Raw genomic sequence first — 57,671 nt, forward strand, 5'->3', positions numbered from 1 at the left:
TGCTTCCCCCCCCCCCCCCCCCACCCCCCCCCCCCCCCCTCCCCCCCCCACCCCCCCCCCCCCCCCCCCCCCCCCCCCCCCCCCCCCCCCCCCCCGGCGCCGGTTCAGTGCGCCACCGGCGTGAACTGCACCGGGAGCGAGGTCAGACCGCGCATCCAGATGGACGGGCGCCAGGTCAACTCGTGCGGCTCCACCGCGAGGACGAGGTCGGGCAGCCGCTCCAGGAGCGTCTCGACCGCGGTCCTCGCGATGACGTCGGCGAGCAGCGGAGCCGGGTAGGGGCAGCGGTGCTCGCCGTGGCTGAAGGAGAGGTGCGCGGAGTTCTCCGGGCCGACGTGCGACTCCGGCCAGATCTGCGGGTCGGTGTTGGCCGCGGCGAGGCCGAGCACCAGACAGTCGCCCGCCCGGATCTGCCGCCCCCCGAGCTGGGTGTCGCGCACCGCCCAGCGGCCGATGAAGTTCTGGGTCGGGGTGTCGAGCCACAACACCTCGTTGAGCGCCTCGCCCACACTCAGCCGCCCACCGGACACGTTCAGCGCGAACCGCTCGTCGGTCAGCATCAACCGCAGCGTGTTGCAGATCCAGTTGGCCGTCGGCTGCTGCGCCGCGGCGATGACGGAGATCAGGTCCTGGACGATCTCCTCGTCGGTGAGGCCCGCCGGATGCTGCAGCATCCGCGAGGTGATGTCGGCGCCCGGCCTCTCCCGCTTCTCCTTGACCAGGAGCTGGATGCGCTCCCCGACGCGCGTGTACGCCGCCACGGGGTCGTCGCCCTCGTGCGCGTCGAGCGAGATCCGCAGATCCTCCACGAGCTGCTGCGTGTCCGTGCTCGCGTCCGGCATGCCGCACATCTGCACCGCGGCGATCATGGGCAGGGCGTGCGCGTACGCGTCCATCAGCTCGGCCTGGCCGCTGCCGGCGAACGTGGCGATGAGCCGGTCGGCGATCCGGGCGCTGTCCCGGGCCAGTTCGAACTGGTCGACCCCCTCAAGTGCCTCGGTGATCACCCCGGCCCGCCGTTGGTGCTCCGCGCCCTCGGTGAACAGGACCGACGGCTGATAGCCGACGAACGGCATCAGCGGCCAGTCGGCGGGAATGTTCTCCCACTGGTTCCAGCGGCGTGAGTCGCGGGCGAACAGCTCGTCGTGGCCCGTCACATAGCTGACCTCGGAGTAGCCGAGGACCAGCCAGGCGGGCACGTCCCCGTCGAGGAGCACCGGCGCGACAGCACCGTGCTCCCTGCGCAGGCTGCGGTAGAGCTGCGAGGGCGTCTGCTGGTACTCGAGACCGCCCAGGCGCACCGAGCCCGCGTCCCCGCCCCCGCCCGCGTGGGCGGGGCATCCCGGCGGAGCACTCTGCTCGAAAGGGGATCCGGTCGGCTCGGTCACGGTGTCATCTCCTGGGCCATGGCCAGCGCGTACAGGTGGTCCACGAGGGTGATCAGGACGTCCTTGCCCGACGACCTCACCCGTGCGTCGCAGTCGATCAGGGGCACATGGCCGGGCAGCGCGAGGGCCTGGCGGATCTCATCGAGCGAGTGGGCGGCGCCGTCGTCGTCGAACCGGTTGACGGCCACCACGAACGGCGTTTTGTGGTGCTCGAGCCGGTCGATGGCGTACCAGGAGTCGTCCATCCGCCGCGTGTCGACCAGGACGACCGCGCCGAGTGTGCCGGAGAAGAGCCGGTCCCACAGGAACCAGAAGCGCTCCTGCCCGGGCGCGCCGAACAGATAGAGCACCACACGCTCGTTGAGGCTGATCCGGCCGAAGTCGAACGCCACCGTCGTCGTGGTCTTGGCGGCCACGTCGGACGTCTCGTCGACGCCTATGCCGGCCTGCGTCATCACCTCTTCGGTGTTCAGCGGCCGGATCTCGCTGACCGACCGGACCAGCGTGGTCTTGCCGACCCCGAAGCCACCGACGACGACTATCTTCAGGCCGGTCTCGGCAGTATCGGACAGGGGCGTACGGGAGGGCAGCTCAGATGTTGCGGAGCCCATGGAGCACCTCCTTGAGAAGGGCGGAATCGGGGATCGAGGCGGCCGCACCGGCCGCGCGGGGATGGCGGGCGGTGATCCGGCTCATGGCGAGCAGGTCACCCAGCAGGATCCGCACCACCGTGATCGGCAGCTTCATCTCCGCGGCGATCTCCACCACGGCCGTCGGATGCCGGCAGAGTTCGAGGATCCGTACGTGCTCCGACTGCATCCCCGCAGTGGGCTCGCACTCGCTCACCACCAGAGTGACCAGGTCGAACGAATCGTCGTCGGCGCGGCTGCGGCCACCGGTGACCGTGTAGAGGCGGTCCGGATCACCGATGTCCACCGGCTTGCGCGGCGTCACGAGGAGCCGCTTCCCTCGGTCTGACCACGCGGTTCGGCGCGCAGGTGCTCACCGATCTGCTCGACCAGTTCGGTCATCTGATGGCCCACCACACCGGGGTCCGCGCCGTCTTCCGCCACGACCGCCAGGTGCGCCCCCTGGCCGGCTTCGACGATGAAGAGCAGCCCGCCGTGGAATTCGGTCATGGAGTGCCGGACGCCGCCGGTTCCGTCACCGAACTCCATGGAGGCACCTTGGGCCAGTGCCTGGATGCCGGAGCAGATCGCCGCCAGCTGGTCAGCCTGGTCGAGCGTCAGATGCTCGCTCCAGCACAGCTTCAGGCCGTCCCGCGAGAGCACCAGGGCGTGCCGCGTACCGGGGGTGCGCTTGAGGAGGCTCTGCAGGAGCCAGGTCAGGCTGTTGTCAGTGGTCTGCATGGTAGGTGGGGCGAGATGAGCCGGGTCTCCGGTCACCTGCCCGTCCCTCCAATCTCACGATCTCGAGCGGGGAAGGGGGCGCCAGAGCCCGGGCGCCATGCGGGAGGCTTCGGTCTACTCGGCGGGCGGCGGCCCGGAATCGGCGGGGAAATCGGGTTCCGCGGGGGAGCCGGGCACATCGCCCGTCGCCCGCCGCGCACGGTGGAAGGCACCGAAGCGGGAACCGGCGTCACGCGGCGGCAGCCCCGCCTCGCCGGAGAGCGTCCCGGACCCCGCCGATGAGGCGGCGTCCGAAGCAGCCCTGCGCTGCTGCCGCTCACGCTCCGCCTCGGCCATGGTGCGGCCGGGGGCGCGCACGGGCAGGCCGTTGGTCGTGGCGGCGGGGCCGGCGTGCGCCGGGCGGGGGACGGCGTCCGTGCCGGCCGCGGGCGGCAGGGGAGCCGCGGGCGGCTCCGGGGCGGCGGGCGGCTCCGGGGCGGCGGGGAACTCCGGCGCGGGCTGGGCGACCGGGACAGCCGGGGCCTCAGTGGCCATCGGTGCGGGCGCTTCCGGGGGCGTCGGGGCCGCCAGGGGCGTCGGCTCGACGCTCCGGGGGGCGAGCTGCTGCGGAGCGGGATCGCGCTGCTGGGCCAGGAGCTGAAGGGGCAGGAGCACCACGACACCCGTGCCGCCGCGCGACGACGGACGGAAGTTGATGCTCATGCCGTACTTGGCGGCCAGCCGCCCGACCACGGCGAGGCCGAGGCGGGTGCCTTGCAGCGAGGCCAGGTCCGTCACCTGTCCGGAGACCGACTCCTCCGCGCGGCGCATCGCCGCGTCGGCCATCTTCAGGCCGCTGTCCTCGATCGTCACGACGATCCCGGCGCTGCGCTCCTCCACATAGACGTGCACCTCGTCGATGGGCGGTGAGAAGTTCGCCGCGTTGTCCATGAGCTCGGCGAGCACGTGCATGACGCCCTCCGCCGCGAACCCGGCGATCGCCACGGTCGTCGAGCAGTGCAGCCGTACACGCTGGTACGCGGAGATCCGGCCCACCGCACCCCGCAGGATGCTCTCCATGACGATCGGCTTGTTCCAGGCGCGGCTGGAGCGGCCGCCCATCAGCAGGGCCAGACGGTCGGTCATGAGACCCAGCTGGGAGGTGCTGTGGTCGAGGCGGAGCAGGTCGCCGAAGACCTCGACGCCGTGCCGCTCCTGCATGTCCCGCAGGTCGGCCAGCATGCCCACGGACTTGGCCTGCACCCGGCTCAGCGCCTTGGCGGAGGCGGCCTGCGCGGCCGCGGCGCGCCGCTCGCTGTAGGCGATCTCCCGTACGAACGACTCGGCGGGCAGCCGCAGCAGGGGATTGCGCGGCCAGTCGAGGCCGGCAAGGACCGTGTCCGCGGACGAGCCCTCGCGCAGCCGCTCGATCGCGGTGGGCAGCGTCACCGTCGTCAGCTGCTCCAACTCCGCGGCGGCCTGCGCCATTTGCCCCCGGGCCTGATCGCGTCCGGACTCGGCGGCGGCGGCGTGCCGTACCGTTTCCTCCACCACGGACGCGAACACGTGAATCACCTGGCGCAGTTGCGGGTCCGACGGCGGCGCCGTCTGCGCCAAGGTCTCGGCCGCGCCGGATCCGTCGCGCAGCCGCTTCACGACGGTCGGCAGCGTGACGTTCACCAGATGCGCGGACTCGGCGCCCTGGCGGGCCAACTGGGCCTTGAGGGCACTGGCCTCGGCGTGGTCGGCGGCGGCAGCCGCGCGGACCCGCCGGACGAGCAGCGAACCGGTCACGAGGGCGATCGCCAGACAGAGCCAGCCGGTCACGACCGAAGCCACGGTCCAGACGCGGGCGCTGTCCGGTGCCATGACACCGGCGGCGGCGCCGGCCGCGGCGGTCACCACAAGGACGATCAGAGGCGCGGCCGACGCGCGCTGCCGCGCCTTCGCTATTCGGTGCGGGCTGGGAGGAGCAGGCACGGGCATTCAGCGGTTCCTCGGTCCTTTGAGTGCAGGTAAGCAACGAGCCGACCGACTACGCATCGGCCGCTGGCCCGGCGGAAACACCAAAGAGGACGGCGATCTTCCGGGCCACGCTTCGCGCCATGCTAGTCATCCCGCGAGGCGCGGATGACAGAGAACCGGAATAGTCCCCTCATGAGAGGACTCCGTCGTGTTCTCGCCCCTCGAACATGACTCCGTGGTAGTGGAGTTCGACTCTACGGCCATGATCATACGGCGGATCAGACGGTCGCCGACCTCTTGGCGACCTGTCAGTTCCTACCAGAGGCGGGCCGACGCCGGTTGAGGCGGGCAGGGCGGGGCACTCGGACAGCCGCCGGGTGGTCGGCCGAGACGCCCACCCTCTATGGCCGACGACAGCGGACAGATGAGGAACTCCATGGCTGTGAAGAAGACCACCGTTCTCGTTCTTGATTGTGCGCAGCCCGAGGAGCTCGCGGAGTTCTACGCGGGGTTGCTCGGCGGCACGGCGGGCCTGAGCAACGATCCCGACTACGTCGAGGTCTCCGACGGGCAGGGCATCCGCCTCGCGGTCCACCGGGACTACGGATACGCGCCTCCGAGCTGGCCCAAGCCGGAGGACTCGCAGCAGGCGCACTTGAGGATCCTGGTGGACCGCGGCGACATGGACGAGGCGGAGCGCGAGGCCATAGGTCTGGGCGCCCGGCCCGTGGACACCAAGGACAACTCAGGACCCCGGGACACCCGGACCTACAGCGACCCGGCGGGGCACTCGTTCACCCTGGCGGTGTCGGTCGACTGATCGCCGACTGATCGCCGACTGGTCGAAGCCCCGCAGAGCCGCCGGCCGCCGCGCGGCCCCGACGACTTCTGCTCAGCAGGGCTCAGCCGGAGGGCTCGTCCGGCACCGGCTGGTCCTGGCGCACGCCACCCGTGTGCGGTGCGCCGCGCCGGCCGGTGCCCGCCTCGTCCGTGTCCGGTACGTCGTCGTCGGCGTCCGGGGCGTTGCCGGTGGTGGCCGACGCGTCGTCCGGCTCCCAGTGGTCCTCCTCGTCCGTCGCCTGCTGATCGGGCGGATCCCTGGGAACGGGCGTCTCGACCTCGCCCCGGGTCTCGGGCTGTTCCTTGCTCACGGTGTTCCTCCCGTGTCTCGTCACTTTCGTTCCGCGCGTACTCACGGCGGATTCCGGGCGCGGGGCCCGGTTACCCGCCGATGTCGCGCCAACACCTCGTACGGGTTCACGGTGGACCGCGGACGTCGTCTCGGCCACACGAGCGGGCCGAGGCGGCCAGGCGGCGGCGGTCATCGCCGCGAGCAGACCCCAGACCGGTACGAAACTGTCGGCGAGGTCCTTGAGCAGGCCGAGCACGGGCGGCATCACCAGGATGGCGATCTGATCGACGGACATGGCCAGACCCAGAGCGAACCCCACCCGGTCCGGCGGCACCGATTCGGTCACGTGGGTGACCCAGGGGCCGTACCAGCCGAACCCGAAGAAACCGAAGAAGCCGAGCGTGCGGCAGGCGGTCGCCGGCGAGCGGCCAAGGGGCGTCATCAGCCGGAGCCGGTCGCGGCGATGCCGAGGACGAACCACCGGTACCGCCACGCGTTGTGCGCCGGTCTTTCGAGGGCCGTCACGGGCGCCAGTACAGGGCGGGATCGGGATGGTCGACGAAGCCGAGGTCCCGATAGAGCGGATCGCCCTCGGCGGAGGCGTACAAGTCCACCCGGGCCACGTCACGTTCCCGGAACCAGTCGAGCAGGCCCCGCATGAGCGAGCGGCTGTGCCCGCGCCGCCGGTGCGCCGGGTCGGTGACCACGCCGATCACGAGCCCGACCCGGCCGTTGCGAAGGTGCGGCCCCGGCAGCCGTTGCTCGACCGAGCCGATGGCGCACGCGGCAAGACCCTCATCTGCGTCCACGACGAGGATCCGCATGTCCTCCGTGTCCAACTGGCCCTTGAGGACCACGGCCAGGGCGTCCCGCCAGCTGCTGTCTCCCGATTCCTCTGCTTCCTCTGGGTGCTCTGCTTCCTCCGATTTCCTCGATCCTTCCGATGACGGGTTGAAGTATTCGCCGCCGAGCGTCTCGAACAGCAGCGCCCGCAGACGTACGAGCTCCGCGATGTCGGCCTGCGTCGACTGCCGTATGTCGGTGTGGTCACCGGTGCGTTGTGACATGCCGGTCAGCCTGATGTAATGGTCTTATGCAGCTCAACCCTTACGGCGAGGAGGTCGTGAACCTGGCCGCCGACCTCGCCAACCGGCGCCCGGAGAGCGCCGTCGAACTCGCGGACCGCTGCCGCGCCGCCGGACTCGTTCTGGAACGGCCCGTCACGCCGGAGGACCTCGACGGCACCCAGGACGCACTGGAGGCGTGGGAGAAGGTCGTCGACGCGGACGGCGAGGACGAGCGCGCCGAGCTGCTCAACCGGATGCTGGCGGCATCCGCCGCCTATCCGCGCCTCACCGACCACGCGGGCTCGGGCTGGCACCTGCACTACCGCGACGACCGGCAGCCGCTGGGCGCCCTGCTGTTCCAGCTGATCTCCGTCGGCACGGCCCTGCACCTGGCGGGCCGGGGCATGCACCGGCTCCGGCGGTGCGCCGTGACCGAATGCGCCATGATCTTCGCCGACACCTCCCGCACCGGGCGGCAGCGCTACTGCTCCCAGCGGTGCGCCAACCGCGACGCGGTCCGCCGGCACCGCGCGCGCTCCACCGGTCAAGGGGAGGGCCGGGGGGAGGGGCGAAGGGGCTGAATCCGGCCCCGGACAAGGGGGCCTGACCCTGTTTTCCGGCCGGACTTCTGGTATTCACTCCTGGGATCGATCGCCGTCCGCGCGCTCGCGTTCGCTGCGGTGTACCAACGCGACCTAGGAGTTTCCGTGGCCCTCGCACGCCGTCCGTTCAGCGCCGCAGTGAAGGTGTCGGTGGTCGCCGTCGCCGCGACGGGTCTTCTCGCCCCCGGCGTCGTCGTCGACCGCTACGGCGACACCGCGGCCGCCGCCGCTCCAACTGCCGCTGTTCCCCGGCCGATCGCCGACTGGCGGCACGACCGCCTCGCCTCCGGGGTCGACTTGTACCAGGGGAGCGTCTCGGGCCGTCCCGGCAGCGATCACTGGACGGTCACGGTGCGCGCGAACGGCGCTCACCTCGCCGCCGACAAGGACGCGGACGCGCTGGCCCGGCGGGTGCGCGGCGCCGGGTTCAGCCCGCGCGTCGAGCCGGTCGCGTGGCCGCGGGGCTCCGACCGGCACGGGGTGATCGGGGTGCGGGTCCGGGTGGGGGAGTACGGCGCACGGACCGATGCCGACGCCGGGCGCAAGGCCCTGACCGCAGCCGGGTTCGACGCGGTGAGCGAGTGGACCGGCGCCGACGGCGTGCCCGGCACCGGAGTCGCCCGGGTCAAGGTGGCGATCGTCGACCCGATGCGCTATCGCGGGGCGCTGAAGGGAACGTACGGAAAGGGCGTCGCGGGCCGTGAGCCGGTGAGTGGGATGGCCGCGCGCGGCGACGCCCTGCTCGGTGTCAACGCGGGCTTCTTCGTCATGGAGGGCAAGGACGGTGTGCCGGGCGCGGCGGCAGGCATCGCCGCGTACGACGGGGAGCTGCAGAGCGCGGCGACCGACGGCCGGATCGCGGCGGTGCTGCGGGGCGACGGCCTGCGTCCGCGGTTCGAGAAGCTCAGCACGGAGCTCCGGGTCCGCGCGGGCGGCGCGTCCGAGGTCGTGGACGGCGTCAACCGCGTTCCGGGCCTGGTGCGCAACTGCGGCGGTGTCGGCGGCGACGCCCCGACCCAGCGGCCGCAGCACGATGTGACCTGCACCGACCCCGCCGAGATCGTGAAGTTCACCGACGAACTCGGCGCGGACACTCCGGCGGGCGACGGGGTGGAGGCGGTCCTCGACGCGAGTGGACACGTACGGGAGGTGCGTCCGCGCGGCGGCGCCGTGCCGGAGGGCGGCAGCGTCCTCGCGGGCATCGGCTCCGGTGCCTCCTGGCTGCGTACGCATGCGAAGCCGGGCGGCGCCGTGAAGGTGTCGCAGCGGATCCTGGACGAGCGCGGCCGGGAGCTGAAACCGGGCCCGCACGACGACATCGTCAACGGCGGCCCCGAGCTGGTGCGCGGCGGCGAGGTCGCGGTGAACTACGCCGCCGACGGCATCGAGCACCCCGGTGACCCGTCCTTCGCGTACACCTGGGGCGTCAAGCGCAACCCGCGCATGCTCCTGGGCGTCGACCGGCAGGGCCGCATGCTCCTGGTCGGCGCGGACGGCAGGCAGCCCGGACACAGCGACGGGCTCGGCCTCAACGAAGCCGCGGAGCTGATGAAGTCGCTCGGCGCGGTGCGCGCCATGGCCCTGGACGGCGGTGGTTCCGTCACCATGGCGGTGAACGGCAAGGTGATCAACTCGCCGTCGGACGGTACCGAGCGCGCGGTGGGCGACGCGCTGCTGCTCACGCGCTGATGGTGCCGCTCACCGCACGCGCCGATGGCGCCGCTCACACGATCAACTACGGAACGTGATGGTCGCTACGTTCTGTGACGTACGGAATCGGGGGCGCTTCGTGCGATGACGCGGTCACGAGATATCTTGATGTCGAGCAATGTTGCAGACGTGGAGCGGAGCACCCGGTGACTGACTCGACCATCATCTACACCCAGACTGACGAGGCCCCTGCCCTCGCGACGTATTCGTTCTTGCCGGTGGTCAGGGCCTACGCCTCGACGGCCGGGGTCACTGTGGAGAGCCGTGACATCTCCCTGGCGGGGCGCATCATCGCGCTCTTCCCCGAGTTCCTCGAGGAGAGCCAGCGCATCGACGACGCCCTCGCCGAGCTCGGCGAGCTGGCCAAGACGCCCGGCGCGAACATCATCAAGCTGCCGAACATCTCGGCCTCCATCCCGCAGCTGAAGGCGGCCATCGCCGAGCTCCAGTCGCAGGGCTACGCACTGCCGAACTACCCGGACGACCCGAAGACCGACGCCGAGAAGGACATCGGCGCCCGTTACGACAAGGTCAAGGGCAGCGCCGTCAACCCGGTCCTGCGCGAGGGCAACTCCGACCGCCGCGCCCCGGCCTCGGTGAAGAACTACGCCAAGGCGCACCCGCACCGCATGGGCGCCTGGACGGCCGACTCGAAGACGAACGTCGCCACCATGGGCGTCGACGACTTCCGCTCCACGGAGAAGTCCACGGTCATCTCCGAGGACACCACGCTGCGCATCGAGTTCACGGGCGAGGACGGCAGCACCACCGTGCTGCGTCAGTCCGTACCGGTTCTCGCGGGCGAGGTCGTCGACGCCTCCGTGCTGCGCGTCGGCCCGCTGCGCGAGTTCCTCACCGCCCAGATCGCGAAGGCCAAGGCCGACGGTGTGCTGTTCTCGGTGCACCTGAAGGCCACGATGATGAAGGTCTCCGACCCGATCATCTTCGGCCACGTCGTGCGCGCCTTCTTCCCGAAGACGTTCGCCGCGTACGGCGAGGCGCTCGCCGCCGCGGGCCTGACCCCGAACGACGGTCTCGGCGGGATCCTCAACGGTCTCGACGCACTGCCCGAGGGCGCGCAGATCAAGGCGTCCTTCGAGGCCGAGCTGGCCGAGGGCCCCGAGCTCGCGATGGTCGACTCCGACAAGGGCATCACGAACCTGCACGTGCCGTCGGACGTCATCGTCGACGCCTCCATGCCCGCGATGATCCGTACGTCCGGCCACATGTGGGGCCCGGACGGCGGTGAGCACGACACCCTCGCCGTCCTTCCCGACTCCAGCTACTCCGGCGTGTACCAGGCCGTCATCGACGACTGCCGCGCCAACGGTGCCTTCGACCCGGCGACGATGGGCTCGGTGCCCAACGTCGGCCTCATGGCGCAGAAGGCCGAGGAGTACGGCAGCCACGACAAGACCTTCGAGATCGCCGCGCCCGGCACGGTGCGCGTCCTCGACGCGGCCGGCGACGTCGTCCTGGAGCAGACCGTCGCCACCGGCGACATCTTCCGGATGTGCCAGGCCAAGGACGCCCCGATCCGCGACTGGGTCAAGCTGGCCGTCAACCGTGCCCGCGCGACCGGCTCGCCCGCCGTGTTCTGGCTCGACGAGACCCGCGCGCACGACGCGCAGCTCATCGAGAAGGTCAAGGCGTACCTGCCCGAGCACGACACCGAGGGCCTGCAGATCGAGATCCTGTCGCCGGTGGACGCGACGGCGTTCTCCCTGGAGCGCATCCGCCGCGGCGAGGACACCATCTCGGTCACCGGCAACGTGCTCCGTGACTACCTCACGGACCTGTTCCCGATCCTGGAGCTCGGCACCAGCGCCAAGATGCTCTCCATCGTCCCGCTCATGAACGGCGGCGGCCTCTTCGAGACGGGCGCGGGCGGCTCCGCCCCCAAGCACGTCCAGCAGCTGGTCCGCGAGAACTACCTGCGCTGGGACAGCCTGGGTGAGTTCCTCGCCCTGGCCTCCAGCTTCGAGCACCTCGCGCAGACCACGAACAACGCGAGCGCGCAGGTCCTGGCCGACACCCTCGACCGCGCGACGGCGACCTTCCTGGAGAAGGACAAGTCGCCGACCCGCCGCATCGGCGGCATCGACAACCGTGGCAGCCACTTCTACCTGGCCACGTACTGGGCCCAGGAGCTGGCCAAGCAGACCGCGGACGCCGAGCTCGCCAAGGAGTTCGCCCCGCTGGCCAAGACGCTGGTCGAGCAGGAGCAGACGATCGTCGACGAGCTGAACGCGGTCCAGGGCTCGCCCGCCGACATCGGCGGCTACTACCAGCCCGACCCGGCGAAGGCGGCCTCCGTGATGCGCCCGTCGGCCACGCTGAACAAGGCGCTCGACCTTCTCGGCTGAGTGATCTCGGATTGACGCGGGTCCGCCCCGGTAGCGATGTCGGCTACCGGGGCGGACCCGCGTCCGTGCCCGGAACCGCCCCGCCTAAGAGCACGGAGGCGGCCGCGGTCACCCACGCACGCGTCACCGCCATTCCCTATTACTGAAACGCGTTCTACTGTGTGCGCCGTCAAGCCCGAGCCCGGGTAGCCAGCGAAGCAGGAGGCGCCGTGCACCTCGAATACACGCCTGAGCAGCGGCAGTTGCGCACCGAGCTGCGCACGTACTTCGCCGGGCTGGTGCCCGACAACGCGTACGCCCGGTACGCCGATCCCGCCGCGCAGAAGCGGTTCTACCGGGAGACCATCCGCAGGCTCGGCGCCGACGGCTGGCTCGGCGTCGGCTGGCCCGAGGAGTTCGGCGGGCGCGGGCTGTCGCCGATGGAGCAGTTCATCTTCTTCGACGAGGCCGCGCAGGCCGGCGTCCCGCTGCCCCTGATGGCGCTGAACACCGTCGGTCCGACCCTGATGCGGTTCGGCACCGACGAGCAGAAGACGTACTTCCTGCCGAAGATCCTCTCCGGCGAACTCGACTTCGCGATCGGCTACAGCGAGCCGGACGCGGGCACGGACCTCGCCGCGCTCAAGACGAAGGCGGTCAGGGAGGGCGACGAGGCCACCGGCCATTACACGGTCGACGGACAGAAGATCTGGACCACCAACGGCGACACCGCCGACTGGGTCTGGCTCGCCGTCCGCACCGACCCGGACGCCCCCGCCCACAAGGGCATCACCATGCTCCTCGTGCCGACGTCCGACCCCGGTTACTCCTGCACCATCATCAACACCCTCGCCTCGCACGACACCACGGCGAGCTACTACGAGAACATCCGCGTCCCCGCCTCACGCCGCGTGGGCGAGGAGAACAAGGGCTGGCGGCTCATCACCAACCAGCTCAACCACGAACGCGTCACGCTCGCCGCACACGGCACCATGGCCATCCGCGCCTTCCACAACGTGCAGCGCTGGGCCGCCGACACCAAGCTCGCCGACGGCCGCCGCGTCATCGACCTGGGCTGGGTCCGTCAGCGCCTGGCCAGGACGCACACCAAACTGGACGCGATGAAGCTCCTCAACTGGCAGATGGTGAACGCCGTCCAGGAGGGCACCCTCACCCCCCAGGACGCCTCCGCCGTGAAGGTGTACGGCTCCGAGGCGCGCAGGGACGCGTACGCCTGGCTCATGGAGGTGGTCGGCTCGGCGGGCTCGCTCAAGGAGGGCTCCGCGGGCGCGGTGCTGCACGGAGAGCTGGAACGCGGCTATCGCAGCGCCGTCATCTTCACCTTCGGCGGCGGCAACAACGAGATCCAGCGCGAGATCATCTCCTGGATCGGCCTCGGGATGCCGCGCGTGCGTCGCTGACGCCGTGTCACGAGGATCAGGCGCTGCTCAGGTTGTCGCGCAGGGCGATGCTGACGGTGATGCACTTGCCGCCCGTCTCCTTTCGCGCCTCGAAACGCTGGGCCACGGCCAGCACGATCTCCAGTCCGTGCTGCCCCACCCGGCCCGTGTCGGCGGCGCGGGCCCTCGGCAGGACGGGCCCGGAGTCCCGCACCGCCACCTCGACCGCCCCGGCGGTGATCCGCAGGTTCACCAGGACGGGACCGGGCGCGTACTTGAGGGAGTTGGTCACCAACTCGCTGATGACCAGCTGCGTCAGATCCGTGGCGCGCCGCGAGACCGTAAGGCCGTGATCGGCCTGCATCCGAGCGAGGAAGCCGGCCGCCAGATGCCGCGCCTGAGCGATGCACGTGCCGGTCCCGTCCAGCTCGAAGGCGAACTCGGCGAACTCGGTGGTCTCTGCGGTCTCCGCGGCCGGTTCGTCCGGCGCCGTGCCGTCGTCACCCACGGCCCCGCCTTTCCCTACGTAATCCCCGATTGACCGGGCATCATGTGTACGTTACCGCCGGCACGACACACGAGGCTCCGAATGTGCAAGCATCGTCAGCATGGCTGAGGAACGAATGGCTAGCAGTGAACGAGCCCAGCAGACTGATCAGTTCTCAGTCGTGTCCACGCCTCTCGACGACGTCACCGTCCTGACACTCGCCGGTGAGATCGACCTGGACACCAGTGCCCACGTACGCCAAGCGCTCGAAGCCGTCGGCGCGCACGGTACCCGCGTCGTCATCGATCTGCGACGGGTCACCTTCATCGACTCCAGCGGCATCAACGTCTTCATCGCCGGCCACCGGGCTCTCGTCGAGGCCGGCGGCCGGCTGTGTCTCGCCGCCCCCTCGGAGTGCGTGGCCCGGACCCTGGAGATCGTCGGTATCGACACCCTCATCGACATCTGCCCCACACTCGGCGAGGCCCTCGACAGGTGACCCCTCCTCCGACCACCCCTCATCGGCCCGGCCGTTCATGAACCGTGCAGATCCGCGGCGAGCAACGCGATGTCGTCGTCCTTGCCCCTCCCGAACGTGTCCAGAAGATGGTCGCTGAGGTCCTGCAGCCCGGCCGGACCAGCCGTGACCGCCTTCATGAAGGCGTCGAGCGTGGTGTTCAGCGACGTGTTGCGCACTTCGACCAGGCCGTCGGTGACGAGCAGCAGCCGGGTGCCCGGTGGTGCGGACAGGGCCGTCGGGGCCGGGTGAGGGGCACGCAGTCCCAGTATCGGTCCGTGCGGAGTGTGGAAGCGCGCGTGGCCTTCCGGGCTGATGACGAGCGGGGGGATGTGCCCGGCGTTGGCGACCTGCAGACGCCGCCCCCCGGGCTCGACGAGGACCAGGCAGAGGGAGGCGGTCACGGTCGGTTGTGAGTGGGCCAGGAGGGTTTCGAGTCGGTTGAGCACGTGCTGCGGCGGGTGTCCCTCGATGGCGTAGGCGCGCAGCGCGTGGCGCAACTCGCCCATCACGGTGGCCGCGCCGAGCGAGTGGCCCAGCACATCCCCTATCGCCAGCAACAGGCCGTCGGCGGTAGGGATCGCCTCGTAGAAATCGCCGCCGATCTCCGCGTTCTCGGAGGCGGGCAGATAGCGGAAGGCCAAGTCGATGCCGTCGACGGTGGGGAGGTCGCTCGGCAGGAACGAGCGTTGCAGGGCGAGGGCGAGCGTGTGTTCCTCGTTGTACGTTCTCAGCGCTTCGAGGGCCAGCGCGCAGGCGTGGGCCAGCTGTTGGAGAAGATGCTCGTCATCCGTCCCGGCGAGCGCGTCGCAGGGGACGGCGAGACAGACAGGGGGGCGGCCGCGCTTGGTCCGCGCCACCGCCATGGCGATGTTCCCGCCGAGGTGGTCCGCGCTGAGCAGCGTCTGCCACTGTCCCCGCGAGATCCGGGCGACCGTCGCACCGGTCCCGTCGCCCAGGCTCCGCTGGAGCAGCCGGTCGAGTACGTCCGGCCGCGCCGCGTACGTTCGGGTCGGCGCGTCAGGGCCGGTGCTCGCGCTGTGGACCGCCTGCCCTTCGGGCGAGAGGAAGACCGCGCTGGCCGGGGACGACAGCAGACGGGCTGCGCCCCCGGTGGCCGCGGAGGCGAACGAGTGGAAGCCCATGGCGCTGTAGACGGACATGGTCGCCTGGTTGAGAGTGAGGAGCCGCTGCGCGAGTTGCTCCGCGCGGCGCCGTGCTCGGGCGTAGCGCAGCGTGGCCGTGACCGTGGCGAGCAACTCGCCCGGATCGAGGGGCTGGTTGAGGTAGGCGTCCGCGCCTCGCTGAAGCCCTTCGGCGTGATCCTCCGCGCTGACCGCCGACGCGGAGATGTGAATGACGGGCAGGGCGGCCGTGCGGGCGTTGCCCTTGATCTTCTCGCTCAGCTCGAAGCCGTTCATGTCCGGCAGGCGCACGTCCACGATGGCGATCTCCGGCAGGGGGAGGCCGTCCGTGGCGAGATGCCTGATGCCCTCGCCCGCGTTCTTGGCGCCGATCACGACGTGCCCCGCACGCTCCAGCCAGCTGGTGAGGAGGTACAGGTTGGTCTCGCTGTCCTCGACGACCAGGATGGTGGCGGGAGCGGCATCCTGAGAGCTGTCGGTCACTGTGTGCCTCCGCCGGTTTCCTCGCCGCGCCCGTCCGGTCCGTGCACCGGGACGAGCACCTCCACGCGTGTGCCGACCCCGAGGGTGCTGGTGAGGTCGAGAGTGCCCCCGAGGAGTTCGGTGAGGGTGCGGGCGTAGGGCAGCCCGAGCCCGGTCCCCGCATGCCCGCTCTGATGGGGGCCTCGGACCTGGTAGAACTCCTCGAAGACTCGGCTGAGTTCCTCCGCCGGGATACCGACTCCCGTGTCGGTGATCGTGACGCGGAGCGACGGCGACGACTGGTCTTCGCTCATGCCGACGTCCAGCCGCACTTCACCCTCGTCGGTGAACTTGCAGGCGTTGGACATCAGGTTGCGCAGGACGTGGGTCAGGAGTTCCTCGTCCGTGATCACCGTGGGGAGGTTCCGCAGGTCCGGGGTGACGAGGGAGACACCCCTGCCTCCGTAGGTGCCCTCGAAAGTAGCGCTCAGCTGGGTCACGAGCAGACGCAGGTCGACCGGGGCGCGCTGGACGTCGAGCAGACCCGATTCGGCTTTGACGACGTCCAGCAGATCACTGACGAGGGACAGGACCGTCTGCCCCGACGCCTCGATCAACGTGATCTGCTGTCGTTGTTCGGGCGACACCGGCTCCGAACCGGGGTCGAGCAACAGGCGGGCCAGGGCGACGACGGAATTGATCGGTGCGCGCAGTTCGTGGCTGATGTTCGTCCAGAACCGCGTCTTCGCCTCGCTTGCCTCTCGGAGCTGTCGGGACTTCCCGTCCAGTTCCGAATGCAGGGCGAGCACACCGATGTTGGTGGTCTCGAGTTCCTTGGTGAGCTCCGAGTAGAGGGCGAGTACACCCTGGTTGGTGTCCTGGAGCTCCTTGTTGAGTCTGCGCAGGTCTTCCCGCTGGGCCCGCGTCTCCTCCAGCGTCGCGATCAGATCGCGCGTCTGGGCCCTGAGGAAGTCGGCCTCCGTGGTCGGATCGGCCTGGCCCAGGGCCGTGGCCAGGCGCTCGTCCATCTCGGTGACCGTGGGGTGGTTCACCGGCAGCGGTTGGCGGATGGTGACGCGGCCGTGTGCTCCGTGGGGCTCGTACTCGATCACGACGAGCCTGGAGACCAGTTGCAGGGTCTCGGGCGTCGGCTGCGGACCACGGCCCCATTCGAGCGCCACGACGAGAGCGGGCCGCTCGCCGGACTCGGAACGGAAGGAGATGGTGACCGCGCCGCAGCCGACGCGGTCCCGGCCCAGCTCGCTCAGCGCGGTGGCGAGGCGGACCTGGTCCTGATGTTCCAGACCGAGCGCCGCGGCAGCCCGCTGCGCGGCGCGTCTGAGCCGGAACACGTCCTGCGCCGAGGCAAGGCCGAGGGACGCCGCGGCCCGCGGCCCGTGGCCCGCGACGGCGATTCGGGTCCCGCGGGCCTGCCGGGGAGAGTCAGCAGACACGTCCGTCCCGCCCTTCGCTGTTCACCAGATCCCCTTCACCACCACCACGCTGGCGTCGTCCCGGCGCACACCGGCCTCACGCAACAGCTGCCCGGCCATGACGAGCGGCGCATGGTGGAGAAGCCCGGGGAGAGCCGTGTGATCCCACCGCTCGGTGAGTCCGTCGGAATGCATGGCCAGGGCGCCGCCTTCGGGCAGCGGTTCCTCGAAGGTCCGCAGGCGGCGCATGCTCGCTCCGACGATGCCGGGCACCGAAAGCAGAGTCTTGCGGGCGTCGTGACCGATGAGGAAGCCGCTGATGTTGCCGACGCCGCAGTACCGCACCCGTCGTGCCGCCGGTTCGATCCTGGCGACTGCCGCCGCGCCACCCCGGGTTCCCCGAAGAGCGCGGTGGACCGCTTTCATGATCCCTTCCGGGTCGGTGGCGGGAGTGGCATGGAACGCCTCTACGGCCGCCGCACTGGCACGGGCCGCCAGCGGGCCGTGCCCCAGGCCGTCGCACATCATGACGAGAACGGCGGGGTGGTCGGGGCCAGTTGCTGTGGCTGTGTCGAGTCGGGCACTCCAGGCGTCACCGCAGGTGATCTCCCCACTGATGGGCCGTGTCATACCGGAGACGCACTGCCGCCCGGCCGACAGAGCCGCCGTCACTCCCTGGCCGTCCGCCCGGCGGGACCAGAACTGCGCCGCCATGACCGTTCCCTTCCCGGGCACGGAGTGGACGTCGAAGTGGTCGGCCAGCCTGGCCACGGCTCCGAGCCCGATGCCGAGTGTGCCGGCGCTGGAGGTTCCGTCGGCCAGCGAGGCGGGCACGTCGACCATGCCGGGCCCCGAGTCGACGGTGACGAACTCGACCGCGGCCTCGTCGTTCGTGTGCAGAGTCCGGAGCAGCAGCGCACCGTCCGTGGCATGTCGCTGAATGTTGGTGGCGGCCTCGGTGACGGCTAGGGCGACTTCCGCGGCACGATGCGTGTCGAGACCGACCCTCCGGGCCAACGCGGCCGCCGCTCCGCGCGCCGCGGTCGACAGGGAGGGGCCGTCGCGGAACCAGCTCATGTCCCTGCTGGCCAGAAGGGCCCGGGTGTTCATCGGGCCCACTTGATGATGGTGACCATGGTGCCCACGCCCACCTCTGTCACGAGTTCGAACTCGTCGACGAGGCGGCGGGCGCCACTGAGCCCCAGGCCCAGGCCGGCGCCCGAGGTCCAGCCGTCCGTCATCGCCAGACCCACGTCCTCGATGCCGGGCCCACTGTCCTCGAAGAGCGCCGCGACTCCCTGGCGGCCGTACCTTTCGACGACCCCCGCCCTGACGGCTCCACCACCCCCGTAGACGAGGGTGTTGCGCGCCAGCTCGCTCGCTGCCGTGATCATTTTCGTCTGGTCCACGAGGGAGAGGCGGCACCGCTGCGCCAGGACGCGGATGGTCTGCCTGATGCTCACCACGTCCCTGTTGTGCGTGATGGGGTAGACCTGAGGCGCCTCACCAGGCAGCCAGGGCGCTGTCACGCCTCGCCCGCAGAGGAGGTACGCCGCAGCCGGGCCAGCCCTTTCTCGAGGTCGAGAGCCGTGCTCACTCCGCCCAGCGAAAGTCCGAGTTCGACGAGCGTGATGGCGACGGCGGGCCGCATGCCGACCACCACCGTCTCGGCGTCGAGCATGCGGGAGATGTCCGCGATCGTCGACAGCATGCGCCCGACGAAGGAGTCGACGATCTCCAGCGCCGTGATGTCGATGATGACGCCCTGGGCGGAGCGGTTCACGATCTGCTCGGCCAGGTCCTCCTGCAACTGCAGGACGGTCTGATCCTCCAGGTCGAACTGGATGGACACCACCAACACCTCGCCGATGCGCAGGATCGGTACCCGCTCGGTCACAGCTGCCCGGCCTTGCGGGTGGCCATCTCGACGCCCGACCTCTTCAGGGCCAGCTTGAGCGCGTCCGCGAGGCTCGCCTTGGTGACGATGCCCTCGAACTCGATGCCCAGCGCCACGATCGTCTGCGCGATCTGCGGGCGGATACCGGAGATGGTGCATTCGGCACCCATGAGGCGGGCCGCGACGATGGTCTTCAGCAAGTGCTGGGCCACCTGTGTGTCCACCGCCGGTACACCGGTGATGTCGATGATGGCCTGCTCGGAACCGGTGTCCACCAGCGCCTGAAGCAGCTTCTCCATGACGACCTGGGTCCGCGCGGAGTCCAGCGTGCCCACCAGGGGCACGGCGATGACACCGTCCCACACCCGCACCACGGGCGTGGACAGCTCCATCAGCTGTTCGGCCTGCGCGGAGATGAGCTCCTCGCGGGTCCGTGTGTACGTCTCGATCGTGAACAGGCCAAGGCCGTCCAGTACGCGGCTGAGGCGCCCGAAGGCGCGGATCTCCTCGGTGGACCCGTCCTGGAGCACGGGCTCGAGGACCTGCTTGAGCGCGAATACGCTCATCGCCGTCTCCGTGGGCGAGAAGCCCTGCCGTGCCCTGTTTCTCGACAGCTCCGTCAAGAGGGCTCGCACTTCCGACATCTGTTCCCCGTGCACATCGCCGGCACCCTGGCTCAGTGCCTGCACGAGTGCTTCGTGCAACTCGACCAGCTCACGGCTCAGTTCGGCGACACTCACACGGCCTTTCAGCGTCCCCGAGACCTGCTGCACCCACTCCCCGGTCACGTCCCGCCCCTTGACCGACAGCAACCCCAGCAGGTCGACGGCACTGTCCTGTTCAGTCACGTGACTGCCCCCCGTATTTGTCCTATTTGGTCTCGCGCCGCAGCGTAGGGCACGGCGATATGGCGAGTGGGGCGATCCGGCGAAGCTCACCGGTACGGGTTCCGTCGCGCTGGCCGTCTGTTGCGGCGCGATGTATTGACACGGCCCGAGGGGCGGGGTCAGCATCACTTCCAAGTTAATTAACTATCTAGTGCGTTAACTGCGTGTGTCGGGTGCGCACGCTCGCCACCCGACCCGGCGTTCCCTCCCCACAGCGCCGGCACCCCCGTCCCCCTCTCGCGGCCCGCCCCGGCTCACGGCCGGGCCGCTCTCCCCGAGGAGTTCACGTGTCCGCTCACCCGCAGGCCGATCCGCCATCGGCCACGCCGCCGCTCCAGGGCAGGCCGCGCAAGGCCGCTTTCGCCGCCTGGATCGGCAGCGCCCTCGAGTACTACGACTTCTTCATCTACGGCAGCGCCGCGGCCCTGGTCTTCCCCAAAGTCTTCTTCGACCCGGACGACCCGGCCACCGCCACCCTGATCTCGCTCGCGACCTTCGGCGTCGCGTACGCGGCGCGCCCCGTCGGCGCTCTCGTTCTCGGCCACTTCGGTGACCGGCTCGGCCGTCGGAAGATCATGGTCTGGACGCTGATCCTCATGGGGCTCTCCACCTTCCTCATCGGCTGTCTGCCCACGTACGCGCAGGTCGGCACCGTCGCTCCGGTGCTGCTCGTGCTGATGCGGGTGTTCCAGGGCCTGTCCGCGGCCGGAGAGCAGGCGAGCGCGAACGCGATGACGCTGGAGCACGCGCCGGAACACCGGCGCGGCTACTACACGAGCTTCACCCTCAACGGGACCCAGGCCGGTCAGCTCCTCGCGACCCTGGTGTTCCTGCCCGTCGCCGCACTGCCGGACGACCAGCTGTACAGCTGGGGTTGGCGCGTTCCGTTCCTGCTGAGCGCCGTCGTCGCCGTCGCCGGATACGTCATCCGCCGCACCCTGGAGGAGACCCCCGTCTTCCAGCAGGTCTCGGCCGACCAGAAGGTGGCCAGGATGCCGCTGGCGGAACTGCTCAGGAACCACTGGGCCGACGTCCTTCGGGTGGTCGCGGCGGCGCTGATCGCGACGGTCAGCACGATCTTCTCCGTCTGGGCCCTCTCGTACGCCACGAGCGACGCGGTCGGCCTCGACAAGACGGGCATGCTCTGGGTCGCGGGCAGCGCCAACGCGGTAGCCCTGCTCGCCATCCCGCTCTGGGCCAGGCTCTCGGACCGGATCGGCCGCAAGCCCGTCTTCCTCATCGGGGCACTCGGCAGCGGGGTGATGATCTTCGTCTACCTGTGGGCGATCTCGACCGGCAGCTACGCACTGGTCTTCGTGACCGGACTGCTCCTCTTCGGAGTCGTCTACAGCGCGGCCAACGGCATCTGGCCCTCGTTCTACGGCGAGATGTTCCCCGCCAGGGTCCGCCTCTCCGGCATGGCCGTCGGTACCCAGATCGGGTTCGCCGTCGCCGGCTTCGCGGTGACCTTCGCGGCACAGATCGCGGGCCCCGACGGGGACAACTGGCTCGGCGTCGCGATCTTCACCGCCGCCTTCTGCGTGATCTGCGCGATCGCCGTGGCCACCGGGCGTGAGACACACCGGGTGCCCACGGCCGAGTTGGGTGTGCGCACCGGGCTCGCGAAGACGCCGACGGCGGAGCCCGAAGCCGCCGCCCTCTGAACCCGTCGCGCCCACCGCGACCTCGTGATCAACCGTGCCAAGCTGACCTACAGGAACTCTTGATGACCTCGTACCTCACCGGCCTGATCGGCTCCGGTATCGGCCCCTCCCTGAGCCCCGCCCTGCACGAACGCGAGGCGGACCGGCACGGTGTGCGCCTCGTCTACCGCACCCTCGACATCGACGTCCTCGGCGTCGCGCCCGAGGTCGTCGGCGAACTGGTGCACGCCGCCCACCGACTCGGCTTCGACGGGCTCAACATCACCCACCCCTGCAAGCAGCTGGTCGTCGAGCACCTGGACGAGCTCGCCCCCGAGGCCGCCGAGCTCGGCGCCGTGAACACCGTCGTCTTCAGGGGCGGACGCGCCGTCGGGCACAACACGGATGCCACCGGCTTCGCCCAGTCCTTCGCCCGCGGCCTGGCCGACGCGCCGACCGGTGACGTCGTACAGCTCGGCGCGGGCGGGGCGGGCGCCGCCGTGGCGCACGCCCTGCTCAACCTCGGTGTCGACCGGGTCACCCTGGTCGACACCGACCCGGCCCGTGCCGCCGCTCTCGCCGCCGCGCTGACCGCGCGCTTCGGGCCCGGCCGTGCGGTGTCCGCGCCGAGCGGCGCGACGGCCGAGCGCCTCGCCGTCGCGGACGGCCTGGTCCACGCCACACCCACCGGCATGGTCGCCCACCCGGGCCTGCCCCTGCCCGCCGATCTGCTCAGGCCCGGCCTCTGGGTGGCCGAAGTCGTCTACCGGCCGCTGGAGACCGAGCTGTTGCGCGCGGCCCGCGCCATCGGCTGCCGCACCCTGGACGGCGGTGGCATGGCCGTCTTCCAGGCGGCCGACGCCTTCCGTCTCTTCACCGGACTCGAACCGCACACCGGACCGATGCTCGCCGACTTCGGCGACCTGGCCGCTTCCCCGGCCTGACGGACACCGGCTCGATACTCACAGGCCCGACAGAAGGACACCATGCGCACATCGATCGCCACCGTCTCGCTCAGCGGTCCGCTGTCCGAGAAGCTCACCGCCGTCGCCACCGCCGGATTCGACGGTGTGGAGATCTTCGAGAACGATCTCATCGGCGCCCCGCTCAGCCCCGAGGAAGTGCGGCTGCGCTGTGCGGACCTGGGCCTGGGCATCGACCTCTACCAGCCTTTCCGCGACTTCGAGGCCGTCCCCACCGACGTGCTCGCCCGCAATCTGCGCCGCGCGGAACGCAAGTTCGCCGTGATGGAGCGCCTCGGCGCGGACCTGCTCCTCGTCTGCTCCAGCGTCGCGCCCGATGCGGTCGACGACGACGCGCTCGCCGCCGAGCAGCTACGGCTCCTCGCCGACCGAGCGGCGGACCACGGCATCCGAATCGCCTACGAGGCACTGGCCTGGGGCCGGCACGTCAGCACATACGACCACGCCTGGCGGATCGTCGAACAGGCGGACCATCCGGCACTCGGCACCTGCCTCGACAGCTTCCACATCCTGTCCCGCGGATCCGACCCCAAGGGCATCGCGGACATCCCCGGCGAGAAGATCTTCTTCCTGCAGCTGGCGGACGCACCGCTGATGGCGATGGACGTCCTCCAGTGGAGCAGGCACTACCGCTGCTTCCCCGGCCAGGGCGGCTTCGACCTAGCCCCCCTGGTGGCCGCCACGGTAGGGGCCGGATACCAAGGGCCCCTGTCGCTCGAAGTGTTCAACGACGTGTTCCGGCAGGCGGGCGCTGCCTCCACCGCCGTCGACGCGCTCCGCTCGCTGCTCCTGCTCGAGGAGTCGGCCGGTCTTTCCGCGCTCCCCGCAGCGCCCGCGCCCTCCGGCTTCGCCTTCGCCGAGCTGACCGCGGCCGACACCGAACCGCTGCGCGGAGTGCTCCAGGCCCTCGGCTTCGCCCACACCGCCCGGCACACCTGGAAGCCGGTCGAACTCTGGGAACAGGGGGATGCCCGCATCCTGCTCAACACCGGGGTCAGCGGCCGTCGTCAAGATCCGGCACTGACCGCCATCGGCGTGGAGACCCCTGACCCGGACCGCGCCGCGCGCCGCGCCGAAGAGGTGCTCGCGCCCGTGGTGCCGCGCCGTCGGGGCCCGGGCGACGCACCGCTCGACGCGGTCGCCGCGCCCGATGGCACGGAGGTCTTCTTCTGCCGCACGGGGAAGCCCGACCACCCCAGCTGGACCGCTGACTTCACCGACGTACCGGCGCGCGCTCTGCCGGGGGAGCAGCCGGGAGAGCAGGGCGAACAGGCCTGGACCATCCGGCACATCGACCACATCGCGCTCACCCAGCCCTGGCACCAGTTCGACGAGGCATCGCTGTTCCACCGGGGGGTGCTCGGCCTGGAGGCGGACGACAGCCTCGACCTGGCCGACCCCTACGGACTCGTGCGCAGCCGGGCCGTCGCGTCGCCCGACGGCGGTGTGCGCATCGTCCTCAACATCGCTCCGGCGCCGGACGCCGACGGCGCCCGCCTTCAGCACATCGCCCTCGCGACGGACGACATCGCCGGAGCCGCCCGGCGCGTGCGGGAACACGGCGCGGGCCTGCTGCCGATTCCCGCCAACTACTACGACGACCTCGACGCCCGCCACGGGCTGGATCCGGAGTACCTGGCCACGCTGGCGGAGCTCGGCATCCTCTACGACCGGGACGAGAACGGTGAGTTCCTCCACTGCTACACCGCCACCGTCGGCCGGGTCTTCTTCGAGTTGGTGCAGCGCACGGGCGGCTACCGGGGATACGGGGCCCAGAACGCGGCCGTACGGCTCGCCGCCCAGCATCTTCAGCAGCCTTAGCCGCCTGCCTCACCAGCATGAGCCGTCATCTCCACCACCATTAGACTGACCGGCGCCGGAGAGTCCGCAAAGAGGAGCCGCATGGCCGCCGCCGTCCCCCCGTCGTCCCCGCCCGCCAAGCGGACCCGGGACGCGGCCCGTACCCAGGGGGAGATCCTCGATGTGGCCACCGAGGAGTTCGCCCGCATGGGATACGCGGGGGCCAGAGTGGACGAGATCGCCGCCCGCATGCGGACCACGAAGCGGATGATCTACTACTACTTCGGCAGCAAGGACCGGCTGTTCACCGCGGTCCTGGAGCGGGCGTACACGGTCATCCGGCAGGAGGAGCAGCAGCTCGACGTCGGGCATCTCGATCCGGTGTCCGCCATCCGCCGCCTCGCCGAGGTCACCTTCGACCACCACGAGGCGCACCCGGACTTCATCCGTCTCGTCAGCATCGAGAACATCCACGAGGCGAAGCACATCGGTGCCTCGCCGAGTCTGGCCTCCCTCAGCTCTCCGGCGATCGACATCATCGCCTCGATCCTCGAAGCCGGGCGCGAGCAAGGGGTGTTCACGGCCGAGGTGGACGCCGTGGACCTGCACGCGATGATCAGTTCTTTCTGCTTCTTCCGGGTCTCCAACCGGCATACGTTCCACGCGCTCTTCGGCCGCGACCTCACCGAGGCACCTCGCCGCGAGCACTACCGGACGATGCTGGGGGACATGGTCATCTCGTACCTGACGACCGTTCGCTGATCACCGCTACCGCTACCGCTACCGCCATCGCCTCGGTGGCGGCCACGTGCACAAGGCCACGCGCACAGGGCCATGCGCACCAGGCGGGTTGAGGCCCGCACCGGCGGCGTAGCCTGCGATCAGGAGGTGGTTGTATGCGCGAGGCATCCTCATCGGGGCAGCCGGCGGCGGGGGACCCGGGGCTCTTCGGCCCCTCGTCCGTGACCTGGCAGATGCACGGCGACCCGATGATGTGGGTCGCCGGAGTCCGCGCCCTGTATCTGCAGGCCCTGCACCCCCGCGCGGTCCGCGGTGTCATGCAGAACTCGGACTTCCGCAAGGACGCCTGGGGCCGCCTCATGCGTACCGCGAGCTTCGTGGGCACCACCACGTACGGCACCACCGAGGTCGCCGAGCAGGCGGGCGCGCGGGTGCGGAAGATTCATACGATGCTCAAGGCCACCGACCCGGACACGGGGGAGCGGTACGGCGTCGACGAGCCCGAGCTGCTGCTCTGGGTGCACTGCGCCGAGATCGACTCCTATCTGCACGTCGCACGCCGGTCCGGGTTCCGCCTCACCGACGAGCTCGCCGACCGGTATGTCGACGAACACCGGCAGAGCGCCCGCCTCGTCGGCCTCGACCCCGCCGACGTACCGGCGTCGGTCGCCGAACTCGCCGCGTACTTCGAGCGGGTGCGGCCCGAACTGGCCGCGGGGCCGGAGGCGCGCGATGTCGACGACTTCCTCCAACGCCCCCCGACCCACCCGCTGTTGGTTCCGGCGCGCGCCCTGCTGTGGCGGCGCGTGGCGAATCTGGCGTACACCTCGCTGCCGTCCTACGCCCACGAGCTGTACGGCAGGACGGCCCCGCCGCCCGGCACCGTGACCCGGCGGCTTGTCACCATGGGCACCATCCTGCGCACCGTCCCCGCACGTATCCGCTGGCAACTTCCCCCGAAACACATTCTGCGCGCCATGGCCAGGCTCGGCCCCGGCGCGCGGCCTGCCCCGTACAAACTCGACAGACGGGCAGCCATACTGGACAGGCCGGGGAGGGCGAAGCGAAGCAACGGGGGCGACGGCGGGAGATGGCGGACACCAGGCTGATCCAGGGCCGGTACCGGCTGCTGGACCTGATCGGGCGCGGCGGCATGGGCGAGGTGTGGCGTGCGCGCGACGAGTCTCTGGGGCGCAAGGTCGCCGTGAAGTGCCTCAAGCCGATGGGGCCGCAGCACGACCAGTCCTTCACGCGCGTCCTGCGCGAGAGGTTCCGGCGCGAGGCGCGTGTGGCGGCGGCGCTGCAGCACCGCGGCGTCACCGTCGTACATGACTTCGGGGAGCACGACGGCGTCCTGTATCTGGTCATGGAACTGCTCGAAGGGCGCAACCTCAGTCAGCTCCTGGAGGACAACAAACAGCATCCGCTGCCCGTCGCGGACGTGGTGGAGATCGCCGACCAGGTCGCCGCGGCGCTCGCGTACACCCATGAACAGGGCATCGTGCACCGGGACCTGAAGCCCGCGAACATCATGCGGCTCACGGACGGCACGGTGAAGATCTGCGACTTCGGCATCGCACGGCTCGGCCACGACATCGGCTTCACCTCGCGCCTGACCGGCACGGGCATCGCGATGGGCACACCTCACTACATGTCGCCCGAGCAGATCAGCGGCGCCCAGGTCGACCAGCGCAGCGACCTCTACTCCTTCGGATGCGTCCTGTACGAGATCGCCACGGGGGCGCCGCCCTTCGACATGGAGGACGCCTGGGCCGTGCTCGTCGGCCACCGCGACACGCAGCCCGAGCCGCCGCGCACGCACCGCGACGAACTCCCCGAGTACTTCGAGAAGATCGTCCTCGACCTGCTCGCCAAGGAACCGGACGAGCGCCCCGACGACGCCCGCGAGCTGGGGCGGCGCATCCTCTCGGGCCGCGCCGTCCCCTCGTACGTCCCGACCGTCGTCACCCCGCCCGCGCGCCGACCGGAGCAGCCGCCCTCGCGTGAGCCGCGCCTTCCCTCGTGGACCCGCGGCATGACGACCGGGCACAAGGCGAACGGCGCACCCGCGCTGCGGACGACGCCGCCCGACGCGGCGGCGGGCCTGACCGGCGAGTGGATCCCGCGCACCGACGCGCGCCGGGCCGCGGCGCCGCGGCAGCCCGAGCGGCCCACGCCGTCACCGGAGGTGGTCGCCACCCTCGTCAGCAGGCACAACGCGGGCCTGAGCCTGGGGCGCCTCGGCCGCTGGGCCGAGGCGGGCGAGGTGCACCGCGCGGTGGCCGCCGAGCGGGAGCACGCGCTCGGCCCCGACCACCCGGACACGCTCGCAAGCCGCTACGAAGTGGGCTTCACCCTCAGCCGCACCGGACGGGCGGCCGACGCCCTGCGGGAGTACGGGCGCGTCGCGCAGGGCAGGGAACGCACCCTCGGCCCCGAGCACCCGGACACGCTAGCCGCACGTCAGGAAATGGCTTACGTGCTGGGGCAGTTGGGGCGGCACTTCGAGGCCCACCAGACATACACGGCGGTGCTGGCCGTGCGGGAGCGGACCGCGGGCGCCGATCACCCCGACACTCTGCGCTGCCGCCACAACCTGGCGTACAACCTCAGCAGGCTCGGCCGCCTGGAGGACTCCTACCAGCTGGCCCGCGAGGTCGCGACGGCCCGCGCGCGCGTCCTGGGCGCCACCCACCCCGACACCCTCGTCACCCGTTACGAAGTCGCCTACGCACTGGGTCAATTGGGGCGCTGGCCCGAGGCGCTCCAGACGTATCGCGAGGTCGCCGAGGCGCGCGGCCGGGCGCTCGGCGGCGACCATCCCGACACGCTCGCCGCGCGCTACGAGGTGGGGATCAGCCTCGGCCGCCTCGGCCGCAGCGGTGAGGCCCTGGAGCTGTACCGCGACCTGATCGACGACCGCAACCGCGTGAACGGCCCCTTTGACCCCGAGACCCTGCGCGCCCGGCACGGCCTCGGCGTCAACCTCGGCCGCCAGGGCCGCTGGGAGGAAGCCCTGGCCGAGGCCCGTGACGTCTGCGCGATCCGCGAACGCGTCCTGGGCGGCGACCACCCGGACACCCTGGTCAGCCGCCGCGAGGTGGCCGTGGGCCTGGGATGGCTCGGCCGCTGGGCCGACGCCCTCACCGAGTACCGCCGCGTCGCCGCCGCCCGCGAACAGGTCCTCGGCGCCGATCACCCCGACGCCCTGGCCAGCCGCAACGACGAGGCGCACTGCCTGGAACAGCTGGGCCGCGGCACCGAGGCGGTCGAGCTCTACCGGCGCGTGGCGGCGCTGCGCCAGCAGCGGGCGTCCGGCGGGCGCTGACGGCGTCGAAGGTGTCGAGGGGTGCCGGGGGTGCCTGGGGCGCCGAGGGTGTGACAATCGCACCACGAGGCGGGGGCTCGTGTTAGTAAGGGCTATGCCTCCTCGCGATCGATACGACGCCGTCATCGTCGGCGGTGGTCACAACGGACTCGTCGCCGCCGCCTATCTCGCCCGCGCGGGACGCTCCGTCCTGCTCCTGGAGCGGCTCTCCGGCACCGGTGGCGCCGCTGTGTCCAGCCGCCCCTTCGCCGGTGTCGACGCCCGGCTCTCGCGCTACTCGTACCTGGTCAGCCTCCTGCCCCGGAAGATCGTCAGGGACCTCGACCTGGACTTCAGAGTGCGCACCCGCACGGTCTCCTCCTACACTCCGACCGAGCGCGACGGGCGTCCGGCCGGACTGCTCGTGGGCGGGGGCGAAGCGCGCACCAGGGACGCGTTCGAGCGGCTCACCGGCGGACCGCGGGAGTACGAGGCGTGGCGGGAGTTCTACGCCATGACGGGTGAGGTCGCGGGGCGGGTGTTCCCCACGCTCACCGAACCCCTGCCCACGCGCGACGCACTGCGCGAGCGGGTCGGTGACGAGACCGCCTGGCGAACGCTCTTCGAAGAGCCCATCGGCGCCGCCATCGAGGAGCGGTTCCAGGACGACCTGGTGCGCGGAGTGGTGCTCACCGACGCCCTCATCGGCACGTTCGCCGACGCCCACGACCTGTCCCTGCGCCAGAACCGCTGCTTCCTCTACCACGTCATCGGCGGCGGCACCGGCGACTGGAACGTGCCCGTCGGCGGCATGGGCGCGCTCACCGGCGCCCTCGCCCAGGCTGCCCGCGCGGCCGGCGCCGAGCTCGCCACGGACCACGAGGTCATCCGCATCGATTCGGACGGACTGAGCGCCGAGGTCACCTACCGCACGCCCGAGCGCGAAGCCACCGTCGCCGCACGGCACGTCCTGGTCAACGCCTCACCGCAGGAGCTCGCCGCCCTCGTCGGCGACACACCCGCCGACCCGGCCGAGGGTGCCCAGCTCAAGGTCAACATGCTCCTCGAACGGCTGCCGAGACTGCGTGACACCTCGGTCGACCCGCACGAGGCCTTCGCCGGGACCTTCCACATCGCGGAGGGATACGGGGAGCTGGCCACCGCGTACGTCCAGGCCGCGGCCGGAGAGCTGCCCTCCGCGCCGCCTTCCGAGATCTACTGCCACTCCCTCACGGACCCCAGCATCCTCGCCCCCGACCTCGTCGAGCGCGGCTTCCAGACCCTCACGCTCTTCGGACTGCACACGCCCGCACGTCTCTTCGCCCACGACAACGACGCCGTACGGGCCGAACTGCTCAAGTCGACCATGGCGCAGCTGGACGCCCACCTGGCGGAGCCGCTCGCCGACTGCCTGGCCACCGACGCCGAAGGACGCCCCTGCATCGAGGCCAAGACCCCGCTCGACCTGGAACGCGACCTGCGCCTGCCCGGCGGCAACATCTTCCACCGCGACCTCGCCTTCCCCTACGCCCAGGACGACACCGGGCGCTGGGGTGTGGAGACACGGCACGCGAACGTCCTGCTGTGCGGGGCGGGTGCCGTGCGCGGCGGCGGGGTCAGCGGCATCCCCGGGCACAACGCGGCGATGGCCGCGCTGGGGGAGTAGGGGGAGCAGGGGGCCTCAGTCGGCCGAGGGAGCCCACCCCACCGCCTCGACGCGCGCCGCGTCGGCGGGCCGTGCCTCGTCGAAGGCCGTACGGCGGCCGTCCTCGACCCGCAGCCCGTCGGCGTACGCGCCACGCCCCACGTAGAGCTGATCCGTCGCGTACCGCCAGCGCAGGCGCACCCGCTCGCCCCGCAGGTCCGAGAGGTCCGCGGTGAGCCGGTGCCAGACGCGTCCGGACCAGCCGGACGCGGTGCCGTCGGGGTGCGGGCGAGGATCCGAGCCCCGGTGCCGCGTCGTGAACGGCACCGGCTGCCACGTCGCGCCGTCGTCGCGCGAGGCCTCCAGACACAGCTGGTCGGAGCCCGGCTCGGTGTCCCACCACAGCTCGCACCGGAGCGTCGCCCGGTCCGTGGTGAGGGTGAGCGGCGGCAGGGTCAGGGTGGCCGATGCCGCGTTCGCCATGCCGGAGAACCATGCGGTGCGTCCGTGCGCGGGACGTACCGGAACGGCGCGTGCCATACGGTTCGCCGTCGCCACCCGGGGTGCCGAACCGGATCGCCAACTGCGCACGGGGTGCACGGAGTTGCCGAGTACGACGAGGAAGGAGTCGGTCGTCGGGTCGAGGACGAGGGAGGTGCCGGTGAACCCCGTGTGGCCCGCGGTGCGCGGCGTCGCCATCGCACCCATGTACCAGTGCTGGTAGAGCTCGAAGCCCAGGCCGTGCTCGTCGCCGGGGAAGGCGGTGTTGAAGTCGGTGAACATCAGCTTCACGGACGCGTCGGAGAGGATGCGGGCGCGGCCGTAGACCCCGCCGTTGAGCAGCGTGCGACCGAGGATCGCGAGGTCCCAGGCGCAGGAGAAGACGCCGGCGTGCCCGGCGATCCCGCCGAGGCCGAAGGCGTTCTCGTCGTGCACCTCGCCCCACACCATGCCGCGGTCGAGGCCCGACCAGGGCAGCCGGGCGTCCTCCGTGGCGGCGATCTTCGGCCGCCAGGAGGCGGGCGGGTTGTAGCGGGTGCGGTGCATCCCGAGCGGAGCGGTGATCTCGTCGTGGAGCAGTGCGTCCAGAGGGCGGCCCGTGATCTCTTCGAGGACCAGCTGGAGCGAGATCAGATTCAGGTCCGAGTAGAGGTACTTGGTGCCCGGCGGGTTGAGGAGCGTCTCCTGCCAGATGAGGCGCAGTCGGCCCTCGTGCGTGGGTTCCTTGTAGAGGGGGATCCAGGCGCGGAAACCCGAGGTGTGGGTGAGGAGCTGGCGGACGGTGACGTCCTGTTTGCCGGCGCCCCCGAAATCGGGGAGGTACGAGGCGACCTTCGCCTCGAGCTCCAGCGTGCCGCGCTCGATCTGCTGCACCGCGAGCAGCGAGGTGAACAGCTTGGAGACGGAGGCGAGATCGAAGACGGTGTCCTTGGCCATCGCGATCTGCCGGTCGGCGGGCAGCTCGGTTCCGGTGTCGGTCTTCTCGTCGTACGCCGCATAGCGCACCGCCTTGCCGATGGGCTGGTGCAGCGCGACCGTGCCGCCGCGGCCCGCGAGCAGGACGGCGCCCGCGTACCAGGGGTGCTTGGGGGAGGGATCGAGGAACGTCTCGGCGTCGGCGACCAGTTGACGCAGATGCCCGGCGAGCAGCCCGGCGCGCTCGGGGGTGCCGGGGCGCAGCGTCGGACGCCCGGCGCCGGTCGCGGAGCCCGCCGCCGCAGCGGCAGGACCCGCGGGGAACGGGACAAGGGCGAGTGCCCCGCCCAACGCCGCTACCCGCGCGCCCAGTTGGCGTCGGCTGAGACCGCCTGCCGCTCTGTCCGCTGCCCCGCTGTCCTCGGCCATGAACGCGCCCCCTCCTGAAACTCTCCTGAACTGAAACTATCTTTCGGGATCACAAGAAACTGCTGAAACTTTCATGTCAGCGCGGAGCCCTGTCAACCGCGGGCACCCGGCAAAGATCTGACACTGCATCAGAAAACCTCTTCCGTCGTCCGGACGGCTGCGGCATCCTGCGCCCATGCAGACAGAGCTGAGCAGGAAACTGGGGATCGAGCACGCCGTCTTCGGCTTCACACCCTTCCCGGCGGTGGCGGCCGCCATCAGCAGGGCGGGCGGATTCGGTGTGCTCGGCGCGGTCCGCTACACGGCGCCCGACGAGCTGGCCCGGGATCTCGACTGGATGCAGGAACATGTCGATGACCGGCCCTACGGACTCGACGTCGTGATGCCCGCGAAGAAGGTCGAGGGGGTGAGCGAGTCCGATGTCGAGGCGATGATCCCCGAAGGCCACCGCCAGTTCGTCAAGGACACCCTCGGTAAGTACGGCGTACCCGAACTGGCCGAAGGCGAAGCCTCCGGCTGGCGCATCACCGGATGGATGGAGCAGGTCGCCCGCAATCAGCTCGACGTCGCCTTCGGCTACCCGATCAAGCTGCTCGCCAACGCGCTCGGTTCACCGCCCGCCGACGTCATCCAGCGCGCCCACGACCACGACGTACTGGTCGCCGCTCTCGCGGGCAGCGCCCGGCACGCGCGCAAGCACGCGGACGCGGGCATCGACATCGTCGTCGCGCAGGGCTACGAGGCGGGCGGCCACACCGGCGAGATCGCCTCCATGGTCCTGACGCCGGAAGCCGTCGAGGCCGTGGCGCCGCTGCCGGTGCTCGCGGCGGGCGGTATCGGCAGCGGCGACCAGATCGCGGCCGCGTTCGCGCTCGGCGCGCAGGGCGTGTGGCTCGGCTCCCTCTGGCTCACCACGACGGAGGCCGACCTCCACTCGCGGGCGCTCACCGAGAAGCTCCTGGCGGCGGGCTCGGGCGACACGGTCCGCTCGCGCGCCCTCACGGGCAAACCCGCACGCCAGCTGCGCACCGAATGGACCGACGCCTGGGACGACCCGGACGGGCCCGGCACGCTGCCCATGCCCCTGCAGGGGCTTCTGGTCGCCGAGGCGGTCTCGCGCATCCAGAAGCACGAGGTCCAGGCGCTGCTCGGCACGCCGGTGGGGCAGATCGTCGGCCGGATGAACAGCGAACGCAGCGTCCAGGTGGTCTTCGACGAGCTGACCCGCGGTTTCGAGCGCGCCATCGACCGCGTGAACCGCATAGCCGGACGCGACTGACGACCGGACGCGACTGACGACCGGACGCGACCGACGAGACGACGGAGGAGAGGTCCTTATGAGCAGCACGCCGGGCAGTACGCCCCCCAACGGCTTCTGGGCGCAGGCCGAAGCGGACCCGGACCGCACGGTACTGATCGCACCCGACGGCCAGGAGTGGACCGCGCGGCGCCTGCACGCGGCGACCAACCAGCTCGTCCACGGACTGCGCGCCGCGGGCCTGGAGCGCGGTGACGCCTTCGCCGTCGTGCTGCCCAACGGCGTCGAGCTCCTCACCGCGTATCTGGCGGCGTCGCAGGCCGGCCTCTATCTCGTCCCGGTCAACCACCACCTGGTCGGACCCGAGATCGCCTGGATCGTCGCCGACTCCGGAGCCAAGGTGCTCATCGCGCACGAGCGGTTCACGGGGGCGGCTACCCATGCCGCCGACGAGGCGAAGCTCCCGGCCACCCACCGGTACTCCGTGGGTGGCGTACCCGGCTTCCGCCCGTACGCCGAACTCCTCGCCGGACAACCGGAGTCCGCGCCCGACGAGCGCACCCTCGGCTGGGTCATGAACTACACATCGGGCACCACGGGACGCCCGCGCGGCATCCGGCGCCCGCTGTCGGGCAAGCTCCCCGAGGAGTCCTACCTCGGCGGCTTCCTCGGCATCTTCGGCGTCAAGCCCTTCGACGGCAACGTGCACCTCGTCTGCTCGCCGCTCTACCACACCGCGGTCCTCCAGTTCGCGGGCGCCGCCCTGCACATCGGCCACCCGCTGGTCCTGATGGACAAGTGGACGCCCGAGGAGATGCTCCGCCTCATCGACAGGTACAAGTGCACGCACACCCACATGGTGCCCACCCAGTTCCACCGCCTCCTCGCGCTGCCGGACGCGACCAAGGAGGCGTACGACGTGTCGTCGATGCGCCACGCCATCCACGGCGCCGCACCCTGCCCCGACCACGTCAAACGGGCGATGATCGAGTGGTGGGGCGAGTGTGTCGAGGAGTACTACGCGGCCAGCGAGGGCGGCGGCGCCTTCGCCACCGCGCAGGACTGGCTGAAGCGGCCCGGCACCGTCGGCAAGGCGTGGCCCATCAGCGAACTGGCCGTCTTCGACGACGACGGCAATCGGCTGCCGCCCGGTGAACTCGGCACCGTCTACATGAAGATGAGCACCGGCGGCTTCTCGTACCACAAGGACGAGTCCAAGACGAAGAAGAACCGCATCGGCGACTTCTTCACGGTCGGCGACCTCGGCTACCTCGACGAGGACGGCTACCTCTACCTCCGCGACCGCAAGATCGACATGATCATCTCGGGCGGGGTCAACATCTACCCCGCCGAGATCGAGTCGGCGCTGCTCACCCACCCCGCCGTCGCGGACGCCGCCGCGTTCGGCATCCCGCACGACGAGTGGGGCGAGCAGGTCAAGGCGGTCGTGGAGGTGACGGAGGGTCACACGGCGGGCGACGCGCTCGCCGCCGACATCCTCGACCACTGCGAGCGCCAACTCGCGGGCTACAAGCGCCCCAAGAGCGTCGACTTCATCACGACCATGCCGCGCGACCCGAACGGCAAGCTCTACAAGCGACGGCTGCGGGAGCCGTACTGGGAGGGACGGGAGCGCGCGCTGTAGCGCGGGCCCCGTCAGGAGCGCGGGGAACCGCGCGACAAGCCTCCACCGGTGCGCGGGTCGACACTGGACCGGGGCCACCCCCGCCGAGCGCTGGGCGGGGTGGCCCCATGTCGGCTAACGCGGCACGGCGGCCCCCCGCACCTTCACCACCTTCAGCCCAGGATCACGCAGAATGTCCTTCTCGCAGAACCGCGAGGTGACCCAGCGCTCACCGGAGTACAGCCGCGTCTGATCGCGGTAGTGCCGGGAGTTCGGGTTCGACGACTGCGAGTAGGTCAGGAGCGTGCGCGCCTGGGGGCAGCGGCCCCTGTCCCAGCCGACCGCCTGGATGTGGCTCGAACCGTGCGCGACCTCGGTGTAGCCGCCGCCCTTCGCGTCCCAGACCGGCTCGACCTTGTTCCATACGCCGATCGACTCCGTGCCGCCGGAGACCGGCAGCCGCTCCGAGCCGCGTACGACGAACTGGTTCTGGCCCAGCGGCGCGCCGAGCGCGATGCCCGCCCCGCTCAGCTCGGTCACCGCGTCGGCGAGCGCGGTCGCGAAGCCCGGCGCGGCCGTGTTGAGGGTGTTCGGGGTACGCACCGGGTCGGCGGCGGAGAACGGCACCTTCCACAGCTGGGCGTTGGGCACGGCGAGGACGAGCTTGCGCCAGAACCGGTCGAAGAGCAGCGCCCCCTCGCTGTCCGTGTTCATGGTGCGATCCCAGGCCTTGAGGACGTCACAGGCCTCGCGTACGTCGACGGCCTTGCCGTCGCTGCCGGTCGCGGCGCCCCCGGGCAGCGCGGCACACGCGCGTGCCGCGTCGGCGGCGGCCAGGTCGCCCGCGGGCGCCCGGTTCGCGAACTGCTGCTTCTGGAGGTCCTTGACCGTCAGGCCGCCCTTCTTCGCCATGGTGGCGACATCCTCGACGGCGCCGCGCGTGCGCAGGGAGCGCTGCGTGCCGATCGTGCCGAAGATCCGCTCGTAGCCCGTGATCGGCCGGTCGGCGTTGGTGAGCCAGGCGCTGTCGTTGGAGTTCTCCGCGTACGGGGCGTCCTTGAGGGTGGGCATCTTCGACGGGCCGAAGACGCCGGGCTGGACGGCGTCCTTGTCCGAGCCGAGCGCGCAGTCGCCGCGCGAGCCGTCGAGCACGGCCACGCCCGACGCCGGATACGTCACCTTGCCCAGAGCGGTGGAGCAGCGCTCGGCCAGGTCGTCGGTGATGCGGGGAAGGACCTGGGACTGGCTGAGGAGCGAGTGGCCCTTCCGGTCGGCGGCGACGGTGTTGACCCACGGGAGGCCCTGGGTGTCGCGCAGCGCCTTCAGGATGCCGTCGGTGGAGCGGGCCTTGCCGAAGCCGAGGTCGGTGTCGCTGCCGCGCATGTTCGTGGCGTTGGGGTCGTTCAGGGCGTACGCGGTCTTCGCCGACCAGGGCAGCGGGAGCTGAGCGCCGAGGCCGGTGGTGACCGGACCGTATCGGGTCCACCACTGCGTGCGGGTCACCGGAGCACCGTTCTTGACCGGCACCTCGACCGTCCGCTTCGTCATCTTCTCCGGCTTGCCGTCCACCAGATAGGTGGTGGGATCGGCCGGATCCAGCGTGAGCTGATGCAGGTTGAGGGTCACGCCGGACGCCACCGTGTGGCTCCACGCCACATCGCCGTTGAAGCCGATGTTGACGACGCTCGTACCGACCAGGGAACCGCCCGAGACGTTCAGCTCGCCGGGGATGGTCTGCTGCGACTGCCAGAAGCGGCGGCCACCCTGCCAGGGGTAGTGCGGATTGCCGAGCAGCAGGCCCTTGCCGTTCGCGGTGGTCCTCCCGCTGAACGCGACGGCGTTGGAACCCATGACGGCCTCGTCGGCCGAGAAGAGCTCGCGCGCCTCCTTCGCGGTGCGCTCGGGGTCAGGTGCGCGGTCCGGGGCTGTCGCGCTGGGCGGCTGCGCCGCGGTGATGCCGTCTATGCCGCGCCCCTGACCGCCCAGAACCTGGACGGCGAACCCCTGTCGTGCCACGTCCAGCGCGGTGATCGGGCGCAGCCAATCGGCGCCCTCGCAGGCCGGGTCGGTGACGCGGTTCTGCTTCAGCCAGGCGTTGTAGCCGGCCGCGAAGCCGCGCATCAGCTTCTTCGACGTGGCGCTCGGCCCCGCGGGGGCGGGCTGCTTCAGAAGCTTCTCCACCGTGTGCGTGTCGCGGACGCCGCCGAAGTAGAGGTCGCTGGAGAGGTTCGTGGTCGCCGAGGAGAGCGAGCCGTCGGGCTTGCCGTCGGCGCCGAAGTAGCGTGAGCGCTCGCCGCGCACGGTCGCGTAGCCCTCGGCGAGGGTGCACACCTGGTCGGCGGCCTGCGCCCAGCCGGTGCCGAAGCCGAGGTTCTCGTAGTCCTTGGCGAGGATGTGCGGAATGCCGTACTGGGTGTAGCGGACGGTGGCGGACAGACCGCCGCCCGACGGGCGGGCGTCGCCGTGCGCCCCAGCCGCGCCCGCCGTGGCGGCGGACGACGGCAGGAACGCCGCGGCGGTCAACAGGCTGATGCCCAGGGCCGTCAGGCGTCTGATGCGGATACGCATGGTGCCTCCCAACTGCTGTGATCGAAGGGGCGGTTGAGCGTACCAACCGGTATGTCACTTGATCGAGTACCGGAACGTTCCCAGTTCGCGCCCCGTCCGGAGCCTTGACCGGCGTGACGCGGGCGGCTCAGGATCACGCCATGACAGGTGTACGCGGCAATACGGTCGACGGGGTCCTTCGGCGGAGCGCGCGGCGCGTGCCGGGGCGGGTGGCGCTGCGCTACGGCGAGCGGGCTTGGACGTACGCGGAGCTGGACTCGGCCGTCTCGCGCGGCGCCCAGGTGCTGCGCGAGGCGGGTCTGGGCCAGGGTGAGCGCGTCGGCGCCTACGCCCACAACTCGGACGCCTATCTCATCGGCTTCCTGGCCTGCTCGCGGGCAGGCCTGGTCCATGTGCCGGTCAACCAGAACCTCGTCGGCGACGACCTGGCGTACATCGTGGGCCAGTCGGGCAGCTCCCTGGTCCTCGCCGATCCGGACCTCGCCCCGCGCCTGCCCGGCGACGTACGCGTCCTCGCCCTGCGCGACGCGGACGACTCCCTGCTCGCGCGGCTCTCGGCCGCACCGGCGTACGACGGCGCGGAGCCGGGTGCGGACGACTTGGCCCAGCTGCTCTACACCTCCGGCACCACCGCCCTCCCCAAGGGCGCGATGATGACGCACCGCGCCCTCGTGCTCGAGTACGTCAGCGCCATCACCGCCCTCGACCTCAAGGAGTCGGACAAGCCCGTCCACGCGCTGCCGCTCTACCACTCGGCGCAGATGCACGTCTTCCTGCTGCCGTACTTGGCTGTGGGCGCCGAGAACACGATCATCGACGCGCCGGACGCCGAACGCATCTTCGAACTGGTCGAGGCGGGCCGCGCCGACAGCCTCTTCGCGCCGCCCACCGTATGGATCGGCCTCTCGAACCATCCCGGCTTCGCCACCCGTGACCTCGGCGCCCTGCGCAAGGCCTACTACGGCGCGTCGATCATGCCCGTGCCCGTTCTGGAGCGGCTGCGCGAACGGCTGCCGTCGCTCGGCTTCTACAACTGCTTCGGGCAGAGCGAGATCGGCCCCCTCGCCACGGTCCTCGGGCCCGACGAGCACGAGGGGCGGATGGACTCCTGCGGACGCCCCGTCCTGTTCGTCGACGCACGGATCGTGGACGAGCGCGGCCTTGAGGTGCCCGACGGCACGCAGGGCGAAGTCGTCTACCAGTCACCGCAGTTGTGCGAGGGCTACTGGGACAAGCCCGAGGAGACCGAGGAGGCGTTCCGTGGTGGCTGGTTCCACTCCGGGGATCTCGCCGTGCGGGACGAGGACGGCTACTTCACGGTCGTCGACCGGGTGAAGGACGTCATCAACTCCGGCGGTGTCCTCGTCGCGTCGCGCCAGGTCGAGGACGCGCTCTACACCCACGAGCGGGTCGCGGAGACGGCCGTGATCGGCCTGCCGGACGAGCGCTGGATCGAGGCGGTCACCGCGGTCGTCGTACGCAGCGGAGACGTCACCGAGGCCGAACTCATCGACCACGCGCGCGAGAAACTCGCCCACTTCAAGGCGCCCAAGCGGGTCCTCTTCGTGGACGAGCTGCCGCGCAACGCGAGCGGGAAGATCCTCAAGCGCGAGCTGCGGGACCGATTCAGCGCGTCGTAGCTCCTGCTCCGTAGGAGCTACTTCCCGCGCAGGTCCACGATCCGCTTGAACTTCCCCACCGACCGCTCGATCGTCTCCGGATCGACGATCTCGACCGCCACCGAGACGCCGATGCCGTCCTTCACCGCCGACGCGATCTCCCGGGCCGCCGCCTCGCGCCGCTCGGGAGTCGTGTCCGCGCGGGACTCGGCCCGGACCGTCAGCGCGTCCATGCGGCCCTCGCGTGTCAGGCGCAGCTGGAAGTACGGCGCGACTCCCGCGGTCCGCAGGACGATCTCCTCGACCTGCGTGGGGAAGAGGTTCACGCCGCGCAGGATCACCATGTCGTCCGAGCGGCCCGTGATCTTCTCCATCCGGCGGAAGGTCCGTGCGGTGCCGGGCAGGAGACGGGTCAGGTCGCGGGTGCGGTAGCGGATGACGGGCATGGCCTCCTTGGTGAGTGACGTGAAGACCAGTTCGCCGCGCTCGCCGTCCGGGAGCACCTCGCCGGTGATCGGGTCCACCACCTCCGGATAGAAGTGGTCCTCCCAGATGTGCAGGCCGTCCTTGGTCTCCACGCACTCCTGGGCGACTCCGGGGCCGATGACCTCGGAGAGCCCGTAGATGTCGACGGCGTCGATCGCGAACCGCTCCTCGATCTCGCGGCGCATCTCCTCCGTCCACGGCTCGGCGCCGAAGATGCCGACCTTGAGGGACGTGGTCCGTGGGTCGACTCCCTGGCGCTCGAACTCCTCCAGGAGCGTCAGCATGTACGAGGGGGTCACCATGATGATCTCGGGGCGGAAGTCCTGGATCAGCTGGACCTGGCGGGCCGTCATGCCGCCGGACGCGGGGATCACCGTGCAGCCAAGACGCTCGGCCCCGTAGTGCGCGCCGAGGCCGCCCGTGAACAGGCCGTAGCCGTACGCCACATGGACCTTGTGCCCGGGGCGTCCCCCCGCCGCGCGGATCGAGCGGGCCACGACGTCCGCCCACATCGACAGGTCCTGCTCGGTGTAACCGACGACCGTGGGCCGCCCCGTCGTGCCGCTGGACGCGTGGAGGCGCCGCACCTCGGACTGCTCGACCGCGAACATCCCGAAGGGGTAGTTGTCCCGCAGATCGCTCTTGGCCGTGAACGGGAAGCGAGCCAGGTCGCTGAGCGCACGGCAGTCCTCGGGGCGCAGACCCGCCTTGTCGAACGCCGCCCGATAGAACGGCACGTTCTCGTACGCGTGCAGCAGGGTGTCCTGCAGGCGCTCCAGCTGCAGCGCTTCCAGCTCCTCGCGCCCTAGGCGCTCAGCGGGGTCCAGCATCGCCGTCATATGGAGTTTCTCCCGTCCCAAACGGGCGACCGATCATTCGGTCGTGGATCTTCTGTCGAGCTCAGTAATCCAGCCCTGGGAGCGGCCGTCAAGAGATCGCGCAAGGCGGCTTGAGCTGGGGTGCTGCGGCCGAGCGACATTGTCCTCTGTTGCGTGGAGACTCGGCCGCAGTTCCTCTTGGTGCTCGTCACTGGTCGTGTTCGTACTCGTCACTGGTCGTGGAAGGTCGTGGTCGCCTCCAGCGTGGCGCGCTCGGTCGTCACCCGGTTCACCGGCGCGGTGTCATCGGCATACCCGAAGGAGATACCCACGAGCAGCTTGCCTCCGGTGACGCCGAGCTCGCCCCGGACGGTGTCGGCGTAGAAGCTCAGGAGCCCCTGCGGGCAACTGTCCACGCCGTACGCGGTCATCGCCAGGAGCAGGGTCTGCATGTAGGCGCCGACGTCGGCGGCAAGGCGTGTCGCGCCGTCACCGTCGACGAACAGGAAAGCCGCGTGTGGCGCGCCGTAGAAGCCCAGGCTCTCCGCGTCGTAGGCCGCACGTGCGGCATGGTCGTCAGGGCCTATGCCCAGCGCTCCGTACAGCTCGGCTCCGAACGTGGCCCGGCGCGCCTGGTGCACCTGCGCGTACATGTCCTCGGAGTACGGAAGATCCGCCGAGATGCGCTTCGCGGCATGGGCCGCCCGCAAGGCGTGCGCCAGGCGTTCACGCGCCGCGCCGCTCACCACCTCCACCCGCCACGGCTGCGCGTTGGAGTTGGACGGCGCGGTGCCGGCCAGCGAGAAGATCGCGCGCATCGTGTCCGCGGGGACGGCGTCCGGACGGAACGCGCGTGTCGCGTGACGGCCGCGTAGCAACTTCTCCGCGCCGCCGCTCAACTCGGTGGTGGCCGCGGCGGTGGCGATGGTGGTGGCGGTGGGGGTCGGCCTGCTCATGGAGCACTCCTCAGTGACGGCGCAAGTAAACGGGACCGTTTACATGAGGGTGAGCCTAGCCCCCGGACCTCGCAGAAGTAAACGCGTACGTATACTTGCCTCATGGATGCGACGACTACCGCACCCCGAAGGCGGGGAGGGCGTGGAGGCAGGGAGCGCATCCTGGTCGCCGCCGCCCAGCTGTTCGCGGTCCAGGGGATCAACGCGACCGGCATGGAACAGGTCGCCGAGCGGGCGCCGGTCTCCAAGCGCACGCTCTACGCGCACTTTCGGACCAAGAGCGACCTGGTCATCGCCTACCTCCAGGACCTCGCGTCGTCGGGCGCCACCCTGGAGAGCGTGCTGACCCGTGAGGACATCTCGCCGCGGGAGCGGATTCTCGGACTGTTCGACCGGCCCGCGGCGGACACGGCTCCGGTGCGCGGATGCCCGTTCATCGACGCCGCCGCGGAGTTCCCCGATCCGGAGAGCGCGGTCCACATGTACGCACGCGAACAGAAGCTGCGGATGGTTCAGCTGGTCACCGCATCGGTGAGGGAGCTTGGCTGCCGGGAACCCGCCGCACTCGCCGAACAGCTGGTCACCCTCGCGGACGGGGCGGCCAGCCGCGCCATGGTGCTGAACGAAGCGGACTACGGCCAGTACGCGCGAGCGGCGGCAGAAGTCCTCCTCGACCGCGCGCTACCGGGCACGGGCTGACGAGCGGAGCCTGTCCGGCGGGTGATCGTACGATGGCGGCGGTCGCCGGCCCCCGCCGTGCGCCAGGTCGATGAGGGGAATCACTGTGCGCATTGCTTCGTCCGCGGGGCGTCTGCTCACCACTGGGGCCGTGACGGTGGCTCTGCTCGCCGGGAGCGGGGCGGCCGGTGCCGTCGCCGCTGCCCCGGTGCGGGGCTCGTCAGTGTCCGCGGCTTCCGTCGTCTCCTCGGGGACTTACGCCCGGCTCCACCCGTTGGTCGATCTCGCCGCCCAGCGTCTGGCCACCGCCGACCTTGTCGCCGCCGCGAAGTACGGCACAGGCAGCCCCATCGACGACCCTGCCCGCGAGCAGCAGGTTCTGGACGATGTCGCCGAGCAGGCAAGGGAGTTGGGCGCCGATCCCGAGGCGACCGTGCGGATCTTCCGGGACCAGATCGAGGCCAACAAGATCGTGCAGCGGGAGCTGCACCGGCGGTGGGACGCGGATCCGGCGCAGGCGCCGACACCGGAGGAGCGGCCTGATCTTGCGGAGGTGCGCAAGGAGATCAATCGGGTGAACGGGGAGCTGGTGCGGGGGATCGCCGACTCTCCCTCCGCACGCTCCACGCCTTCTTGCCGTGGGCTGTTGGCCGTGGCCGGTCTGCGGGTTCGCCATGAGCGGCAGCTCGATGTGGTGCACTCCGTGGCCCTGGGGCGGGCGTTGCCGTCTGTCTGTGCGGGGTGACGGTCTCTTCTGGACAGCCGCCTCGCGGTGGATGCTCTCCCGCCACCCGCCCGTTGTCTCTATCCCCTGTCAGATTCCGCCCGCCGCAACCGACTTCGCCCACCTGTAGTCCGCCTTGCCGCTCGGTGAGCGCTGGATCTCGGTGGTGAAGACCGCGGAGCGGGGGATCTTGTAACCGGCCAGGCGGGTGCGGCAGTGGGTCTGGACGGCTTCGAGGTCCAACGGGGGCGCGCCGTCGCGGAGTTGGATGACCGCGGCGACGTGGTTGCCCCAGCGTTCGTCGGGGACGCCCGTGACCAGCGCGTCGTACACGTCCGGATGGGACTTGAGCGCCTGCTCGACCTCCTCCGGATACACCTTCTCGCCACCGGTGTTGATGCACTGCGAGCCCCGGCCGAGGACGGTGACGATGCCGCCCTCGTCGACGGATGCCATGTCCCCGAGCAGTACCCACCGCTCGTCGCCCTTCTGGAAGAAGGTCTCGGCGGTCTTCGCCGGGTCGTTGTAGTAGCCGAGCGGCACATGGCCGCGCTGGGCCAAACGGCCGATCTCACCCACGGCCACCGGCTCGTGCGTGACCAGATCCACCACCTGCGTACGTGCGTTGACCTCCAGACGGAAGCCCCGCTCCGGGCCCGAGTCCTCCGTCGCCTTGCCGTTGGAGCCGGACTCGGACGAGCCGAAGTTGTTCAGGAGGAGCACGTTCGGCGCGAGCTCCTGGAACTGGGCGCGCACCGTCTCCGACATGATCGCCCCGGAGGACGAGACACTGAAGAGCGATGACAGGTCGGTGCCCTTGAGCGGTCCGTGCAGGGCGTCTATGAGAGGCCTGAGCATCGCGTCGCCGACCAGCGAGACGCTGGACACCTTCTCCCGCTCGATCGTGCGGAGCACCTCTTCAGGGACGTACTTGCGGTGAATGGCCACCCGCTGGCCGTAGTTGAAGGCGATGAACGACGTCAGCGTCGACGTGCCGTGCATCAGCGGGGGAGTGGGGAAGAACGTGATGCCGGGGCCGCCCGCCGCGACGCGTTCCGCCAGCTCCTCGGGCCGCTTCACCGGCTCACCCGCGGGCTCGCCGCCGAAGAGCCCGGCGAAGAAGAGGTCCTCCTGGCGCCACATGACGCCCTTGGGCATGCCCGTGGTGCCGCCGGTGTAGATGATGAACAGGTCGTCGGCCGAGCGTGCTGCGAACCCGCGATCCGCTGAACCCGCCGCCTCCGCCCGGGCGAAGGCGACGACGTCGAGCGCGGGGGCGTCGGCGGGCGGGGTTCCCACCCGCACCAGATGCCGCAGCTTCCGCGCGCGTGGCAGCGCGGCGGCGACCCGCTCGGTGAACTCCGCGTCGAAGACGAGTGCGGCGAGGTCCGCGTCACGGTAGAGGTAGACCAGCTCCTCCTCCACGTAGCGGTAGTTGACGTTGACCGGGACGATGCGTGCTTTGAGGCAGGCGAGCACCGTCTGCAAGTACTCGACGCCGTTGTAGAGATGGAGCCCCAGGTGTTCGCCCGGCTCGATCCCGCTGTCGATCAGGTGGTGCGCGAGGCGGTTGGCGGCCCGGTCGAGCTCGGCGTACGTCAGCCTGCTCTCCGCCCCGGTTCCGGGGTGATCGATGTACACGAGCGCCTCGCGGTCGGGGACCACGTCGACGACTGACTCGAACAGGTCGGCAAGGTTGTACTCCACCGCTCCTCCTGACCCCGGCGTCATCTCTTCTGGCGGTCATCAGAGCAGAGGCACCCACAAGTGTGAAGGGTCCCCGTTCAAGAAATCTGACTGGGTGTCAGAAAACTATTGAACTGGCTCCCCGCCTACTGCAACCTGTTCCAGGTCCGAAGCCGTCGGCAGGTGGTCGACGTTCAGCGGACGGCCGACGCAGGCCGGCCGTTGACGAGCCGTTATGAGACGAGCCGTTATGAGAGGGAGCACGGCTATGGGTGGGACGGAACATCTCGCTGTGCAGCGCGAAGGCGCCACACTGATACTCACGCTCAACAGGCCGGAGGCGAAGAACGCGCTCTCGCTGCCGATGCTGGTGGGCCTCTACGACGGATGGGTGGCCGCCGACGAGGACGACGCGATCCGCTCCGTCGTGCTCACCGGAGCGGGCGGCGCGTTCTGCGCGGGCATGGATCTCAAGGCCCTCGCGGGCAAGGGGATGGGCGGTGAGCGGTACCGGGACCGGATGAAGGCCGACCCCGATCTGCACTGGAAGGCGATGCTGCGCCACCACCGCCCGCGCAAACCGGTCATCGCCGCGGTCGAGGGGTACTGCGTCGCCGGTGGCACCGAGATCCTCCAGGGCACGGACATCCGCGTCGCGGGCGAGTCCGCGACGTTCGGCCTCTTCGAGGTCAAGCGCGGCCTGTTCCCGATCGGCGGCTCGACCGTGCGCCTCCCGCGCCAGATCCCCCGTACGCACGCCCTGGAGATGCTGCTCACCGGACGCCCCTACTCGGCGGCCGAGGCCGCGTCGATCGGCCTCGTCGGCCATGTCGTCCCGGACGGCACCGCCCTGGAGAAGGCCCTCTCCATCGCCGAGCAGATCAACGCGTGCGGGCCCCTCGCCGTGGAGGCGGTGAAGGCGTCGGTGTACGAGGCCGCGGAGATGTCCGAGACGGACGGGCTCGCGGCGGAGCTGAAGCGGGGGTGGCCGATCTTTGACACCGCCGATGCGAAGGAGGGCTCCAGGGCCTTCGCGGAGAAGAGGGCCCCGGTGTTTCGGCGGGCCTAGGCCGCATCCTGACCGTGGGCCCGGTGTGGCTGGGCGCGCGGTTCCCCGCGCCCTTCGGGGCGCCCCTCGCTCAGAAACGGAGTTCTGCTCATGGCATCCGCTCCCTCCCCCGAAGTGCTGCGTGCGCCCCTGGTTCTTGAGTTTCCCTTCACCCGGTCCCTCGGGCCCGTGCAGAGTGCGTTTCTGACCGGGCTGCGTGAACGCACCGTGCTCGGTGTGAAGACCGAGGACGGCCATACGCTCGTCCCGCCCGTCGAGTACGACCCCGTGACCGCCGAAGAGATACGTGACCTGGTCGAGGTCGGTGCCACCGGCACCGTCACCACCTGGGCCTGGAACCACGAACCCCGCAGGGGACAGCCCCTGGAGACGCCCTTCGCCTGGATCCTGGTGAAGCTCGACGGCGCCGACACCGCCCTGCTGCACGCTCTGGACGCGCCGGGCCCCGACGCCGTCAGGACCGGCATGCGCGTCCGGATCCGCTGGGCCGCCGAACGCACCGGTGCCATCACCGACATCGCCTGCTTCGAAGCGTACGAAGGCGAAGCGGAAGGGGAAGTCCGGCCGCACGACGGTGAGTTCAGCGACCCCGTCACCGGCATCGTCGCCGCCGCTCGCCTCGACTACTCCTACGCCCCGGGCCGCGCCCAGACCGCGTACATCAAGGCGCTCTCCGACCAGAAGACCGTCGGTGAGCGCTGCCCCTCCTGCCGCAAGGTCTACGTCCCGCCCCGCGGCGCCTGCCCCACCTGCGGCGTCGCCACGGCCGAGCGGGTGGAGGTCGGGCCGCGCGGCACCGTCACCACGTACTGCATCGTCAACATCAAGGCGAAGAACCTCGACATCGAAGTGCCCTACGTCTACGCGCACATCGCCCTCGACGGCGCCGACCTGGCCCTGCACGCCCGTATCGCGGGCATCTCCTACGACCAGGTGCGGATGGGCCTGCGCGTCGAGCCGGTGTGGACCGAGGGCGCCCGCTTCCCCGATCACTACCGGCCCACGGGCGAGCCGGACGCCGACTACGACACGTACAAGGAGCTGGTGTAGATGCCGTCCGCTAAGCCCTCCGCGAAGCCCTCGGTTATGCCCTCCACGAAGCCGTCCGTGATGCGGCCCGTCCGGGACGTCGCCATCGTGGCCTTCGGGCAGACCGACCATCTGCGCTCCACCGACGAGCTCTCCGAGGTGGAGATGCTCATGCCGGTCCTGCACCAGGTCCTCGCCGCCACCGGCCTGAAGACCAGCGACATCGGCTTCACCTGCTCCGGATCCTCGGACTATCTCGCCGGGCGCGCCTTCTCGTTCACCATGGCACTCGACGGGGTCGGGGCCTGGCCGCCGATCTCCGAGTCGCACGTCGAGATGGACGGGGCCTGGGCGCTGTACGAGGCGTGGACGAAGCTGCTCACCGGCGACGCCGACACCGCGCTCGTGTACGCCTACGGCAAGTCGTCCCCCGGCTCGGTGCGTGACGTGCTGACCCGGCAGCTCGACCCGTACTACGTGGCGCCCCTGTGGCCTGACTCGGTCGCCCTGGCCGCCCTCCAGGCGCAGGCCCTGATCGATGCGGGGGACGCCGACGAGCCCGCGCTCGCCGGGGTGGCGTCGCGCAGCCGCCAGGACGCGACCGCCAACTCCCATGCGCAGCTGCGTGGTTCGGTGCCACAGGGTGACTACGTCGTACGTCCCCTGCGTACCGGCGACTGCCCGCCCATCGGTGACGGGGCCGCCGCCGTGATCCTCGCGGCGGGGGAGCGGGCCCGCGAGCTGTGCGAGCGGCCCGCGTGGATCCGCGGGATCGACCACCGCATCGAGGCGCACAGCCTCGGCGTGCGCGATCTCACCGACTCGCCGTCGAGCCGACTGGCCGCGGAGAGGGCCGGAGCCTTCGAACGGCCCGTGGACACCGCCGAGTTGCACGCGCCGTTCACCTCCCAGGAGGTCGTCCTGCGCAAGGCGCTGAAGCTGGGCGACGACGTCACGGTGAACCCGTCAGGGGGCGCGCTCGCCGCGAACCCTGTCATGGCCGCCGGTCTGATCCGGCTCGGCGAGGCCGCGGCCCGCATCCACCGGGGCGAGTCGGACCGGGCCCTCGCACACGCCACATCCGGTCCCTGCCTCCAGCAGAACCTGGTCGCCGTCCTTGAAGGAGATGCGTGATGAGTGAGGTGGGAAAGGAGCCCGTGGCCGTCGTCGGGATCGGCCAGACCAAGCACGTCGCCGCCCGGCGTGACGTCTCGATCGCAGGGCTCGTCCGCGAGGCCGCCGGGGCCGCCCTGTCCGACGCCGAACTGACCTGGTCCGACATCGACGCGGTCGTCATCGGCAAGGCCCCGGACTTCTTCGAGGGCGTCATGATGCCCGAGCTGTACCTCGCCGACGCGCTCGGCGCGGTGGGCAAGCCCATGCTGCGCGTCCACACGGCGGGCTCCGTCGGCGGTTCCACGGCCCTTGTCGCCGCGAACCTGGTCGCGGGCCGCGTCCACGGCACCGTCCTGACCCTCGCCTTCGAAAAGCAGTCGGAATCCAACGCGATGTGGGGACTCTCCCTCCCCATCCCCTTCCAGCAGCCGCTCCTCGCGGGCGCGGGCGGCTTCTTCGCCCCGCACGTGCGTGCGTACATGCGGCGCACGGGCGCCCCCGACTCGGTCGGCTCGCTCGTCGCGTACAAGGACCGCCGCAACGCCCTGAAGAACCCCTACGCCCACCTGCACGAGCGGGACATCACCCTGGAGAAGGTCCAGGCATCGCCCATGCTCTGGGACCCGATCCGCTACTCCGAGACCTGCCCGTCCTCCGACGGGGCCTGCGCGATGATCCTCACCGACCGTACGGGTGCCGCCCGTTCGCCCCGGCCGCCCGCCTGGATGCACGGCGGCGCGATGCGCAGTGAGCCGACGCTCTTCGCGGGCAAGGACTTCGTGTCGCCGCAGGCGGGCAAGGACTGCGCGGCCGACGTCTACCGGCAGGCGGGCGTCACGGATCCGCGGCGCGACATCGACGCCGTCGAGATGTACGTGCCGTTCTCCTGGTACGAGCCGATGTGGCTGGAGAACCTCGGTTTCGCCGCGGAGGGCGAGGGCTGGAAGCTGACCGAGTCGGGCGTCACCGAGCTGGACGGCGACCTGCCCGTCAATATGTCGGGCGGTGTTCTCTCCACCAATCCCATCGGCGCCTCGGGCATGATCCGCTTCGCCGAAGCGGCACTTCAGGTGCGCGGACAGGCGGGCGAGCACCAGATCGAAGGGGCCCGCAGGGCACTCGGACATGCGTACGGGGGCGGCTCGCAGTTCTTCTCCATGTGGCTGGTCGGAGCGGAACCGCCCACAACCTGACGGATCCGTCGTGCCGGACAGGCGGCAGTCCTCCTTCCGCGCCCTGTCCGGCACCGGAACCGAAAGCTAGGCTGTCGGCCGGACGACGCATCGGGAGGAGTACGGACGTGGCCGAAGGCACCATTCAGCAACATCCGCTCGCAGGTCAGCAGAGCCCGCTCGCGGGCTGGGACAAGCCGGATCTCGACCTCAGCACAGCGGACTGGCAATCGGGCAGCGAGGGGCGGGGTGATGTGGAGATCGCCTTTGTCGAAGGGTTCATCGCGATGCGCAACTCCGGCCGGCCCGAGAGCCCGTCCCTGATCTTCACTCCGGCGGAGTGGGGAGCATTCGTGCACGGCGCGCGTGCCGGGGAGTTCGATCTGACGTAGGCCGTGCGCGGCGTTGTGGACCCTCGTCTCCGGCTGTCGCGGCCGCTCGCGACGTGATGATCCGTGCTGACCTGGTGACTTTGGACTCTGCGCGCGGCTCGTCTCCTGAACGAGGCGGGGGCCGACAGCAGAGCCGGTCGACCCTGGCCATGCGCCGGAGACGAGGAAGTCATGAGTTCCTCTGCGCCCGCCCGACCTTGGTGCCTCCGGAGTCCAGGTAGGGCAGGTAAGGCTGGTTGAGCTGGTCGGGCAGGCGGATCCGGTAGGGCGGGTGGCGCCGGTCCCGCGCAGGGATCTCATGCCTCACCGCAACACCACGCACCCCTGCCCCTCCAGCCTTCGCAACAGCCCCTCCGGTACCACGGTCTCGTTCCAGCGCAGGTCCAGCTTCTCCAGCGCGGTCAGTTCGCCGATCCACTGCGGGAGCTCTCGCAGACGGTTCGCACGCAGGTCGAGTCTGCGCAGCAGGGGCAGGCCACGCAGCGCCTGCGGCACCGTCGTGAACTGGTTCTCGCGCAGCTCCAGTTCGCGCAGTCGGCCGAGACGGCCGACCGACGCGGGGAGCGACGTGAGGCGGTTGCCGCGCAGCCACAGTTCGCGCAGCGCCGTGAGGCCGCCGAGCGATGAAGGGAGCGAGGTCAGGTGATTGTGCTGGGCACGCAGTTCCACCAGGGATTCCAGCGAGCCCAGGGTGTCCGGTAGCGCCGTCAGCTGATTCTCGCCCACGTTGAGGTACGTCAGTCGCTTCAGGTTTCCCAGTGAGTCCGGCAGCGACGCGAGGCGGTTGTCGTGGACGTAGAGGAAGCGGCTCAGGGCCGTCAGGTCGCCGATGCCGGACGGGAGCCCGGTCAGCCGGTTGTGACCCAGGTCCAGTGTGTGCAAGGAGGCCAGGGTGCCGATCCGTGCGGGGAGCCGCGTGAGCGCGTTGTCGGGCAGGAGCAGGACCTCCAGTGACGGGTGCTGCCACACCTCGTCGGGGACTTCGCTCAGGCCGCCGTGCCAGTAGTTGAGTACGTTCTCGGTGCCGACCACGTGTGAGAGTCCCTTCGCCCGGAGTGCGTGCGTGAGTGAGTGAGTGCGTGCGTGCATCAAGATGCATCAGCCAACCGCACCGCTGTGGCCGAATGGGCTCCCGGCGGTTCCCGCGGGCGTAATCTGAAGTGGCTGAAGGCCAAGGCATGCGCCGCGGGAAACGCCCGGCGCGCCACCGAGGCGGGGGTGTCCCATGGTGCACTACGGCACCAACGGTAAGCGGACCCTCTTCGAGCGCGAGAGTGAACTCGCCGCTGTCGACGAGGCGTTGAGCGAGCTGTGCGGTCTGTCGCGGGACGGCTCCGAGTCGCCTGACAGGCCCCGAGGCGCGCTCATCGCCTTCGCGGGGCGCGCGGGCCTCGGCAAGACCTCCCTCCTGACCGAGACGCGGCGCCGTGCCGCCGCCAAAGGCTGCACCGTGGCGCCCGCGCGCGGCAGTGACCAGGAGCAGCGGGTCGCCTTCCACGTGGCCCGGCAGCTGGTGCAGCCACTGCTCGCCTCCGTCCCCGACGCGGAACTGCGCGACGTACTGGGCAGTTGGTACGCCATCGTCGGCCCGGCCCTCGGCCTCTGCGCCCCGCCGGACGACGCGCCGCCCGACCCGCAGGGGCTGCGCGACGGACTCGACTGGGTGCTCACCCATCTCGCGGTGCAGCGTGCCCCGTTGGTGGTCGTGATCGATGACGCGCACTGGGCCGACGCCGAGTCGCTGAGCTGGCTCTCCGCCTTCGCGCCCCGCGCGGAAGCCCTTCCGCTGCTGCTCGTCGTCGCCTACCGCCCCGAGGAACTCCCCTCGCAGGCCGAGGAGTTCAGAGGCCTGCCCGGTCGTGCCGGGCAGCGGCCCATCGGACTCGAACCGCTCAGCGCCACCGCCGTCGCCCGCCTCGTACGCGATGAACTCGGCGCCCGCGCCGACGACGCGTTCTGCCGCGAATGCTGGGCGGTCACCGCGGGCAACCCGTTCGAGGCCGTGGAACTGACCGCGAAGGTGAGCGACCGCGGTCTGACCCCCGACGAGGCCGGAGCGCGTCTGCTGCGCGACCTCGCCGCCGCGGTCAAGGGCAGCGGGCTCGTCGCCCGCCTGGAGCGCCTCGGTACCTCCACCGTCCGGTTCGCCTGGGCCTGCGCCGTCCTGGGCACCTCGATCCCTCCCGCGCTGGCCGCGGCAGTCGCGGGCATCGGCGAGCGGGAGACCGCAGACTGCGCCGACCGGCTGCGCCGCGCCCGCGTCCTGACCGGCGTCCACACCCTGGAGTTCGTGCACCCGCTGATCGCCACGGCCGTCTACCGCGCCATCCCCAGTGGCGTACGCGTCGCCCTGCACGGCCAGGCCGCCTGGTCCGTGGTCAACGCGGGGCTCGGGGCGTCCGCCGCCGCACGCCATCTCCTCGAAGTCCACCCCGACGGCGACACCTGGGTCGTGCAGCAACTGCGCGCCGCGGCCCGCGAGACCGTCCGCGCGGGCGCCCCCGACGCCGCCCGCCGCTACCTCGCCCGCGCCCTGCGCGAACCCCCGCCCTGGGAGGACCGGGCCGCGGTCCTCTACGAACTCGGCTGCGCGTCCTTGCTCACCGAACCGGCGACGACCGTCAACCACCTGCGTGCCGCACTCGAGGAGCCCATCACCGACCCCGCCCTGCGCCACGGCATCGTCTACCGCCTCTCCCAGGTCCTCGCCCACTCCGACCGCCTGGGCGAGGCCTCCGACACCCTCGCCCGAGAGATCCGCGTGACCACCGAGCCGCGGGTACGGATCCGGATGCAGGCCGAGCAGTTCATGTGGGACGCCTTCCGGGCCGACGAGCCGGACTCGCCCGCCCGTTCACGGCGCCTGGCCCGGCTCGCCGAGCGGCTGCCCGGCCGCGATCTCACCGAGCGGTACATCATCGGACTCCGCGCCTGGGACGCGATGCTGCGCGCCGAACCCGGCGAGACGGCCGTCAGGCACGCCGAGCGCGCTCTGGTCGGCGGGCTCGGCTGGGCCGAGGAGAGCCGGGGCTTCGAAGTCCCCGTCCTGGTCGCGCTCACCTTCCTGTACGCCGACCGGCCCGGGCGGGCCGAAGAACTGTTCGCTGCCGGGATCGCCGACTTCGAGAGCCAGGGCTGGCGCGGAGCCCATCTGTCGTTCGGGTACACGCTTCTCGCGTACATCCGTTTCCGGCGCGGACGTCTCGCCGAAGCCGAGGACTTCGTGCGTGCCGGGCTGCGGATCGCCGAGCGGGTGGGGTCGGGTACGCCCGCGCACTGGTACGCCGTCGGCATCCTCATCGAGATCCTGCTGGCCCGTGGCCGCGTCGCCGAGGCCGCACGCACCGCCGAGGAGTACGGCTTCGGAGCGCCGTTCCCCGCGGCCGTCGTCTTCCCCGACGCGCAGGCCGTGCACGGCGAACTGCTCCTGGCCCGTGGCCTCACCAAGGACGCGGCGGCCGAGCTCGCCGCTGCGGGCCGCCGTCTCGACCCGCGTGGCATGCGCAACCCCGCCTGGTGCCCCTGGCAGCTCCACCTCGCGCTCGCCGAGGCCGACGACGCCCCCGAGCGGGCGCTCGCCACCGCCTACGAGGCGGTCCGGCGCGCCCGCAGGTTCGCCACCGCGTCGGCGATCGGGCAGGCGCTGCGGATCACCGCCGACGTCGCGTCGGGCTCCGTGCGGATCAAGCTTCTGGAAGAGTCCGTCAGCCACCTGGAGCGGTCACCCGCGGCGTACGAACTGGCCTGTGCGCTGGTCTGCCTCGGCGCCGAACTGCGCCGCGTCGGTCGCCCCAAAGATGCCGCCGATCCTCTCTACCGGGGGCTCGAAGCGGCAGTCCAGTGCGGTGCCGACGGCCTGGTCGAGCGGGCCCGCGACGAGCTGGCCGCGGCCGGTCTGCGCCCGCGTCTGCTGCACAGCACCGAGACGGACGAGCTCACCGCGCGTGAGCGCACCGCCGCGGCGCTCACCGTCCGCGGCGAGTCGGCCGTCCGCATCGCCGAGGAGCTGCACACCGACGAGCCGGCTGTCGTCCGGCTGCTGTCCGCCGTGTACCGGAAAGTGGGAACGGATCACTCCGGTCTGGCCGCCGCACTCGCGCCCCACCACGCCCGCTGACCTCGCGCTGAACACCGGCCCGCCCCGCGACCTGCGCGCGCGGACCGGCGCCGCCCCCGCGCCGACAAGCACCGCGGGCCACGTACCATTGGCGCATGTCCTTCCTCCGCCGCCGCAGCGCCGCCACCCCCGCCGGCCCGGACTTCGATGTCCTCGCCATGGACCCGGGTGACTGGCCCGGCAACCTCGGCGCGGGCCTGCTGCCCGCCCCCGACGGCAGCTGCCAGGGCGTCTTCCTGCGCTACGACCTCTTCGGCGGGCGCGGCCCCGCGATGATCATCGGCAATCTGCCCGAAGGCTCCCCGGCGCGTGAGATCGCCGACGACGAGGTGCCCTTCGAGGTGGCCCAGCTGCTGCTCGCGCTGGAGAACGACGAGGAGATCACCGTCGTCACCACCGAGGACATGCCGGTGATGCAGGGCGACAACCTCCTCATCGTGCGCCGCCTCAAGCTCTCCGAAAGCCGCGTCTCCTGCGTGCAGTTCGACCGCAGCGACGGCGTCCTTGTCACCATCGCCGCCTGGGACCGGCCGATCACGGATGATCTGTACGCGCTGCTGAAGCCGCTGCCCGCCGAGCTCTTCCAGCAGGGCTGACCCCGAGCCCTTCCAGCAGGGCTGACCCACCCGGGACCACCGCGGGCCACGTACCCACCCTTTCTACTGAAGTTTTAGTGAGGGGGTGGGTTTTGTCATGTGCCTTGCCAGGTCAGTCATCGGACTTTTAACGTGACCCGTCATGACTCCCGGGATCTCGCGAAGAACCACGATGAAGTCCGCCGTCGGTGGCGCAGCCGCCCTTGCATCGGGCGGAGGCGCGCTCGCCGGTGCCGCGGCCGCGGCTGAGGGGCAACCTGACAGCCACCCCGACAGGCGACGCGACGAGCGCGATACCTCCGATGAATCGCTGCTCTGGTATGCGGCGCCCGCCACCGACTGGGAGCGCGAAGCCCTCCCCATCGGCAATGGCGCCCTGGGCGCCATGGTCTTCGGCACCCTCGCCACTGAGCGGCTCCAGTTCAACGAGAAGACGCTGTGGACCGGCGGTCCAGGTTCCCGCGAGGGCTACGACCACGGCGACTGGCGCGCGGCCAGGCCCGGCGCCCTCGACGCGGTGCGCGCGGATCTTGACGAGAAGGGCGCCCTCAGCCCCGACGCGGTAGCGGCCGAGCTGGGCCAGCCCCGCCGCGGCTACGGCGCCCACCAGACCTTCGGTGATCTGCACCTCGACGTGGCAGACGCCCCGGACGCGCCCGACGCCACGTACCGCCGCGCCCTCGACCTGCGCAAGGGCCTCGTGACCGTCACGTACACCCACCAACAGGTCCGCCACGAGCGGGAGTTCTTCGCCTCGTTCCCCGACGGCGTGCTCGTCGGGCGCCTCGGCGCCGACCGCCCCGCGAGCCTCACCTGCACCCTGCGCCACACCTCGCCCCGCACCGACTTCACCGTGAAGGCCGAGGGGGACAGGATCGTCGTACGCGGTGAACTCGCCGACAACGGGCTGAAGTTCGAGGCGCAGCTGCGTGTCGTGCACCAAGGCGGCACGCGCACGGCGAATGCCGACGGCAGCATCACCGTCAGCGGCGCCGACCACGTCTGGTTCGCACTCGCCGCGGGCACCGACTACGCCGACACCTACCCCGACTACCGGGGCGATGACCCGCACGCCGACGTCACCCGCACCCTCGACAAGGCCGTCGCCCAGGGCCACGGCGCGCTCCGCGCCCGCCATTTGCGCGACCACGGCGAGCTGTTCGGCCGGGTCGACCTCGACATCGGCCAGAGCGCACCCGCCGACGTCCCGACCGACCAGCTGCTCAAAAGGTACGGGGGAGGGGCGAGCGCGGCCGACCGCGCCCTCGAAGCCCTCTTCTTCCAGTACGGGCGCTACCTCCTCATCGCCTCGTCCCGCGCGGGCTCGCTGCCCGCGAACCTCCAGGGCGTGTGGAACAACAGCACCACCCCGCCCTGGTCGGCCGACTACCACACCAACATCAACCTCCAGATGAACTACTGGCTCGCGGAGGCAGCCAACCTCGCCGAGACCACAGCGCCGTACGACCGCTTCGTGGAGGCACTGCGCGCGCCGGGACGACGAACCGCGAAGGAGATGTTCGGATCGCGGGGCTGGGTGGTGCACAACGAGACCAACCCCTACGGCTTCACCGGCGTACACGACTGGTCGACCGCCTTCTGGTTCCCCGAGGCCGCCGCCTGGCTCACCGCGCAGCTCTACGAGCACTACCGCTTCGGCGGCTCCACCGAGTACCTCCGCTCCACCGCCTATCCGGCGATGAAGGAGGCAGCCGAGTTCTGGCTCGACAACCTCCGCACCGACCCGCGCGACGGCACCCTCGTCGTCACCCCCAGCTACTCGCCCGAGCACGGCGACTTCACCGCGGGCGACTCCATGGCCCAGCAGATCGTCCACGACCTGCTCACCAACACCCTGGAAGCCGCCCGTGTCCTCGGTGACTCGGCAGCCTTCCGTGCCGAGCTGGAGAAGACCCTCGGCAAGCTCGACCCCGGCCTGCGCGTCGGCTCCTGGGGACAGCTCCAGGAGTGGAAGGCCGACCTGGACGACAAGGCCGACGACCACCGGCACGTCTCCCACCTCTACGCCCTGCACCCCGGACGGCAGATCCAGCCGGGCAGCAAGTGGGCCGACGCCGCGAAAGTGTCCCTCACCGCGCGCGGCGACGGCGGCACCGGCTGGTCCAAGGCTTGGAAGGTCAACTTCTGGGCGCGTCTGCGCGACGGAGACCACGCGCACAAGATGCTCGGCGAGCAGCTCAAGTCCTCGACGCTGCCCAACCTCTGGGACACCCACCCGCCGTTCCAGATCGACGGCAACTTCGGAGCGACGTCGGGCATCGTGGAGATGCTCCTGCAGAGCCAGTTCGACGTCATCGAGGTGCTGCCCGCGCTGCCCGCGAGCTGGCCCGAGGGATCGGTGCGAGGCCTGCGGGCGCGCGGCGGGGCGCGGCTCGACGTCGCGTGGTCGGGCGGACGCGCCACACGCATCGTGCTCACCGCGTCGCGCACGCGCGAACTCACCGTGCGCAGCGGTCTGTTGAAGGGCGGCGAGAAGACCTTCAAGGCGCGGGCCGGACAGCGTTACGTCTTCGACTGAGCCGTTGAGCCGTCGCTCCAAACAGCAGGTGCTCCAGACGGCAGGTGCTCCCTACGCCAAGTGCTCCCTACGTCAGGGCCGGGCCCCGCCCCCAGGCGGACCCGGCCCCGACCGTACTCGGCGGCTCTAGGAGCCCGACCGCACCACCCGCACATCGGCCGCCCGGACATACGCCACGCGGTGCCCGAACTGGACCTCGTAGTACGTGTCCTTGCCGCGCACCACCTTGTGCGGCGCGGTGTCGAACGTCGGCGCGTAGAAGTACTCGCCCGGCACCTTGTCGCCGATCGCGTACTTCTGGCCCGCGAGGAGCTTGTACGGCAGCGGAGTGACCGCCTGTACGGGGACGCCCGCCGGGTACGCCTCCTTCTCCGGGTAGGCGCGCCCGTACACCGGGACCTCCTTGGCGTCGCCCTTCGGCGTCACCACGAGCCCCTTCGCGTCGACGGCGGTCGGCTGCTTCTTCGGGTTCTTGAACCAGGCCTTCTGCCCCAGGTACCAGACGGCGGTCCAGTCGCCCTCGCGGTCGGCGACCGCGTACTGCTGACCCGTGGACAGGCGGGCGCCGACGTCGTTCACGTCGATCGTCGATGCGCCGCCACCGGGCCGCAGGCCGATGTCCTTGATGAGCGGCGCGTCATCACGGGGCTCGGTGTGGACGCGCACCGCGGCCGAACCGTGCGGCACGCACTTCTCGCCCGCCTTGACGCAGCCCGTGTACTCCGGCCGGTTCTCGGAGTACGTGGGCGCCACCGTCACCAGGCCGCCGTTCGGGCCCGCCGTCCGCTTGAACGGCTTGCCCATCAGCGTGAAGTAGTGCTGCCAGTCCCAGTAGGGACCGGGGTCGGTGTGCATGCCCGAGATCGTCGACGGCAGCGTGCCCGGGACGTTGTCGTGGCCGATGATGTGCTGCCGGTCCAGCGGGATGCCGTACTTCTTGGAGAGGTACTTCACCAGGCGCGCCGACGAGCGGTACATCGCCTCCGTGTACCAGGTGTCGGGCGCCGTCAGGAAGCCCTCGTGCTCCAGGCCGATCGACTTGGAGTTCACGTACCAGTTGCCGGCGTGCCAGGCGACGTCCTTGGCCTTCACGTGCTGGGCGATGTGGCCGTCGGTGGAGCGCAGGGTGTACTGCCAGGACACGTACGTCGGGTCCTGCACCAGGTTGAGGACGCCTTCCCAGCGGCCCTCGGTGTCGTGGATGACGATGGTGTCGATGCTCTGGGTCTTGGGCCGGTTCCCCAGATCGTGATTGCCGTAGTCGTCGTTGCCGTTCGGGTCCTTGAACTCCTCGTACGGTGCCGGGATCCACTCGCACGACACGGTCGACGGGCACTCGGTCTCGCCCTTGGGGGCCTTCCGCAGCCCCATGCTCCGTACCTGCGCGGCATCCGGCTTCAGCCCGCTGACCGCCGGGAGAGCCATGTGCTGGCCGGCGTCGGTGGTGCGTTCCTGCCCGTCGTGGATGACGGCG

Annotated in this window: 48 protein-coding genes (1 of these 48 running past the window's edge); 26 read left to right on the forward strand and 22 right to left on the reverse strand. The window is 70.7% G+C overall.

Annotation, left to right across the window (positions count from 1 at the left end; genetic code table 11):
• Positions 1-104: 104 nt before the first annotated feature.
• The 5 genes from ACZ5CR_RS34960 to ACZ5CR_RS34980 all read right to left on the reverse strand — a co-directional run bounded on the left by ACZ5CR_RS34960 (position 105) and on the right by ACZ5CR_RS34980 (position 4,723).
• Positions 105-1,388, reverse strand: coding sequence for a cytochrome P450 (locus ACZ5CR_RS34960; protein ID WP_468865109.1), 1,284 nt, complete (start codon positions 1,386-1,388; stop codon positions 105-107).
• Positions 1,385-1,999, reverse strand: coding sequence for a GTP-binding protein (locus ACZ5CR_RS34965; RefSeq protein WP_389911428.1), 615 nt, complete (start codon positions 1,997-1,999; stop codon positions 1,385-1,387). The genes ACZ5CR_RS34960 and ACZ5CR_RS34965 overlap by 4 nt, the downstream gene beginning before the upstream one ends.
• Positions 1,980-2,342, reverse strand: a complete 363-nt coding sequence (locus tag ACZ5CR_RS34970; RefSeq protein ID WP_468865112.1) for a DUF742 domain-containing protein — start codon at positions 2,340-2,342, stop codon at positions 1,980-1,982. The genes ACZ5CR_RS34965 and ACZ5CR_RS34970 overlap by 20 nt, the downstream gene beginning before the upstream one ends.
• Positions 2,339-2,758, reverse strand: coding sequence for a roadblock/LC7 domain-containing protein (locus ACZ5CR_RS34975; RefSeq protein ID WP_383266029.1), 420 nt, complete (start codon positions 2,756-2,758; stop codon positions 2,339-2,341). Before ACZ5CR_RS34975 ends, ACZ5CR_RS34970 begins: the two co-directional genes overlap by 4 nt.
• A gap of 114 nt (positions 2,759-2,872) precedes the next feature.
• The gene (locus tag ACZ5CR_RS34980; RefSeq protein WP_468865116.1) at positions 2,873-4,723 is read right to left on the reverse strand and encodes a sensor histidine kinase; all 1,851 of its coding nucleotides are present in this window, start codon (positions 4,721-4,723) and stop codon (positions 2,873-2,875) included.
• 415 nt (positions 4,724-5,138) lie between these two features.
• Between ACZ5CR_RS34980 and ACZ5CR_RS34985 the strand changes: the two genes are divergently transcribed.
• Positions 5,139-5,522: a VOC family protein gene (locus tag ACZ5CR_RS34985; RefSeq protein WP_468865118.1), complete on the forward strand. Its 384-nt coding sequence runs from the start codon at positions 5,139-5,141 to the stop codon at positions 5,520-5,522.
• Positions 5,523-5,604: 82 nt separating this feature from the next.
• Here the strand turns inward: ACZ5CR_RS34985 and ACZ5CR_RS34990 are convergent, their stop codons facing one another.
• Both ACZ5CR_RS34990 and ACZ5CR_RS34995 read right to left on the reverse strand, forming a co-directional pair.
• On the reverse strand, positions 5,605-6,276 hold the full coding sequence (locus tag ACZ5CR_RS34990; RefSeq protein WP_468865121.1) for a hypothetical protein: 672 nt from the start codon (positions 6,274-6,276) through the stop codon (positions 5,605-5,607).
• A gap of 79 nt (positions 6,277-6,355) precedes the next feature.
• Positions 6,356-6,901, reverse strand: coding sequence for a GNAT family N-acetyltransferase (locus ACZ5CR_RS34995; protein ID WP_468865123.1), 546 nt, complete (start codon positions 6,899-6,901; stop codon positions 6,356-6,358).
• A gap of 26 nt (positions 6,902-6,927) precedes the next feature.
• Here ACZ5CR_RS34995 and ACZ5CR_RS35000 point away from each other — a divergent pair, with 26 nt between their 5' ends.
• From ACZ5CR_RS35000 to ACZ5CR_RS35015, 4 genes are all read left to right on the forward strand, one after another.
• Positions 6,928-7,482: a CGNR zinc finger domain-containing protein gene (locus ACZ5CR_RS35000; protein ID WP_468865126.1), complete on the forward strand. Its 555-nt coding sequence runs from the start codon at positions 6,928-6,930 to the stop codon at positions 7,480-7,482.
• A 126-nt stretch (positions 7,483-7,608) separates the two neighbouring features.
• The gene (locus ACZ5CR_RS35005) at positions 7,609-9,192 is read left to right on the forward strand and encodes a phosphodiester glycosidase family protein (RefSeq protein ID WP_468865128.1); all 1,584 of its coding nucleotides are present in this window, start codon (positions 7,609-7,611) and stop codon (positions 9,190-9,192) included.
• A 167-nt stretch (positions 9,193-9,359) separates the two neighbouring features.
• Positions 9,360-11,579: an NADP-dependent isocitrate dehydrogenase gene (locus tag ACZ5CR_RS35010; protein WP_468865130.1), complete on the forward strand. Its 2,220-nt coding sequence runs from the start codon at positions 9,360-9,362 to the stop codon at positions 11,577-11,579.
• Between the two features lie 209 nt (positions 11,580-11,788).
• Positions 11,789-12,979 carry an acyl-CoA dehydrogenase family protein gene (locus ACZ5CR_RS35015; protein ID WP_468865132.1) on the forward strand — a complete coding sequence of 397 codons (1,191 nt, stop codon included), beginning with the start codon at positions 11,789-11,791 and terminating at the stop codon, positions 12,977-12,979.
• Positions 12,980-12,995: 16 nt separating this feature from the next.
• On the opposite strand, the gene ACZ5CR_RS35020 is transcribed toward ACZ5CR_RS35015, so the two are convergent.
• Positions 12,996-13,466 carry an ATP-binding protein gene (locus ACZ5CR_RS35020; protein WP_468865135.1) on the reverse strand — a complete coding sequence of 157 codons (471 nt, stop codon included), beginning with the start codon at positions 13,464-13,466 and terminating at the stop codon, positions 12,996-12,998.
• A gap of 160 nt (positions 13,467-13,626) precedes the next feature.
• On the opposite strand from ACZ5CR_RS35020, the gene ACZ5CR_RS35025 reads away from it, so the two are divergent.
• Positions 13,627-13,944: an STAS domain-containing protein gene (locus tag ACZ5CR_RS35025; protein ID WP_468865137.1), complete on the forward strand. Its 318-nt coding sequence runs from the start codon at positions 13,627-13,629 to the stop codon at positions 13,942-13,944.
• Positions 13,945-13,979: 35 nt separating this feature from the next.
• Here the strand turns inward: ACZ5CR_RS35025 and ACZ5CR_RS35030 are convergent, their stop codons facing one another.
• The 6 genes from ACZ5CR_RS35030 to ACZ5CR_RS35055 are packed head-to-tail and all read right to left on the reverse strand — an operon-like array spanning position 13,980 to position 19,747.
• Positions 13,980-15,590: a SpoIIE family protein phosphatase gene (locus tag ACZ5CR_RS35030; protein ID WP_468865139.1), complete on the reverse strand. Its 1,611-nt coding sequence runs from the start codon at positions 15,588-15,590 to the stop codon at positions 13,980-13,982.
• Positions 15,587-16,984 carry a sensor histidine kinase gene (locus ACZ5CR_RS35035; protein WP_468865239.1) on the reverse strand — a complete coding sequence of 466 codons (1,398 nt, stop codon included), beginning with the start codon at positions 16,982-16,984 and terminating at the stop codon, positions 15,587-15,589. Before ACZ5CR_RS35035 ends, ACZ5CR_RS35030 begins: the two co-directional genes overlap by 4 nt.
• Before the next feature lie 60 nt (positions 16,985-17,044).
• Positions 17,045-18,112, reverse strand: coding sequence for an ATP-binding protein (locus tag ACZ5CR_RS35040; RefSeq protein WP_468865142.1), 1,068 nt, complete (start codon positions 18,110-18,112; stop codon positions 17,045-17,047).
• A complete protein-coding gene (locus tag ACZ5CR_RS35045; protein ID WP_468865241.1) occupies positions 18,109-18,516 on the reverse strand; it encodes an ATP-binding protein in 408 nt (135 codons plus the stop codon). The genes ACZ5CR_RS35040 and ACZ5CR_RS35045 overlap by 4 nt, the downstream gene beginning before the upstream one ends.
• A gap of 11 nt (positions 18,517-18,527) precedes the next feature.
• Complete coding sequence (locus ACZ5CR_RS35050; protein ID WP_468865144.1) at positions 18,528-18,899, reverse strand: STAS domain-containing protein; 372 nt, start codon at positions 18,897-18,899, stop codon at positions 18,528-18,530.
• Positions 18,896-19,747: an STAS domain-containing protein gene (locus ACZ5CR_RS35055; protein WP_468865146.1), complete on the reverse strand. Its 852-nt coding sequence runs from the start codon at positions 19,745-19,747 to the stop codon at positions 18,896-18,898. Before ACZ5CR_RS35055 ends, ACZ5CR_RS35050 begins: the two co-directional genes overlap by 4 nt.
• 326 nt (positions 19,748-20,073) lie before the next feature.
• Between ACZ5CR_RS35055 and ACZ5CR_RS35060 the strand changes: the two genes are divergently transcribed.
• The 7 genes from ACZ5CR_RS35060 to ACZ5CR_RS35090 all read left to right on the forward strand — a co-directional run bounded on the left by ACZ5CR_RS35060 (position 20,074) and on the right by ACZ5CR_RS35090 (position 29,926).
• Positions 20,074-21,450, forward strand: coding sequence for an MFS transporter (locus ACZ5CR_RS35060; protein ID WP_468865148.1), 1,377 nt, complete (start codon positions 20,074-20,076; stop codon positions 21,448-21,450).
• 62 nt (positions 21,451-21,512) lie between these two features.
• Positions 21,513-22,373, forward strand: a complete 861-nt coding sequence (locus tag ACZ5CR_RS35065) for a shikimate dehydrogenase (RefSeq protein WP_468865150.1) — start codon at positions 21,513-21,515, stop codon at positions 22,371-22,373.
• A 42-nt stretch (positions 22,374-22,415) separates the two neighbouring features.
• Complete coding sequence (locus ACZ5CR_RS35070; protein WP_468865153.1) at positions 22,416-24,233, forward strand: bifunctional sugar phosphate isomerase/epimerase/4-hydroxyphenylpyruvate dioxygenase family protein; 1,818 nt, start codon at positions 22,416-22,418, stop codon at positions 24,231-24,233.
• Positions 24,234-24,314: 81 nt separating this feature from the next.
• Positions 24,315-24,974: a TetR family transcriptional regulator gene (locus tag ACZ5CR_RS35075; RefSeq protein WP_468865155.1), complete on the forward strand. Its 660-nt coding sequence runs from the start codon at positions 24,315-24,317 to the stop codon at positions 24,972-24,974.
• Positions 24,975-25,108: 134 nt separating this feature from the next.
• Positions 25,109-26,062, forward strand: a complete 954-nt coding sequence (locus tag ACZ5CR_RS35080) for an oxygenase MpaB family protein (RefSeq protein WP_468865158.1) — start codon at positions 25,109-25,111, stop codon at positions 26,060-26,062.
• Positions 26,044-28,281: a serine/threonine-protein kinase gene (locus ACZ5CR_RS35085; protein ID WP_468865161.1), complete on the forward strand. Its 2,238-nt coding sequence runs from the start codon at positions 26,044-26,046 to the stop codon at positions 28,279-28,281. The genes ACZ5CR_RS35080 and ACZ5CR_RS35085 overlap by 19 nt, the downstream gene beginning before the upstream one ends.
• A 94-nt stretch (positions 28,282-28,375) precedes the next feature.
• Positions 28,376-29,926 carry a phytoene desaturase family protein gene (locus ACZ5CR_RS35090; protein ID WP_468865163.1) on the forward strand — a complete coding sequence of 517 codons (1,551 nt, stop codon included), beginning with the start codon at positions 28,376-28,378 and terminating at the stop codon, positions 29,924-29,926.
• Between the two features lie 15 nt (positions 29,927-29,941).
• Here ACZ5CR_RS35090 and ACZ5CR_RS35095 read toward each other — a convergent pair whose 3' ends face one another.
• Positions 29,942-31,750 (reverse strand): serine hydrolase domain-containing protein, encoded by a 1,809-nt coding sequence (locus ACZ5CR_RS35095; RefSeq protein WP_468865165.1) that lies wholly within the window; start codon positions 31,748-31,750, stop codon positions 29,942-29,944.
• 175 nt (positions 31,751-31,925) lie between these two features.
• Between ACZ5CR_RS35095 and ACZ5CR_RS35100 the strand changes: the two genes are divergently transcribed.
• Complete coding sequence (locus ACZ5CR_RS35100) at positions 31,926-33,029, forward strand: NAD(P)H-dependent flavin oxidoreductase (RefSeq protein WP_468865167.1); 1,104 nt, start codon at positions 31,926-31,928, stop codon at positions 33,027-33,029.
• Positions 33,030-33,087: 58 nt separating this feature from the next.
• Complete coding sequence (locus ACZ5CR_RS35105) at positions 33,088-34,653, forward strand: acyl-CoA synthetase (RefSeq protein ID WP_468865169.1); 1,566 nt, start codon at positions 33,088-33,090, stop codon at positions 34,651-34,653.
• 114 nt (positions 34,654-34,767) lie between these two features.
• Here ACZ5CR_RS35105 and ACZ5CR_RS35110 read toward each other — a convergent pair whose 3' ends face one another.
• On the reverse strand, positions 34,768-37,200 hold the full coding sequence (locus ACZ5CR_RS35110) for a penicillin acylase family protein (RefSeq protein ID WP_468865170.1): 2,433 nt from the start codon (positions 37,198-37,200) through the stop codon (positions 34,768-34,770).
• A 140-nt stretch (positions 37,201-37,340) separates the two neighbouring features.
• Between ACZ5CR_RS35110 and ACZ5CR_RS35115 the strand changes: the two genes are divergently transcribed.
• The gene (locus ACZ5CR_RS35115) at positions 37,341-38,840 is read left to right on the forward strand and encodes an acyl-CoA synthetase (protein WP_468865172.1); all 1,500 of its coding nucleotides are present in this window, start codon (positions 37,341-37,343) and stop codon (positions 38,838-38,840) included.
• A 17-nt stretch (positions 38,841-38,857) separates the two neighbouring features.
• Here ACZ5CR_RS35115 and paaK read toward each other — a convergent pair whose 3' ends face one another.
• On the reverse strand, positions 38,858-40,144 hold the full coding sequence (paaK, locus tag ACZ5CR_RS35120; protein WP_468865174.1) for a phenylacetate--CoA ligase PaaK: 1,287 nt from the start codon (positions 40,142-40,144) through the stop codon (positions 38,858-38,860).
• 209 nt (positions 40,145-40,353) lie between these two features.
• On the reverse strand, positions 40,354-41,079 hold the full coding sequence (locus ACZ5CR_RS35125; protein WP_468865176.1) for a nitroreductase: 726 nt from the start codon (positions 41,077-41,079) through the stop codon (positions 40,354-40,356).
• A gap of 102 nt (positions 41,080-41,181) precedes the next feature.
• On the opposite strand from ACZ5CR_RS35125, the gene ACZ5CR_RS35130 reads away from it, so the two are divergent.
• Positions 41,182-41,778, forward strand: a complete 597-nt coding sequence (locus ACZ5CR_RS35130) for a TetR/AcrR family transcriptional regulator (protein ID WP_468865178.1) — start codon at positions 41,182-41,184, stop codon at positions 41,776-41,778.
• A gap of 85 nt (positions 41,779-41,863) precedes the next feature.
• Positions 41,864-42,502 (forward strand): chorismate mutase, encoded by a 639-nt coding sequence (locus tag ACZ5CR_RS35135; RefSeq protein WP_468865180.1) that lies wholly within the window; start codon positions 41,864-41,866, stop codon positions 42,500-42,502.
• A 69-nt stretch (positions 42,503-42,571) separates the two neighbouring features.
• Here the strand turns inward: ACZ5CR_RS35135 and ACZ5CR_RS35140 are convergent, their stop codons facing one another.
• Positions 42,572-44,188 carry an acyl-CoA synthetase gene (locus ACZ5CR_RS35140; RefSeq protein WP_468865183.1) on the reverse strand — a complete coding sequence of 539 codons (1,617 nt, stop codon included), beginning with the start codon at positions 44,186-44,188 and terminating at the stop codon, positions 42,572-42,574.
• A 247-nt stretch (positions 44,189-44,435) separates the two neighbouring features.
• Here ACZ5CR_RS35140 and ACZ5CR_RS35145 point away from each other — a divergent pair, with 247 nt between their 5' ends.
• The 5 genes from ACZ5CR_RS35145 to ACZ5CR_RS35165 all read left to right on the forward strand — a co-directional run bounded on the left by ACZ5CR_RS35145 (position 44,436) and on the right by ACZ5CR_RS35165 (position 48,945).
• Positions 44,436-45,236, forward strand: coding sequence for a crotonase/enoyl-CoA hydratase family protein (locus ACZ5CR_RS35145; protein ID WP_468865185.1), 801 nt, complete (start codon positions 44,436-44,438; stop codon positions 45,234-45,236).
• A 90-nt stretch (positions 45,237-45,326) separates the two neighbouring features.
• On the forward strand, positions 45,327-46,286 hold the full coding sequence (locus ACZ5CR_RS35150) for a Zn-ribbon domain-containing OB-fold protein (protein WP_468865187.1): 960 nt from the start codon (positions 45,327-45,329) through the stop codon (positions 46,284-46,286).
• 60 nt (positions 46,287-46,346) lie between these two features.
• On the forward strand, positions 46,347-47,399 hold the full coding sequence (locus tag ACZ5CR_RS35155) for a thiolase domain-containing protein (protein WP_468865243.1): 1,053 nt from the start codon (positions 46,347-46,349) through the stop codon (positions 47,397-47,399).
• Between the two features lie 8 nt (positions 47,400-47,407).
• On the forward strand, positions 47,408-48,574 hold the full coding sequence (locus ACZ5CR_RS35160; protein ID WP_468865245.1) for a thiolase domain-containing protein: 1,167 nt from the start codon (positions 47,408-47,410) through the stop codon (positions 48,572-48,574).
• 107 nt (positions 48,575-48,681) lie between these two features.
• Positions 48,682-48,945, forward strand: a complete 264-nt coding sequence (locus tag ACZ5CR_RS35165; protein ID WP_389911330.1) for a DUF397 domain-containing protein — start codon at positions 48,682-48,684, stop codon at positions 48,943-48,945.
• Between the two features lie 169 nt (positions 48,946-49,114).
• Here ACZ5CR_RS35165 and ACZ5CR_RS35170 read toward each other — a convergent pair whose 3' ends face one another.
• Both ACZ5CR_RS35170 and ACZ5CR_RS35175 read right to left on the reverse strand, forming a co-directional pair.
• Positions 49,115-49,252: a hypothetical protein gene (locus ACZ5CR_RS35170; RefSeq protein WP_468865189.1), complete on the reverse strand. Its 138-nt coding sequence runs from the start codon at positions 49,250-49,252 to the stop codon at positions 49,115-49,117.
• Complete coding sequence (locus ACZ5CR_RS35175; RefSeq protein WP_468865191.1) at positions 49,249-49,977, reverse strand: leucine-rich repeat domain-containing protein; 729 nt, start codon at positions 49,975-49,977, stop codon at positions 49,249-49,251. Before ACZ5CR_RS35175 ends, ACZ5CR_RS35170 begins: the two co-directional genes overlap by 4 nt.
• A 193-nt stretch (positions 49,978-50,170) precedes the next feature.
• On the opposite strand from ACZ5CR_RS35175, the gene ACZ5CR_RS35180 reads away from it, so the two are divergent.
• The 3 genes from ACZ5CR_RS35180 to ACZ5CR_RS35190 all read left to right on the forward strand — a co-directional run bounded on the left by ACZ5CR_RS35180 (position 50,171) and on the right by ACZ5CR_RS35190 (position 56,197).
• The gene (locus ACZ5CR_RS35180) at positions 50,171-53,062 is read left to right on the forward strand and encodes an ATP-binding protein (RefSeq protein ID WP_468865194.1); all 2,892 of its coding nucleotides are present in this window, start codon (positions 50,171-50,173) and stop codon (positions 53,060-53,062) included.
• Positions 53,063-53,157: 95 nt separating this feature from the next.
• Complete coding sequence (locus ACZ5CR_RS35185; RefSeq protein ID WP_468865195.1) at positions 53,158-53,658, forward strand: hypothetical protein; 501 nt, start codon at positions 53,158-53,160, stop codon at positions 53,656-53,658.
• Between the two features lie 172 nt (positions 53,659-53,830).
• Positions 53,831-56,197 carry a glycoside hydrolase family 95 protein gene (locus ACZ5CR_RS35190; protein ID WP_468865247.1) on the forward strand — a complete coding sequence of 789 codons (2,367 nt, stop codon included), beginning with the start codon at positions 53,831-53,833 and terminating at the stop codon, positions 56,195-56,197.
• Positions 56,198-56,323: 126 nt separating this feature from the next.
• Here ACZ5CR_RS35190 and ACZ5CR_RS35195 read toward each other — a convergent pair whose 3' ends face one another.
• On the reverse strand, positions 56,324-57,671 hold the 3' portion of the coding sequence (locus ACZ5CR_RS35195; protein WP_468865197.1) for an N-acetylmuramoyl-L-alanine amidase. 671 nt of this gene lie beyond the right edge of the window; only the last 1,348 of its 2,019 coding nucleotides appear in the window; its start codon lies beyond the right edge, outside the window; it ends in the stop codon at positions 56,324-56,326.

This window comes from Streptomyces sp. NPDC031274 (assembly GCF_055570235.1).

What these genes read in the sequence shown, in the direction of transcription:
- ACZ5CR_RS34965 (WP_389911428.1), bottom strand. Translation starts at nt 1,999, where the DNA reads ATGGGCTCCGCAACATCTGAGCTGCCCTCCCGTACGCCCCTGTCCGAT.
- ACZ5CR_RS34975 (WP_383266029.1), bottom strand. Translation starts at nt 2,758, where the DNA reads ATGCAGACCACTGACAACAGCCTGACCTGGCTCCTGCAGAGCCTCCTC.
- ACZ5CR_RS34980 (WP_468865116.1), bottom strand. Translation starts at nt 4,723, where the DNA reads ATGCCCGTGCCTGCTCCTCCCAGCCCGCACCGAATAGCGAAGGCGCGG.
- ACZ5CR_RS34985 (WP_468865118.1), top strand. Translation starts at nt 5,139, where the DNA reads ATGGCTGTGAAGAAGACCACCGTTCTCGTTCTTGATTGTGCGCAGCCC.
- ACZ5CR_RS34990 (WP_468865121.1), bottom strand. Translation starts at nt 6,276, where the DNA reads ATGACGCCCCTTGGCCGCTCGCCGGCGACCGCCTGCCGCACGCTCGGC.
- ACZ5CR_RS34995 (WP_468865123.1), bottom strand. Translation starts at nt 6,901, where the DNA reads ATGTCACAACGCACCGGTGACCACACCGACATACGGCAGTCGACGCAG.
- ACZ5CR_RS35000 (WP_468865126.1), top strand. Translation starts at nt 6,928, where the DNA reads ATGCAGCTCAACCCTTACGGCGAGGAGGTCGTGAACCTGGCCGCCGAC.
- ACZ5CR_RS35040 (WP_468865142.1), bottom strand. Translation starts at nt 18,112, where the DNA reads ATGAACACCCGGGCCCTTCTGGCCAGCAGGGACATGAGCTGGTTCCGC.
- ACZ5CR_RS35065 (WP_468865150.1), top strand. Translation starts at nt 21,513, where the DNA reads ATGACCTCGTACCTCACCGGCCTGATCGGCTCCGGTATCGGCCCCTCC.
- ACZ5CR_RS35070 (WP_468865153.1), top strand. Translation starts at nt 22,416, where the DNA reads ATGCGCACATCGATCGCCACCGTCTCGCTCAGCGGTCCGCTGTCCGAG.
- ACZ5CR_RS35075 (WP_468865155.1), top strand. Translation starts at nt 24,315, where the DNA reads ATGGCCGCCGCCGTCCCCCCGTCGTCCCCGCCCGCCAAGCGGACCCGG.
- ACZ5CR_RS35080 (WP_468865158.1), top strand. Translation starts at nt 25,109, where the DNA reads ATGCGCGAGGCATCCTCATCGGGGCAGCCGGCGGCGGGGGACCCGGGG.
- ACZ5CR_RS35085 (WP_468865161.1), top strand. Translation starts at nt 26,044, where the DNA reads ATGGCGGACACCAGGCTGATCCAGGGCCGGTACCGGCTGCTGGACCTG.
- ACZ5CR_RS35090 (WP_468865163.1), top strand. Translation starts at nt 28,376, where the DNA reads ATGCCTCCTCGCGATCGATACGACGCCGTCATCGTCGGCGGTGGTCAC.
- ACZ5CR_RS35095 (WP_468865165.1), bottom strand. Translation starts at nt 31,750, where the DNA reads ATGGCCGAGGACAGCGGGGCAGCGGACAGAGCGGCAGGCGGTCTCAGC.
- ACZ5CR_RS35100 (WP_468865167.1), top strand. Translation starts at nt 31,926, where the DNA reads ATGCAGACAGAGCTGAGCAGGAAACTGGGGATCGAGCACGCCGTCTTC.
- ACZ5CR_RS35105 (WP_468865169.1), top strand. Translation starts at nt 33,088, where the DNA reads ATGAGCAGCACGCCGGGCAGTACGCCCCCCAACGGCTTCTGGGCGCAG.
- ACZ5CR_RS35110 (WP_468865170.1), bottom strand. Translation starts at nt 37,200, where the DNA reads ATGCGTATCCGCATCAGACGCCTGACGGCCCTGGGCATCAGCCTGTTG.
- ACZ5CR_RS35115 (WP_468865172.1), top strand. Translation starts at nt 37,341, where the DNA reads ATGACAGGTGTACGCGGCAATACGGTCGACGGGGTCCTTCGGCGGAGC.
- paaK (WP_468865174.1), bottom strand. Translation starts at nt 40,144, where the DNA reads ATGACGGCGATGCTGGACCCCGCTGAGCGCCTAGGGCGCGAGGAGCTG.
- ACZ5CR_RS35125 (WP_468865176.1), bottom strand. Translation starts at nt 41,079, where the DNA reads ATGAGCAGGCCGACCCCCACCGCCACCACCATCGCCACCGCCGCGGCC.
- ACZ5CR_RS35130 (WP_468865178.1), top strand. Translation starts at nt 41,182, where the DNA reads ATGGATGCGACGACTACCGCACCCCGAAGGCGGGGAGGGCGTGGAGGC.
- ACZ5CR_RS35145 (WP_468865185.1), top strand. Translation starts at nt 44,436, where the DNA reads ATGGGTGGGACGGAACATCTCGCTGTGCAGCGCGAAGGCGCCACACTG.
- ACZ5CR_RS35150 (WP_468865187.1), top strand. Translation starts at nt 45,327, where the DNA reads ATGGCATCCGCTCCCTCCCCCGAAGTGCTGCGTGCGCCCCTGGTTCTT.
- ACZ5CR_RS35155 (WP_468865243.1), top strand. Translation starts at nt 46,347, where the DNA reads ATGCGGCCCGTCCGGGACGTCGCCATCGTGGCCTTCGGGCAGACCGAC.
- ACZ5CR_RS35180 (WP_468865194.1), top strand. Translation starts at nt 50,171, where the DNA reads ATGGTGCACTACGGCACCAACGGTAAGCGGACCCTCTTCGAGCGCGAG.
- ACZ5CR_RS35185 (WP_468865195.1), top strand. Translation starts at nt 53,158, where the DNA reads ATGTCCTTCCTCCGCCGCCGCAGCGCCGCCACCCCCGCCGGCCCGGAC.
- ACZ5CR_RS35190 (WP_468865247.1), top strand. Translation starts at nt 53,831, where the DNA reads ATGAAGTCCGCCGTCGGTGGCGCAGCCGCCCTTGCATCGGGCGGAGGC.